Source organism: Ensifer meliloti (assembly GCF_030064585.1).
GTDB lineage: Bacteria > Pseudomonadota > Alphaproteobacteria > Rhizobiales > Rhizobiaceae > Sinorhizobium > Sinorhizobium meliloti.
The window spans coordinates 342,282-399,952 of sequence record NZ_CP120366.1 but is presented as its reverse complement, the minus strand read 5'-3'; the positions used below and the strand labels follow the sequence as shown (position 1 = coordinate 399,952).

The window sequence follows — 57,671 nt, the reverse complement described above, 5'->3', positions numbered from 1 at the left end:
AAAGAACGCACCAGGTCCATCATATAGCCAACGCCAGGAATTCATTCTTCTGCCGCCCGACTTCGCATGGATCGGTTGTCTGTGCGCGAACCACGGGTCTCCGGTTCGAATCTGCTCAAGGCGAGGGATAGGAATCCCGGACTGGGAGCATCTCGCCAACTTCCGATCGTCTCAGTCGCAGCGTGAGCGGAAGCGGTGGGGACTTGCTGAGTGACAGCAATGGGCCCCAGAAGCCGAGTCTTCGAAGGAGCGGAACGCAAAAATCCCAAAGAGGAGCCGTTTTGGCTTTGCATCGTTGTCGAGACCCGCGCGACATGCTCGGCCTAGAGATCCAGTTGGTGTTATTGCCCTGTCACTTGGGCACTTTCACTTCACGACCGTTTTTATCTTCGCCACTGTTTCGAGCGTGCGATGGACCGGGCACTTGCCGGCGATTTCGACGATCTTCTCGCGAAGCTCTTCCGAGACCTCACCTTCGATGGAAATGACTCGTTCGAAGCGGTCGATTTTGCGGCTATCGCCACGTTCCGTCTCGGTGCACTCCTCGCAGTCCTTAGCATGGATTTTGGTATGCGAGACGTCGACGCCGATGCGCCCGAGCTTCAGCTGCTTGTGGCCGGCATAAAGGCGCAGCGTCATCGAGGTGCAGGCGCCAAGTGCGATCGCCAGGAAGTCGTAGGGCGATGGTCCGGAATCGAGCCCGCCTACGCTTTCGGGTTCATCGGCGAACAGCCGATGCCCGCCAGCCTGAATCGCGTTCTGAAACTTGCCTTCGCCGGTTTCCCTCACGTGGACATGTTCGATCGGGCCCGCGCCTTGCGGCGTATCGGCGGCAAGATAGCGTGTCAGCCATTCCGAAATGATCCGTCCGGCAAAGGCCGCGTCCTCAGGGTCGGTGAGCAGGTGGTCGGCCTCGTCCAGCGAGATGAAGCTTTTCGGATGCCTGGCCGCGACGAAGATTTCGGTGGCGTTCTCGATCCCGACCGTATGGTCCAGCGGCGCGTGAAGGATGAGGATTGGCTTCTTCAGCCTCCCAACAGCATCCTTAATGCGGTGCGCACGCGTGTCCTCGACAAATTGCTTTCTGATAAGGAACGTGCGCCCTGCGAGATCGACGTCGGCCTCACCGTTCTTGTCGATCTCCTCGAGGCTCGCTCCGAAGTTCTTCAACACGTGGCCGACATCAGCCGGCGCGCCGATGGTGGCTACGGCGCGCACTTCCGGAATTTCCCCGGCGACGGCGAGGACCGCTGCGCCGCCGAGCGAGTGGCCGATCAGCACCGCGGGTGCCTGATAGTGGTGGCGCAAATAGTCCGCGGCTGAAAGAAGGTCGGCAACGTTGGAGGAGAAATTCGTCGAAGCGAATTCGCCTTCGCTCGATCCCAGCCCCGTGAAATCAAAACGCAGGACAGCGATGCCTTCACGCGCAAGCTCCGCCCCAATCTGGCGTGCTGCCGCGAGATCCTTGGAACAGGTGAAGCAATGGGCAAAAAGCGCGTAGGCGCGCAATGGCCCATTTGGCAGATCGAGGCGGGCGCTAAGCGTCGCGCCGGAATGCCCGGAAAATTGGAGCCGTTGCGTATTGAATGCCATGGTAACGACCCTCCGCTGCAGATAAGTATTTTACATCTGCAACGGCTACCGCCTAGGCGGAAGTCGTCATCGTTCGAATCCCTGGTCAGCGTAGCTCGCGGAGCGCAGCCGGTAGCGAGGGAAACTGCCCGAGTGTTTTCCGAGGAGCCCGGCGTATCCGCAAGGCCCCTCGGAGTTGCTTTAGGTCGCGAAAATCTTCGGCCGTTTACTCGGCCGCGGACCGCCGGGGTAGCACCCAGTTGGGGCGCGGGAAGTGGCAGGTGTAGCCGTTGGGATAGCGCTCCAGGTAATCCTGGTGCTCCGGCTCCGCCTCCCAGAAGTCTCCCACCGGCTCGACTTCAGTCACGACCTTGCCCGGCCATAGGCCAGAGGCCTCGACGTCTGCAATCGTCTCCTGGGCAATTCGCTTCTGCTCGTCGTCGACATAGTAGATCGCCGAGCGGTAGGAGGTCCCGATGTCGTTGCCCTGTCGGTTCTTCGTAGTCGGATCGTGGATCTGGAAGAACAGCTCCAGGATCTGCCTGTAGCTGATCCTCTCGGGATCGAAGATGATCTCGATGCCTTCGGCGTGCGTGCCGTGATTGCGGTAGGTCGCATTCGGCACGTCGCCGCCAGTGTAGCCCACGCGGGTCTCGATGACGCCGGGGAGCTTGCGGATCAGGTCCTGCATCCCCCAGAAGCACCCACCAGCCAAAACAGCTCTCTTGGTCATTCAGATATCCTCCACCTGGTTGAAATAGCCGTCGTAGCCCTCGGCCTCCATTTCCTCTCGCGGAATGAACCGCAGTGCGGCGGAATTGATGCAGTAACGCAGGCCGCCCCGATCCTGAGGGCCGTCGGGAAACACATGGCCGAGATGGCTGTCACCATGAGCCGAGCGGACCTCGGTGCGGATCATGCCATGTGAGTTGTCCCTGAGTTCGTTGACGTTTGCCGGTACGATCGGCTTGGTGAAACTCGGCCAGCCGCAGCCGGAATCGAACTTGTCGGCCGAGGCGAACAGCGGTTCGCCTGAAACGATGTCGACATAGATTCCCGGTCTCTTGTTGTCAGTGTACTCCCCGGTGAAGGGGCGTTCGGTGCCATTCTGCTGGGTCACCCGATACTGTTCGGGCGTAAGCTTGCTGACCTCTTCGTCGGTCTTTCTATAGGTCATTGCCCTTGTCTCCGTTGCTGGACTTGTTGCCTGAATATGGCGAGCGGTCCTGAGGATTCCCAATATCGGATGTGCATAGATTCCATAGCCGCTCTACGCTCGCACCGGCTCACGACCAGTTGCGCCGAGCCGCCAGCTGCGCGATCTTGCGGATCTCGAGCGGCGTGCCGGAGCCGGAGACCGTCACGAATACGAGTTCGCGCGCCAGGGAAATCCCTTCCACCGGGCGGGTAACGATGCCCTGCACGACGATGGACCGCTCGGGCATGATGCAGATCGCACGGCCCTCGGCGACGACCTGCTGGACCCAGTCCTCGCGGTCGGCACTGAAGCGCGGCTGCATGACCGCGTCATGGTCCATCAGGTGCTCGGTGATCTCGGTGTGAAACTCGCAGGCCAGCCGGTCGACATAGGGATAGGCGGCGATCGCCTCGGTGCTGACGACATCCTTGCCTGCCAGTGGATGGCTCTCCGCGCAGGCGAGGAGGAACGGCTCGCGAAAGAGCGGCACGACGTTGAGCTTGGGGTTGGAGCGGGGAGCCCGCGGTAGGATACAGGCGTGGTACTTGCCCGAAAGCACTTCGTTCGCGCCTTCGCCGGCCAATAGCTGATGCATGTTGATCTTAACCGAAGGAAGCTCGCCAAGCGCGTCGTCAAAGAATGCGGCAAATGCGGCAGGGCCGATGGTCGGAGCGACAGCGATATCGAGAATACGGCGCCGGCCGAGCACCGTGCTTTCGGAATGCTCGCGCACGTTTCTAAGCGCGAGCTCAATCCGCATGAACTCGGCCTGAACGTCGCGGCCGAGCGCGGTCAGACGGCTGTCCTTGCCGTCGCGATAGATCAGCGGACTGCCCAAGTCTTCCTCGAGGCGCTGGATTGCCCGCGTGAGACTGGGCTGCGAAACCCCGCTTCGACGCGCGGCTTCGGTGAAATTCAATGTTTCGGCCAGATTGAGAAAGTACCTGACCTGATTGATGTCCATGGATCGGTCTCGCTTGGTTTGGGTTGAACGGCCATGATCTCGGCAAGCGAGACACTGGCAGCTGCCGGACACCGGTTGTCACTCCGGCGCCGTTTGAATGCAAGGGCAGCCGGAAGGCGTGGGAAAGCGCGGGCCTTCGCAGATGAACTGCGGGTGGGCCGGTCCGCGCTTCCTCAGGGGGCCGGCGCGTGGTCGGGTTCCCCACACTTGCGCTCCAACCATCTCCGTTTCATGCGGCACGATCGGCCGGACGGCCGGATCGGGTGAATGCTCGGCCAGGAATTTCTCGGCTTCAAGGGCCGCCATGCTTCCCATGCCTGCAGCGGTGATTGCCTGACGGAATACCGAGTCGATGACATCGCCGGCAGCCGGGAACGGTAGTTTTCGTCAACCAGGAGCCGACCTTGATGTAGCCGGCGTCATCCATGTCGAGCTGGCCGCGAAACAAAGTGGTCGCTGGATCGTGTCCGATCGCGACGAAAAGGCCGTGCGTGGTTAGCTCCTTCACGTCGTCTGTGTTCACCTCACGGATCCGAATGCCCGTCACCGACTTCCTCGGCTCCTGCTCGCCGATAACCTCGTCGATGACGTGGTTCCAGATAACCTCGACGTTCGGTTTTGCCGGTAGGCGGTCCTGTAGGATTGGCTCCGCACGGAAACGATCACGGCGATGGACGACTGTGACCTTGGAGGCAAGATTATTCGATAGGTAAAGCGCTTCCTGTACCGCTGTGTTGCCGCCGCCGGCCGAGAGCGTCGTCTGGGCGGCAAGCGCCATGACGGTGTCGAGCATCGTCATGATCCAGCCGCCGTGAACCGTATTCGTCAGGTTGCAAAAGCGCGGCTCGGGCGTGGCCAGGAGCCGACCTTGCTTTCTTCCGGTGGCAGCAAGGTGAATGGGAGAGTTTCCGCCATCGGTGGCCGGCGCATGCTCCCGTCCGCCAGTTTCGCAACGAGCTCCAGCCCGGAGCAGCCCCTGGTCGGCGACTGAAACAGTTGCGCCGCGCTTCGGCTGGAAGCATCGTCATTGGCGCGCTCCCGGCTCTGCATCGGCCGCAGACGCCTTCAGCACGCTCTCGGCGGCCGTCTTCAGGAACCGCTTTGACATCTGCTCGTCGTTGACAGCGCGCGAGAGGAGCACTGCGCCGACCATCGTCGACAGAATGGCCATGGCCTTGCCGTCCGGCTCCTCGCCGTCGGCCGCCCCAATCCACTCACCGAGCACCTCAAGATATTCCCTGATCCCGGCTTCGAAGGACGCCTTCACGTCGACGCCTTGCCTGGCAGCATCCGAGCCGAGCGCAACGACCGGGCAGCCGTCCATCTTCTCTTCTCGATGTGCCATGCTGAGATAGAACGTTACCACCGCGCCAAACGGGTGCTGCGGATTGGCCGCCGCGGCAGCGGACCATCGACGAAGGGCGCTCTCCAGGGCGCGCCTGGACGCCTGCGCCGCCAGATCGTCCTTGGATTCGAACTGCTTGTAGAATCCACCTTGGGTCAGGCCCGCTCCCTTCATCAGATCCTTGAGCCCGATGCCATCAAAGCCGTGCTTTCGAAAAAGCCGGCTCGCCACATCGATGACCGCTTCGCGATTTGCCTCCGCCTGGGCTCGACTAACCCTCATGATCGACCTCCGATTAGATTTCACTTGACATCTATACCACGGTTAGATTTAGATCGCAATCTAAATTGAGCGGCACCCGTCAACAAGGGTCATCTGACATGAAGCGCAAATTTCTTCTCACATCGATCGGCCTCGTGGCCGCAGCCGCGGGCGCCGCGTTCGCGTTCGTTTTCGAGACGCCTGCCCGGGACGCGGAGTCCGCCGATCCCCGCCTCGCGCCACCGCTTGTAAGGGTGGCGGAAGCGACGAGACCGGAAAGAGCCGAGCGGGCCTTTACAGGTACGATCGCCGCCCGAGTGCAGAGCAATCTTGGTTTTCGCGTACCCGGCAAGATCGTTGAGCGACTGGTCGACGTGGGTCAGCAGGTCAAGGCAGGTCAAGCTCTGATGCGCATCGATGAAACCGATTTGCGTCTTGCGCTGACTGCCAAGCGTAACGCGGTTGCCGCGGCCCGCGCGGTCCTCGTTCAGGCAATCGCGGACGAGAGACGCTATGCCACTCTTGTCAAAGGCGGGGTGGCCGCTACTCCCCAACGTTACGAGCAGGCCAAGGCGGCGCTTGACACCGCCGCGGCACAACTAGCCGCCGCGGAAGCGGAAGCCAGAGTCGCAGAAAACGAAACGACCTACTCGGTGCTCGTGGCCGGGGCGGACGGAACGGTGGTCGCGACGCTCGGCGAACCTGGACAGGTCGTCGCGGCGGGACAGGCGGTGGTTCAACTCGCGCATGCAGGCCCGCGCGAGGCCCTGGTCGCGCTTCCCGAAACCGTTCGTCCGGCGATCGGATCGGAAGCCGAAGCAAGTGTCTACGGAAGTGACGGGCGGCGCGGAAGAGCGCGCATGCGACAGATCTCAGATGCCGCCGATCCTCAGACCCGCACATACGAAGCTCGTTACGTGCTCGATGGCGACGCCGCCTCGGCACCGCTTGGTGCGACGGTCACGATCAGCATCCGCAACGGAGAAGGGCAGTCGGAGGTCGCGGTGCCGGTCGGCGCCGTGTTGAACGATGGCAGCCGCACCGGGGTTTGGGTTGTTGACCAAGCCTCTGCCACCGCGCGCTTTGTTCCGATCGAGATCAAAAGACTCGGTGAAGAAACTGCGTCTGTCACCGGGATCGAGCTCGGCGAGCAGGTCGTCGCCCTCGGGGCGCATCTCCTCAAAGATGGCGCGCCCGTCAGGACCGAGCTTCAGGCAGAGGTGTCCAACCGATGAGCTTCAATCTTTCCGCGCTCGCGGTTCGCGAACGAGCCGTCACGTTGTTCTTCATTGTTCTGCTGGCCGCCGCCGGCGTCTACGCCTTCATGAGTCTTGGGCGCGCGGAGGACCCCTCCTTTACCATCAAGACCCTGACGGTCACTACGGTATGGCCAGGCGCTACCGCGCGCGAAATGCAGGATCTTGTCGCGGAGCCGCTCGAAAAGCGCATCCAGGAACTGACCTGGTACGATCGCGTCGAGACGACGACAAGGCCGGGCTACGCCTTTCTGACCGTCACGCTGAAAGACAGCACGCCGCCCACGGCTGTCGAAGAGGAGTTCTATCAGGCGCGCAAGAAGTTGGGGGATGAAGCCCGCAACCTGCCTTCTGGTGTCTTCGGTCCCTTCGTCAACGACGAATATTCGGACGTGAGCTTCGCCCTTTATGCGCTAAAGGCCAAGGGTATGCCCATGCGCGAGCTTGTGCGGCAGGCGGAGGTGATCCGACAGGATCTTCTGCACGTGCCTGGCGTCAAAAAGATCAACATTCTGGGGGAGCGACCGGAACAGATCTTTGTCGAGTTCTCCTATGCCAAGCTCGCAACCCTTGGCATTTCAGCGCAGGACATCGCTGCGGCTTTGCAAAGGCAAAACACCGTCACACCGGCAGGCTCGATCGACACGCGCGGGCCGCAGGTCTTTATCCGTTTCGATGGCGCCTACAACAGTGTGCAGGCAATTGCCGCCACGCCAATCGTTGCTGCCGGACGCACGTTGAAACTGTCAGATTTCGCGGAGGTGCGGCGCGGTTATGAAGACCCCGCGACCTACATCATCCGCCATGAAGGCGAGCCCGCCATCATGCTGGGCGCAGTGATGCAGCAAGGCTGGAATGGGCTGGAACTCGGAAAGGCGCTCGAAGAAAGATCTGCCGCGATCGCACGGACGCTGCCGCTCGGTATGACGCTCGCCAAGGTCAGCGACCAAGCTGTCAACATCGACGCTGCGGTCGGCGAGTTCATGCTGAAATTCGCCATGGCGCTCGGGGTTGTGTTGCTCGTGAGCCTGCTCAGCCTCGGTTGGCGTGTCGGGATCGTCGTGGCGCTGGCCGTTCCGCTCACCCTTGCCGTCGTGTTCCTCATCATGTTGGAAACCGGCCGGTTCTTCGATCGCATCACGCTCGGCGCGTTGATCCTTGCGCTGGGCCTTCTTGTTGATGACGCCATCATCGCCATTGAGGTGATGGTGGTAAAGATGGAAGAGGGCATGGATCGCATCAAGGCGGCCGCCTATGCCTGGAGCCATACGGCCGCGCCGATGCTATCCGGTACACTCGTGACAATTATCGGACTGATGCCCGTTGGATTCGCCAGATCAACCGCCGGCGAATATGCCGGCAACATCTTCTGGGTCGTGGGCTTCGCGCTAATTGTTTCATGGGTCGTCGCGGTGATCTTCACGCCGTATCTCGGGGTCAAGATGCTCCCGGACATCAAGCCGGTCGAGGGAGGCCACCACGCCATCTACGACACTCCGAATTACCGGCGCCTGAGGGGGATCATCGAATTTGCCGTACGCCACAAGTACGTAACATGCGCTGTCGTTGGCATTGTCATGGCGCTTTCTGTCGTTGGAATGGGTGGAGTGAAACATCAATTCTTCCCGACGTCGGATCGTCCCGAGGTGCTGGTCGAAGTCCGTATGCCCGAAGGCACCAGTATCGAGACGACGATCGCCACCGTCGAGAAACTCGAACGCTGGCTCCAGGAACAGCCCGAGGCTGACATCCTCACCAGCTATATCGGGCAGGGCGCTCCCCGCTTCTTCTTTGCGATGGCACCGGAATTGCCGGATCCCGCTTTCGCCAAGATCGTTGTGCTCACCCCTGACTCTCACGCGCGCGAGGCTTTGAAGCTGCGCCTTCGGGCTGCCGTTTCAGACGGACTGGTTCCCGAAGGCTACGTCCGCGTCACGCAGCTTGTGTTCGGCCCGTATACCCCGTTTCCGGTCGAGTTTCGCATCATGGGGCCGGATCCTGCGCAATTGTACCAGATCTCCGAGAAAGCCCTCGAGATCATGAAAGGCGTGCCGGACGTCCGTCAGGCAAACCGCGACTGGGGCAATCGTACGCCTGTGCTTCGCTTTGTCCCCGACCAAGACCGGCTCAATCTGATTGGCCTTTCGCCGGCTGAGGCAGCCCAGCAGATGCAGTTGCTGCTGAGTGGCATTCCGGTGACGCAAGTGCGCGAGAACATCCGCAACGTGCCCGTCGTCGCACGCAGTGCTGGCGAGAGCCGCCTCGATCCGGCGAGGCTCGCCGACTTTTCGTTGATGAGCAGGGACGGCCGTCAGGTTCCGCTCGATCAGATCGGCCATTCCGAAATCCGGTTCGAGGAACCCATCCTGAAACGTCGCGATCGAACGCCAGTCATCACGATCCGATCGGACATCAACGAGGCGACGCAGCCCCCGGAGGTCTCGCAGCAGATCATGACGGCACTTCAGCCGTTGATAGCCTCGCTTCCCGTCGGATATCGCATCGAAATGGGGGGGAACATTGAGGAATCTCTCAAGGCCAATGTCGCGCTGGTCAAAATCTTCCCGGCCATGATTGCCGCCATGCTGATCGTCATCATCCTCCAGGTCCGCAGCCTGTCAACGATGACGATGGTCATGTTGACCGCGCCGCTCGGTCTTGCCGGGGTGGTTCCGGTGTTGCTCCTCTTCAATCAGCCCTTCGGCTTCAATGCCATTCTCGGGTTGATAGGACTGGCGGGAATCCTGATGCGCAACACTTTGATTCTGACCGAACAGATCAAGGAGAACAAGGCGGCCGGCCTCCACGATTATCACGCGGTTATCGAGGCGACGGTGCAGCGGACTCGCCCGGTTATCCTGACCGCACTTGCCGCCGTCCTTGCCTTCGTTCCGCTTACCCATTCGGTGTTCTGGGGATCGATGGCCTATACGCTGATCGGCGGCACGGCGGTTGGCACGGTGATGATCCTACTTTTCCTTCCGGCACTGTACGCGGCGTGGTTCAGGATCAAGCCGACTGCAGATGACACCCATGAGGAGCCGACGGAGGGGCCGGAATTGCGAATAGCAATGGCTGCCGAGTAGCGTCTGCCGCGGGCTTGCCGGCCTTGCCTGCACGCGAGCTTGGCCAGCCTTACGACTTGCCGCTCGCAAATGCTTCACGGCGGGCCGTTCCGTCCGGGGGCAGATAGCGAAAACATGCGTGCACGCATCCAGGAGGTAGCGGAGGAGCACTTCCGTCGTATAGGTCATCACAAGACGTCCGTAGCCGACATTGCCTCTGAGCTCAGCATGAGCCGGGCGAACATCTGCCGTTTCTTCCCCTCCAGGGATGCAATTAAGGAATTCATCTGCAGGCGGGTCTTGAACGGTACCGCCGAGCTCGCCCTTACGATCGCACGCAGGAGCACGCCGCCCTCGGAGAAACTCAAGGAACTCCTGACCGCCGTTCACCATCAAAACAAGACGAAACTGCTCCACGACAGGCAGATGCGCGACCTGATCGTAGCCGCCATGCAGGAGAACCGGCCGGTCATCAAGGTGCATGCTGAGCAGACGATGACGATTCTCGAGGCAATCATCCGCGAGGGCATCGAAACGGGCCAGTTCGAGGTCGAAGATCCCGCCGAAGCAGCGCGCGCGGTCAAGACCGCGTTTATACCGTTCTTCCATCCGGTTCTGATCGAGCACCGCCTTCGACACGGAGAAGACACCGAAGCGGGCTTGCCTGAGCAAATTCGGCTTATCCTAAAGGCTCTCGAAAGGTCGGGCTATGCCCGCTGACCAGCCGGATGCGGACCTAGCCGCCTCAGCATCTGACAGTCGGCTTAGGGTGGAAAGCGGTAGTCACAGGAGAGCGGAGCTGCCGATCTACGGACGCCCTGGCGGCTGCTCCTGTGGAAATTTGCTTTCGTCAACGATGGCTACCGCCTGCTTAAGATCGTCTCTCACCTCGAAATAGATCCAATGCCCGTCCATCAAATGCGTTTGCCTCGCACAGGCGAGGAAATAATTCCCGACATCCTTCGCAACGAAGTTGAGTTGTCTCCGCTCATTGAGTTTGATGCCCTCTGGCGGATCGGTATACGCCCCCCAGATCGCATCCTCAGCCGTCAATTTCACTGGCATCTCCGACTGAGCATACACCCTGGTTACCATCAGGCTGTGCCGGAATGACGAGGACCCATTGATGAACTCGAGCTGCACCGTCCATGCTGCTGGCACGATGATGGTAAGGTTGCCGCCCCAGTAACCGTTGAAGTCGATAATGTCGGTCCTGATATTTCCCCTGCGGAACCGCTCGACCTGGTTCCAATCGGCAACAATCTCAATCGCCACTGTCTTGGCGGTAGGATCGTTCTTGATCCAGCTTGGGACGAAAGGTTCTCCAGCCAGTACAATTCCCGGCAGGCTTTCCAAGGCCGACGCCAGAAGGACAAGGCGGGTGAAGCGCTCCATCGCCATCGGGAGCCTCCTCCCAGCGGGGCCAAAGCAAAGCGACCGCAATCCAGTTCAACTAAATTCTGCAGGCAACAGGATACTCTCAACAAAGATTCACTCCAGCAACTGCAGGTCGTGTCCCCACAGGTGGTGTAGCTCGGCGGTAGCGAAGCCCCGCTCGCGAGCGCGCCCTTAACAGCGCCGTAGTGAGCGGGCGGCGGAGCGGTGGTCATCGATGTTCTCCGGTAGGGTCGGGTTGCTGACACCAACCTGATTCGAAGGAACCACCGATGACCGACGACATGATGAACCTGCGTGCACTCGTGGAGAAGTCCCCCGACGCCGATCTTTTGCGCGAGATGATCGGTTTTGCCGCCGAGCCGCTGATGGAGCTGGAGGTGGGCCTGCCACCGGTGCCGGCTATGGCGAGAAGAGCCCGCTGCGGACGGCCCAACGCAACGGCTACCGCGACCGGGATTGGGAGACGCGCGCCGGAACCGTCGAGCTGCGCATTCCGAAGCTCAGGAACCCGAGCTTCCTGGAGCGCAGGATGGCCGAGAACGCGCTGACGGCGGTCATCCAGGAGGCCTATATCCAGGGCATCTCGACACGCTCGGTCGACGATCTGGTCAAGGGCCATGGGTATGAGTGGCATCTCCAAGAGCCAGGTCAGCCGGCTGTGCGAGGAGATCGACGGCAAGGTTAAGGCCTTCCTCGATCGGCCGATCGAGGGCGACTGGCCATATGTATGGATCGATGGTGCGCCGTGCGGCGCGGGAGGTGCGCATGAGTTAGCGTGACCTCTCAAGCTTGCCGATTTTTGACCGGCGGCTGAGATGCCGCCCGATTTACAGGAGCAGTGGATTGAAGGGGGCCGAGAAGCCTGACCGGGCGTCGCCGGTTGGGTTGCATGAGCAGATCGGCCTTAAATGTACCGGATGCGGGCCATCAACCGCAGGCCGGGCTACCGCAATGCCCATGGCGAGATAACGAAGTGAACGTCAGAAGCCTCGGAACACATATATCGCTCCCATTAGCGTGATGGCGTGGGAGCACGAAGAGCGATCAGAGGCGGTAAGGCTCGTCGATCCTTACTGCCGGGTTCTCGAAGAGACCCGAGATGGGACTGGCTCCTATGCCCCATCTCCCGCATCGCACGGGGTAGAGTTCGCCACCTAACGGCACAAGGTTGAAAGTCGGAACACGGGAACTTGGATAGTCTGCCCGGTTGGAAGCCGGGCTCGCTGCGACGGCCAGATATGGATAACCCCAAGGGCGGAGCTTTCGTAGTAGTCGGAGTGTGGGAAAGCCACGCACAGGGCGAAGGGAAGCAGGAAGACGATAGGCTTGTAAAGACGGAGGAGTGATCTGTGGACACGGATCATCGGACCGATAAGGTCTGGGTACTCGGCATTCAACGCAAACTCTATCAGTGGAGTAAGGCTAATCCCGACGACCAGTGGCGCGACATGTGGGGTTGGTTGACCGACCTCAGGGTGCTGCGCCACGCCTGGCAGCGCGTTGCCTCCAACAAAGGTGGACGCACGGCCGGGGTTGACGGGATGACGGTGGGACGCATCCGGAACAGGAGTGAACATCGCTTCCTGGTCGATCTTCAAGCTGATCTGCGCAGTGGTGCATATCGGCCAAGTCCGGCCAGACGCAAGCTCATTCCAAAGGCCGGGAAACCGGGGCAATTCCGACCCTTGGGCATCCCCACCATCAGAGACCGCGTCGTACAAGGCGCGGCCAAAATCCTTTTGGAGCCGATCTTCGAGGCGCAATTCTGGCATGTCTCTTATGGGTTTCGACCCGGCAGAAACACCCACGGCGCCTTGGAGTATATTCGTCGGGCAGCCTTGCCGCAGAAGCGGGACGAGGACACCCGGCGAAACCGGTTGCCATATCCTTGGGTTATTGAAGGGGACATCAAAGGATGCTTCGACAATATCAATCACCATCACCTGCTCGAGCGGATGCGCAAGCGCATCGGTGATCGACGAGTGGTGCGATTGGTCGGATTATTCCTCAAGGCCGGTGTTTTGACGGAGGATCAGTTCCTCCGGACGGACGCCGGTACCCCTCAGGGCGGGATCATCTCACCTTTGCTCGCAAACATCGCCCTTAGCGCGATCGAGGAGCGGTATGAAAGGTGGACCTATCACCGCAAAAAGACCCAGGCCCGTCGCAAAAGCAACGGGGTGGCGGCAGCGGCGAGCGCCCGGGACAGCGATCGTATAGCAGGACGCTGTGTCTATCTGCCGGTGCGCTACGCCGACGACTTCGTGGTTCTGGTGTCTGGATCGCTGGAGGAGGCAATGGCAGAGAAATCTGCTCTGGCCGACTACCTGATCAAGACAACCGGACTGACGCTGTCGCCGGAAAAGACGAAGGTTACGGCCATGACAGAGGGCTTCGAGTTTCTCGGATTCCGCTTCAGTGTGCATTGGGATAAACGCTACGGCTACGGCCCGCGCGTCGAAATACCCAAGGCAAAGGCCGCGAACCTGCGTCACAAAGTCAAGCAACTGACGCAACGTGATAGCATATCCGTCAGTCTTGGCGAAAAGCTTCGAGGGGTGAATGCCATCACCAGCGGATGGGCGAATTATTATCGCTACTGTGTAGGTGCCGGCCGCGTATTTGTCGCTCTCGACTGGTACATTGGCCTACGTCTGTACTGCTGGCTACATAAGAAACGTCCAAAGGCAACACCGAGCGAACTGTGGGGCTCAAAACAGCCAAGCAGACGCCGGGCGACGAGACGGGTTTGGAGGGAAGGGTCCGTTGAGCAACACGTGCTCGGCTGGACACCTGTCGACCGATACCGTCTCGCGTGGATGGACATGCCTGACTTTGCCATGTCTTCTGGAGAGCCGGATGCGTAACGAAAGGCGCACGTCCGGTTCGGCGAGAGGCGATGCGAAACCTGCCGCCGTGATGCGGTAAGGCGCGTATCGCCTACTCATCCCACCTACCTGAAGGTCCGCCGCGCGGAAGGCATCGCAGATAAAGAGCTTCCGGCGCTCCTCCGCCGTGAGCGGCTCGTTCCGGTTGTTCACGGAACGACGTATGACGAGCTTGAGGAGGTCACCTCTTGCTAGCCTCCCGAGCCGGGCTAAACACAGCAGAAGAGTCGATGGAGGAAGTCGCGGAAAAAATCGCCGAACTGGTCGTGGCTATAGGGGTTAAATTGCGAAATCTTCTTTTTTGAGCTTCAATGTTCGATAGGGGCGCGAAGCGGGTACGATAATCGCTCTGCGAACGGCAGCTATCACTGATTAAAGCCCCAGAACCAGACCGTCAGCACATCACCCCATCGCGTCGACTTGAGCAGACCGTCTGCATTTAGGGAATCCGAGAGGCGGTCTGAACGACCGATTTGGGGCGCGAAGCGGTCATTTAACCTTGAGGAGAGCAAGGTCTCCTCAGGGTCGAACGTTGGCCTTCAGCGCAGCCACATGGCGGCGCCTCTGTTCGAAGCGTCGCCATTGAGTACTACAATTCAACTTGCTCAGAGATGGCCAGGGCATCGTCCACCTCGGTTCCGAGGTATTGTACGGTGCTCTCCAGCTTCTTGTGGCGTAGCAAGAGCTGGACGGCGCGCAGGTTGCCTATCTTCTTGTAGATGTGTGCCACCTTCGTTCGCCTCATTGAATGCGTGCCGTAGCGTTTGGGATCAAGCCCGATGCTGGACACCCATCTTTCGACAACCCTGCTATATTGCCGCGTCGACAGATGCGGCTTTGTGTGCACGCGGCTCGGAAACAGGTAATCCCGTTCACCGAGTCTGCGACTTTCAATCCATGCGCCGACAGCCTCCCGCGTTTGATCGGTCAATTCGAACTGCACGGGTCGGCCGGTCTTCTTCTGAACAATGATAGCCCGGTCGCGAACCCTCCCGGAGATCGCGACGAGATCACAAGCCCGAATTTGCTATCGATCGCGAGATTGAACAGCGCCAGGTCGCGCACTGCGCCTAACATCTGAAGGCGAGTACGGATGGCCCAGACCTCCTTTCGTTTCAATGGACAGATTCTGCTCGGCGATGAGGTTCGCGACGTTCAACTGCGATCGGTGTGGTGAACTGACCGAAGCTGGAACTGATTACCCCGCTACATTGTATATCGCGGCAAGGTCGCGTAGATCCCAGTTCCCGCCAGACAACACCGCACAGACTTTTTCATCCGGCTTGACGTCTATGATGCCCGCCAACAGTGCTCCGACGCCAATCGAGGCGGCTGGTTCAGCGATCAATTTCGCATCCTTGGCAAGAGCACGCATCCCGGCGATGATGTGCTCGTCCTCAACAAGAACAATCTCGTCCACATACTTTTCGATAATCGGATACGGGTTTTGACCCGGAACGCTTATCCTCAAGCCATCCGCAATGGTGTTCTTCAAGGGAAGCGATGTGCGCTCCTTGTTTACCCGGCTGTGAAAATACTTCGGTGTCAAGGCAGGCTCTGCCCCGATAACGCGCACCGATGGTTTCGTTTCTTTTATGGCGGTAGCGATTCCCGAGATCAGGCCTCCGCCGCCTAAGGGAACGATGACCGTATCTACATCGTCCAGGTCTTCGAGTATCTCGCACCCGATCGTTCCCTGGCCAGCCATTACAACGGGGTCCTCGAAGCCGTGAATAACCGCATACTTGTTTCCTTCAGCGATTTCGTAGACCTTTTTCCATCTAGCAGCATTATCACCATCAAAAAGAATGACTTCCGCACCCAGGGCTTTTGTATTTTCAATCTTGATTTTGGGTGTGGTGACCGGAAGTACCAATATCACTTTTACGCCGAGCATCTTGGCCGCGTAAGAAAGCCCCTGGGCATGGTTGCCCGACGACGTCGCGATAATGCCGTTTGCGATCTCTTCTCTCGAGAGCGAGAGAGCCTTGTTCAGGGCGCCGCGGATCTTGAAGGCGCCAGTGATCTGCAGGGTTTCGGGTTTGAGATAAAGCTGACAGCCAGCGGCCTTCTCGATTTTCTCCGCACGCAAGAGCGGCGTGTGCCTGACGTGCGGTTTCAGCCGTTCCCGGGCTTCACGGATGTCCTGAATGGTGGGGTAATTGCGCATGGTCATCACTCGAAAAATTGAAAGAAGGTGCCGACGTTATTGGCGATGGCGTTCTGATAGATTTTGCTGGCTGTCGTATTGTCTTGTATGGCCATCCCCGTCGAATCGAAAATCGTGATTTCGTCATCACTTTCTCGCCCCGGCTTCCTTCCCAACAATACCTCGCCGATTTCGCCATGGATGTCGTCTTTGGTGATGATGTTTTTGTTCAGGGGGTGCCAGGTCTCGCCCTTTTCGGTGCACTGCGCGACTGAGTCGACGACTACCTTCGCATTCCTGAAGATCTCGGGATCCAGTTCTTGTTTGCCGCGTTGATCCGTGCCGATCGCAACGATGTGTGTACCCGGCTTCACCCAATCCGCTTCCACAAGCGACCCTTTCCCGCGGGTCGTCGTAATCAAGATATCGGCCTGCTCAACCGCTTCCTTCTTGGAACTTGCGACGATGACGGGAATGCCGAATTCGCGTTGGATGTCCGTCTTGTATCTGGAAAGGCTTTCCGGGGTGCGGCTCCAGGCGTGAATCTTTTCGATCTTCATGATCTCGTTGACCGCACGGATTTGCATTCTCGCCTGATTACCTGTGCCGATCGATGCGACCGTCCTGGCGTTCTTTCTCGCCAGTGCTTTGACGGAGACGGCTCCAGACGCCCCCGTTCTGAGGCCAGTGATCAAGCTTCCATCCATGATGCAAATCAACGCACAGCTCCTGGCATCAAACAGGAGAATGGTGCCTATGCTATTGGGCACGCCATGTTCTGCCGGGTTGTTGGTGAACCCTCCAGAGTGCGCTTTCATGGAGATGATTTCATTGGCTTTGTAATAGCCAAGCTTGAAGTCGATTTCTCCACGGAGAGAGGGGTGATGTATCCCGATATAGTCAGGTTGTTCCACCTGATCGCTGCTGAAGGCCTTGTAAGCCTCTTCCACCGCGCCGATGACTTCCGCCATACCGATTAGCCGCCTTACTTCATCCTTCTTGAGCAGCAGCGTTTTCATGCATGACCTCTCTATTTTTGGATTCATGGGATGCATCGGCACAGCACGCCTGTACCGCAATCACCATAGTGGGCGAGCGGGGAGACTAGTGGCCGCATTCGCCGCGAGCTGAAGCAGATTGCTTTGTATCGCATAGGGGCTTTGGCAGAGAGTTGCGGCAGGCGTCTTTCCGAGCTTAGGCGAAAATGTTGGAAGAGGCGCTTGCCGTCACTGGTCGCCATGCGAGGACCTCATCTAAAAATCAGCGACTTTACCCCAGGCGGATTTTCCGAAGCGGTCCGGATGGTAAGGGTGGGGATCGACGATCGGCTCGCTGCCGGTCACGATATCTGCGATCAAGTGGCCGGCGCCCGGACCGATACCGAAGCCGTGCCCGCTGAAGCCGGCGGCGAGGATGAAACCCGGTATTGCAGCGATTTCGCCTATGCCCGGCACCCCGTCCGGCGTGCTATCGATATAGCCTGCCCAGGCGGCGGTGATCCTGGTGTTCTTCAGAGCAGGCAGTAGGTCGAGCGCGCGCGAATGGGTGAGGCGAATGGTGGCGTTATCGACTGCCGGATCAAGGATGCGCATGCGCTCCATCGGTGTGGGGGCGTCCAGTCGCCAGCGGACCAAGGTCTCATGGCCGGAGCGGAAGCCCTCAAGCCCGCCCGGTGCCAGGCTGCGCCACCGTTTGACGAACATCGGCAGAAACTGCGGCGCGAACCTGAGTTGCTGCGGGGTCGGGTCGATGCGGCCGCGGCCGCTGATGGCGAGCGAATAGCCCCCATCGCTGCGGCGCGTCACCGAAACCGCCGCCGTATGCAGCGCATCCGGAAGGCTGGTCACGCCCGGCGAGACGGCAAGGATCGACGAGCGGATGGCGGCTTGTGGAAAGCGGATGCCAAGCTGGCGGCAGAAGGAGGACGCCCACGCACCGCCGGCAAGGATCGCCGTCTTCGTGCGGATGGCGCCATGCTCGGTGACGACACCGGAGAGACGGCCCCCTTCGGTCTCAATGCCGCGAGCAGCGCAGGATTGGTGGATGGTGCCGCCGAGCTCGAGGATCGCACGAGCCACCGCGGGTGCCGCACTTGCCGGATCGGCAGTGCCGTCGGTCGGCGAAAAGACCCCGCCCTTCCATGGCTTGCCGGTTGCGCGGCCGCGCTCGGTCGCCTGTGCGCTGTCGAGCATATGGGTGGTTACGCCGACGGTTCGGGCGAAGTCGCGCCAGCGTGCCCAGCCGGCCAGCTCCTCTTCGCTATTGCTGAGGTAGAACAGCCCGCAGCGGCGGAAGCCGGTGTCTCCGCCGTTTTCAGCGGCGAAGCGCTCCCAAAGATCGAGGCTCTTCGTCGCCATCGGCAACTCGCGGGCGTCGCGGTTCTGCTGGCGGCACCAACCCCAGTTGCGGCTCGATTGCTCCGCGCCGATCCTTCCTTTTTCTACAAGTGCCACCTTCAATCCACGGCGGGCAAGGTAATAGGCCGAGAACACGCCGATGATGCCGCCGCCGATCACGACGGCATCCGCGGCATCCGGCAGCTCACATGTTGTGTGGACGAATTTCAGCGGTGCGGGCATGGCGGGACCTCCGTTTCGGCGCAGTTTAGCGGCTTTGGCGCGGCGGCGTTGTCGGAGTACGGCCGGAGAGCAGCAGAAGATGCCGTCTTGCAGGAGCAATACCGCCCTTTTTGCTTCGGTTCACTGCTCCAAACCAAATCGACACGCCTGTCGCATGTGTTAAGGTTGTCGCTGGGAAAGTCGCAGCACAATCTGCTGCGCCGTTGACCCACTTCAGCAAGGGGAAAGACGCGCCATGAAACTCGACCGGATCGACATCAAGATTCTGTACGAACTGCAGAAGAATGGCCGCATCACCAATGTCGAACTCGCTGAGCTGGTCAATCTCTCGCCGAGCCCCTGCCTGATGCGCGTGAAAAAGCTGCAGTCGGAGGGCTATATCGACGGCTATTCCGCGCAGATCAACGTCGGCAAGCTCGGACAGACCCTAACGGTCTTCACCGAGATCACTTTGAAGAACCACCGACAGATCGACTTCGCCCGCTTCCTTGCGGCAATCGAGAAGGTCGACCAGGTGATCGAATGCCATCTGGTGTCCGGCGGCTATGACTATCTCTTGAAGTTCGTCACGGCCGGCATCAACGAATACCAGACGATCATGGAGCGCCTCACCGACATGGACGTGGGCATCGACAAATATTTCAGCTTCGTTGTGCTGAAGTCGCCGATCGTCAAGGCGCACATGCCGCTGACCAGCCTGTTTCGGGTCTGATTCGGCCGAAATCTGCAATCCCGCCCCCGGGTGACACCCTCTGCCCGGCAGGGCAGAAGAGTGTATCACACCCTTTCCCGTTTCCGCGGTGCGATCAGATGGGAGCCTCTACCTCCGGCAATAGGCCCTGACCAATTCCGGATCCTGTTCGAGGCCATCGAGCCAGGAGGGATCGAGCTTCGGCACCGAGGAGAAGAGCAGCTGCGAATAGGGGTGGTGGGGCGCATTAATCTTGGCCGGAGTGATGTCCTCAACCTTTTTGCCGCCATACATCACGACGATCTCGTCGCAGATCGCCTCCACCAAGGAGAGGTCGTGGCTGATGAAGATGTAAGAAAGACCGAGCTCGCGCTGCAATTCCTTCAACAGCTCGATGACCGCGGCGGCGACGACCGTGTCGAGCGCCGAGGTAATCTCGTCGCAAAGGATCAGCTTCGGATCAGCGGCGAGCGCGCGGGCGAAGTTGACGCGCTGTTTCTGGCCGCCGGAAAGCTCGCCCGGCCGGCGATGACGCAGGTTGCGAGGCAGGCGCACCATGTCGAGCAGCTCGTCAATGCGGAGGCTGCGGGCCCTCGCATTCATCCCATGATAGAAGACGAGCGGCCGGTCGAGGATGTCCTCGACCGATTTCGCTGGGTTGAGGGCGGTGTCGGCATATTGAAAGACGATCTGCATTTCGCGCAGCTGGTCGCGCGTGCGCTCGCGGGCGCTCCGACCGAGTTCCTTGCCGTCGAAGACGATCTTGCCGACGGCGGCCGGCAATATGCCGGCAATGGCGCGGGCGAGCGTCGACTTGCCGCACCCCGACTCGCCGATGATACCGAGGTTGCGACCCTTTTCCACCTTTAGGCTCACATCTTCGACGGCGCGCACGAGCGGCAAGCCGTCGGTCTTGGACGCACCGTATCCCGCGACCAGGTTTTCGATCTTGAGCAGGGGAGCCGGTGCGCGTTCGGCTGCGTCGGCAGCCTCCCGTGGCTTTGGTTCAAAGGCCGAGAGGAGTTCGCGCGTATAGGGGTGCTTGGCGCTCGAAAGAATTTCCTCGGTGGTGCCGACCTCCTGTACTTCGCCGCCCTTCAAGACGACGATATGGTCGGCGATCTGAGCGACGACCGCGAGGTCATGCGAGACGTAGACGCCGGCGATGCCGCCCTTCTTCATCACGGACTTGAAGGCGCGTAGCACCTCGATCTGGGTCGTTACGTCTAGCGCCGTCGTTGGCTCGTCGAAGATGACGAGCTTCGGGTCGCTGATGAGGGCCATGGCGGCCGAAAGACGCTGCAGTTGTCCGCCGGAAACCTGGTGCGGATAACGGCTGCCGATCGTCTCGGGCTCGGGTAGCGACAACGCCCGGAAAAGTTCGACGGCGCGGGCACGCGCCTCGGCGGCAGCCATAAGTCCGTGAATACGGGTGACCTCGATCACCTGGTCCATGATCGTGGCGGCCGGGTTGAATGCGGCTGCAGCTGATTGCGGAACATACGTGACCTCGGTGCCGCGCACCTTGGCTCGCTGCTTTTCCGTCAACGTCACCAAGTCATTGCCGGCGACCAAGACGCTGCCGCCGGAGATGCGGCAGCCCGGGCGGGCATATCCCATCAGCGTCAGCGCTATCGTCGTCTTTCCCGAGCCGCTTTCGCCGATAAGAGCGACGATCTCGCCCTCGGCGACATCGAGGCTGACGCCCTTGATGATCTCTACACGGCGGCCGGTATCGGTGGTGGCTTCGACCTTCAAGTCACGGATTTCTACGAGGTTGCCCATTATTCGCTCCGATCGCGGATCTTCTGCGGCAGGTTGTCGATCAGGAGGTTCACGCTGATCGTGAGGCTTGCGATGGCAAACGACGGGAAGATTACCGCCGGTGCGCCGAAGGGAAGGCCGCCGATGTTTTCGCGCACCAATGCCCCCCAATCGGCATAGGGCGGCTGGACGCCGAGGCCGAGGAAGGAGAGGCCCGAGAGCAGCAGAACGATGAAGACGAAGCGGATGCCAAGGTCGGCAAGTACCGGGCCGATGATGTTCGGCAGGATCTCCGAACGGATGAGATAAAGCGTGCTCTCGCCGCGGATACGAGCCACGGTAATGAAATCCATCGCATTGATGTTGACAGCGAGCGCGCGGGCGAAGCGGTAGGCGCCCGGGATGTATATCACCGACAGCGTCAGGATCAGCACGGGAATGGAGGAGCCGACGGCGGCGACCACCACGAGACCGAAGAGCTTGCTCGGGATCGAATTGAGGGCGTCGAGAAGGCGGCTGAGCAAAGTGTCGAGCCAGCCGCCGGCGACCGCTGCAATCATGCCGAGGACCACGCCGCTGAAGCAGGCGATGGTGACTGCCGCAAGCGAGATGCCGACCGTGTAGCGGGCTCCCATCAGGATGCGTGAGAGCATGTCGCGGCCGAGGTAGTCGGATCCAAGCCAAAAGTCGCGGCTCATGGGGCCGAAGTAGTCGAGATCGACGATCTCCCCGACCGGATAGGGGATGATTAGCGGCGCGAAGATCGCGACGAGCGCCCAGCAAAGGATGATGGAAAGACCGACCATCCCGACAATATTGAAGCGATAGCCGAGCCGGGTTCCGGAAATCCGGGCAGACTTGGTCTCAGAGTGGGTCATTGTCATCGTAGCCTCGGATTGGAAAGGATGGCGATGATGTCGGCTGTCGTGATCAGGAGCAGGTAGCCGAGGCAGAAGACCATCGAGCAGCTCTGGATCAGCGGCAGATCGCGGGTGGAGACGGCATCGACCATCAGCTTGGCAATACCGGGATAATTGAAGATCGTTTCGACGATGATGACGCCGCCGAGCAGATACGAGAGCGAAAGTGCAACCGCATTGACAATCGGCCCCAGCGCGTTTGGCAGCGCATGGCGAAACACCATGCGCGACCGGGAGGCACCCTTGAGCAGCGCCATCTCCACGTAGGGCGTGTTGAGGGTCTCGATCACTGCTGCCCGGGTCATGCGGATCATTTGGGCCGAGATGACGAAGGTGAGCGTGATGACCGGCATTGCATAGACACGCAGGAGATCGGTCATCGACGTCACCTCATTGGCAAAGGAGAGTGCCGGCAGCCATTTCAGATAGACGGCGAAGACCAGCACGGCGGAAGTCGCTATCATGAATTCCGGCACGGAGATGACCCCGATGGTGAGCACCGTCACGATCCGGTCGTAAGGCGAACCGCGCAGCATCGCCGACGTAATCCCGAGGGTGAGTGCGATCGGCACAGAGAAGAGGGCGGTAACGCCGGCGAGCTGCAGTGTGTTGACGAAGCGCCCGCCAATCAGATCTTTGACCGGCATCTCGTTGGCATAGGATGTGCCGAGGTCGCCTTGCAGCAGACCGACGATCCAGCGCAGGAAACGGAAGATCGCCGGCTCGTCGAGGTGCATCGCCTTGCGCAGGCCTTCGACGGCCTCCGGCGTGGCGGCCTGGCCGAGCAGGATCGACGCGGTGTCCCCCGGCAAGAGCGTCGTCGCGAAGAAGACGGCGAAGGAGACGATCACCAAGGTGATCACGGCGATGAGCAATCTGCTCAGCACGAGGGATAGGACCCGGTTGTTCACGGCGCTCCCTTTCGGCTTTTCAAGACAGGTTTCGAACCAAAGTGCCGGGGGCGCAGCGATGCGGTTGCAGCCCCCCAGCCCAGTTGCTCAATCAGGCCTCGAGCCAGACATATTCCGCAAAAGCATAACCCATCTGCCCGCCAAGCGGATTGGCTTCCAGGCCCTTAAGCTTGGCGGTGATCGCGTCGACATTGGAGATATAGGCCGGAATGATGGTGCCGGCTTCACTAGCGACCATCACCTGCATCTCATTATAGATCGCCTTGCGCCTCTCCTGGTCGAGCGAGCCGCGCGCCTCGATCAGCATCTTATCGAACTTCTCCGACTTGTATTGGCTCTCGTTCCACGGAGCCTCCGAGGAGTAGAGCAGAGAGAACAGGATATCCGGCGTGGGGCGCGGGTTGATGTTGCCGAAGTGGACCGGCGCCTTCAGCCAGTAATTATCCCAGTAACCGTCTGCGGGAACGCGCTGGACATCGAGCTTCAATCCGATTTCGGCAGCGGAGGCCTGGATGATCATCGCCATATCGACCGCGGAGTTCGCTGCATCGGAGGCAACCACCGGGATCGACTGGCCTAGCATGCCGGCCTTCTCGAAGTGGAACTTCGCCTTCTCGGGGTCGAAGGCGCGCGGCTTCAGGTCGGGATTGTGATAGAAGTTGGCCGGGGATACCGGCTGGTCGTTGCCGACCTCACCTAGACCCCGAAGCGCCGACTTGACGATCTGCTCGCGGTTGACGAGATACTTCATGCCTTCGACAAAGTCGCGCTTGCTGCCGGGTTCCATGTCCAGCCGCATGTTGAGGTTGGTGTAGTTGCCGGAGGTCGTCTTCGAGAGGACGAAGCCGGCGCCCTGACTCTCGACCAGGCGCATGGAGCGCGGATTGATCGTGGCGGCGAGGTGGATGTCGCCGGACAAGAGCGCATTCACCCGGGAACTGTCGTCGCTGATCGCGAAGTACTCGAAAGAGTCCACGTTCGGTCCGGACTTCCAGTAGTTCTTGTTCTTGATGCCGACGGAGCGCACGCCGGGCTCGAAGACTTCTCTCACGAAAGCGCCGGTGCCGTTCCCCTTTGAGAAGTCGGTGGTGCCGTCGGCGACGATCATGAAGTGGTGCATCGAGAGGATCGTCGGCAGGTCGGCATTAGGGCTCGCAAGCGTGATTTCGACCGTCTGCTTGTCCACCGCCTTGAAGCCCGTCATCTGCGCGGCGATCTTGGCGACCTTTGAACCGACAGACGGGTCGAGGTGGCGCTTCAGCGAGAAGATCACGTCGTCGGCTGTTAGCGGCTTGCCATCATGGAAGGTGACGCCCTTCCTCAGCTTGACGGTCCAGGTCTTCGCATCCTTGGTTTCGATGGCTTCGGCCAGCTCCATCTGCGGCGTGCCGCCTTTATCGAGGAAGGCGAGGCGATTATAGAAGGAGCAGCAGCGGACATAGTCGGTGGAGAGCGATGCCTTGGCCGGATCGAGCGTGTCGGCGGTGGAAGCCGACCACCCGGCCGCTCTGAGCGTACCGCCGGAGACCGGCGTTGCAGCAACCGCATTCCCGGCTCGGCCGAGCACCAGGCTGCCGGCGGAGAGGGCGGCACCGCCGGCCAGCATCATCTGCAGGAGCTCGCGGCGTGTCGCTCCGCGACGAATGGCCGTTTCGACCATAGCGTCGTCGGATCTGGTCCAGTTGGTGATCTTGTCGTTCATGTCATTCCCCTTTTCGTTTGTGGCGGGCTGCCCGTCTTACGCGGGTTCGGACCCGATACGGTGAACTGGTCAGCCGCGTGCGACGACCACGGCATCGGCAAGAGCGGCCATGGAAGTGAAATGGTAATCGGGTGCGGTGAATTCGGCGGGCTCAATAGTGCCGCCATAGCCCTTCTGTGCGTGGCGACGCTCGATCCAACAGTTGGCCAACCCGAGCTTCCGGGAAATGCCGATATCGTGATATTGGCTCTGGGCGACATGCAGAATGTCGTCCTTTGAATTTCCTTCCGAGCCGACGAAATCGAAGACCTTCTCGAAGAAGACGGGGTCCGGTTTTTCAGTCCCGGTATCGTCAGCCGTAAATGCCGCGTAAAAAGGGTTGCCCAGCTGCTGGGCGAAGAGATCGAAGGCCCAGCGACGGGCATTGGTCATCGCCACGAGCCGGCAACTTTTGGCAAGCCGTGCCAGCGCCTCGGCGCTGTCGGCAAAACCTTTCCAGTTCTTCGTGGAGTCCCTGAAACGTTCTCCATATTTCGGTTCGGCTGGCAGGCCAAGCTTTGGCGCGATTTCAAGATAGACCCGCACGAGATCGTCTGGGAAGAGGTCGGCGTCCTTGGAATAGCGCGCTGCGCGGTAAAGGCTGAGCGCTTCCTCGCCATCGATCGTGGCACCTGCCTCGGCGGCGATGCCGGCCAGACAGTCCTTGAGGCCACCTTCGAAGTCGATCAGCGTGCCGACGACGTCGAAAGTCATGTATTTGAATTCCGGAAGGCTCTTGCGCACGTCGATTCCCCAGTTTTCGGGCTCACTTGGAGCACCGGCTTCGTGAAGAAGGTTATACTGTTCCTGGCGGCGGGTGATTTTCCCGCTCTTGGTGAAAGGATCGAATTTGCTCGGATCCGGTCCTTTTCCTCGACTCCAGTTTGGCACTTGTGCTGCACGGAAGTGGCCGAAAAGACATTCTGAAGCGGCACAAAATTCCGAATATGACGTTTTCGCGATATATCGCGCACCGTCATGCGTCAGGTCTTCAGAGCCCGGCGAACGTCCGGGTCCTCCAGGGTCTCATCCAGTGATTGGCGGGTGCGCTCGATAATCGCGTCGATTTCCGTTTCGCTGCAGCAGAGAGGTGGCGCATAGCCGAGCACGCCATTGGCGAAGGCGCGGATGACGAGACCATTTTCCCAGGCACGGTCGAAGATGCGGCGCGCAGGTTCCGCGGCTGCCGGCAAAGGGGTCTTCTGCGCCTTGTCGACGACGAGTTCGATGGCCGCGAGCATGCCACGGCCGCGCACGTCGCCGACGAGCGGGTGATCCCTCAGGCTTCCGAGACCTTCCATCAGTCGGGCACCGGCCTTCACGCCGTTCTCCAAAAGACCGTTCTCGTAAAGCCTCAGCACCTCGAGGCCGACGGCGGCGCTGACCGGGTGGGCCGAATAGGTGTAGCCGTGGCCAACGGCGGAAGCGCCGGCACCGTCGGCTATCGTCTGGTAGATGTGGTCGGCCATGAAGACGGCCCCCATCGGCACATAGCCGGAAGTGAGACCTTTGGCCGTGGTGATGAAGTCCGGCACGATCTCGTCTTCGGTGGAGGCAAAGAGCGGACCGGTGCGCCCGAAGCCGGTGATCACCTCGTCGGCCACGAAGAGGATGCCGAGGTCGCGGCAGAGCTCGCGCATCGCCTTCATCCAGCCCCTGGGCGGCACAAGCACGCCGCCCGACCCCTGGATAGGTTCGGCATAGAAGGCAGCAACGCGCTCGGGGCCGATTTCCTCGACCTTGCGCCTGAGGGCTGTGAGCGAGGCCGCGATGATCGCCTGCGGATCATCACCCACCGGATTGCGGTAGGCGTAGTGCGACGGAATTTTGTGCTGCCAGTCGAAGGGTATGCCGAAGCCGGTGTGGAAGGCGGGCAGCGCCGTCAGGCCCGCCCCGACGGTCGAGGAACCGTGGTAGCCTTGCTCGACCGAGATGAACTGGTCGCGCTGCGGCTCGCCGCGCGCAGTCCAGTAGTAGCGGATGAAGCGGATCGTACTGTCGACGGCGTCGGAGCCGCCGAGCGTGAAATAAACATGATTTAAATTGCCCGGCGCGCGCTCTGCGAGTTCCGAGGCGAGGCGGATCGCCGGTTCCGAACCGAGGCCGAAATAAGCCGTCGCGTAGGACAGCTCGCGCATCTGCTTTGCCGCCGCCTCGACGATTGTCTCTTGGCCATAGCCGGCATTGACGCACCAGAGACCGGCAAAGCCGTCGATCAGTTGCCTCCCTGAAGCGTCGGTGACCGTCGCGCCTTTGGCCGAGGCAAGCACGCGCACGCCGAGCTTTTCGTGGCCGCGATAGGAGGCGACCGGATGGATGAGGTGGGCGCGATCGAGTTCGATGAGGGAGTTGCTGTACATCAAGAACCTCCGGATCAGCCGAGCGCCTGGTTGGCGAGGGCAAAGGTGTTAGCGATGGGATCGGCGGCGCGGCGGATCGGTGGCTTCATCATGGCGATGCCGCCGCCGACATGAGCGAGCCCCTGTTCGGCAAGCCATACGGAGAGGCCGGTGCCGGCGGTCGTATCGACGCGGAGGAACCGGCCCGGCCGTGCGGCGATGAAATGGGCGACGAGTGCCTTGGCATTATCGAGGTCGGCGGCGACCACGGGACCGATGACCTCGCCACGGCCGAAGGCACGCAGCGCGGCGAACCCGGTGACGCGGCCGTCGCGGCGAAGGACGGCGAACTCGCCCACCTTGGCGAGATAGGCAATCAACGCTCCACGGTCGGCGCCGAAGGCAAGGCGGTCGAGTTTGGCGATCGCTTCGACATCGGCGGTGCTCGCAGCCTCCGGTTCGGCCGGTGCGGCGATTTCTCCGACTACGCCCTGATGCTGCAGGACGGCGTCGCTCTCGCCAAAACCGAGCTTGTCATAGAGCGGCAGGCCTTCGGCCGTCGCCACCAGCCGGAGCGGCCGGTCGCCGGCGATCCGGAATGCGGCGTCCATCAGCTTGCGACCGAGGCCGCGACCGCGCACCGCCTCGTCGACGATGACCATGTTGATGGTCGCGCAGTCCCTTTTATATGGGGTGACAAGCACGGTGCCGACGACCCGCCCGTCCTCAACGGCGACGATACCTTCGCTCAAGGCGAACGCCATCTGCCAGTCTTCCAGCCGATGCGGCCAACCGGCCTGCCGCGAGAGCCTGATGGCGGCTTCAAGATACTCGGGACCGAAGGCGGTGAGTTCGATCTCATTTGTCTGCATGGGGATGTCCTTCATTTCTGCTCTGAAGTCTGAAGGAGTGCCGGCCGGCAGTTCGTCTGAAGGCTGCGGCCCACGCGAAATCTTATAGCTTTGCTCTCACGGACCGCCGCATCTTATGCCGCCAGGCAAGAACGGCAGCGAAAATGTGGGCGGCAATAAGCAGAGCGGCAGGCAAAGCTCGCAACCTTCTGCCAAAGCCGAGTTTGGATACGATAGATTCTGCTTCTATTCTTGCGAAATCAGGTGAGCCGAGGAATGAGCTGGCGCCTATGATCTTACACGTAAACCCTGGTCCGCTCTTTCGAGGATAGTTCACATGTCGATCTTCCGTCCGAAATACATCACCTTCGATTGCTATGGCACGCTAACCAACTTCCAGATGGCGGAAGCGGCGCGCGACCTTTACAGCGAACAGCTCGACGAGGCGCGCATGGCGGAATTCATCAAGAATTTCGCTGCCTACCGCCTCGACGAGATCCTCGGCGACTGGAAGCCCTATGCGGAGGTGGTGCACAATTCGCTCGAACGGACCTGCAAGCGCAACGGCATTGAATTCCGCGAGGAAGCGGCGCGCATGGTCTATGAACGCGTCCCGACCTGGGGTCCGCACGCCGACGTACCGGCGGGGCTCGCCAGGGTCGCCAAGGAGATCCCGCTTGTCATCCTGTCCAACGCGATGAACTCGCAGATCATGTCGAATGTCGAGAAGCTCGGCGCTCCTTTCCACGCGGTTTACACCGCCGAACAGGCGCAGGCTTACAAACCACGTTTCAAGGCGTTCGAATACATGCTCGACATGCTCGGCTGCGGTCCGGAGGATATTCTCCATTGTTCATCCTCCTTTCGCTATGACCTGATGTCGGCGCATGACCTCGGCATCAAGAACAAGGTCTGGGTCAATCGCGGCCATGAGCCGGCCAACTCCTATTACGGCTACGTGGAGATCGCCGACATTTCGGGGCTTCCTGGCGTCGTCGGTCTTTAGAGAGAGGCGTAGCGCCATGAAATTCCTGTCCTACTGGCACGACACCGCCCCGGCCTTTGCCGGGGCTGCTCAGGGTTCGGTCGAAGGCCATTTCGACGTCGCAGTGATCGGCGGCGGCTTCACCGGCCTCGCTGCTGCTCGGCAGCTCGCCAAGGCGGGCTCGAAGGTCGTCGTGCTGGAGGCGGAGAAGGTCGGCTGGGGCGCCTCCGGCCGCAATGGCGGACACCTCAACAACGGACTTGCGCATAGCTATCTGGCCGCCAAAGCGGAGCTCGGCAAGGAGCGGGCGATCGCGCTTTACAAGGCGCTCGACGACTCGATCGACACGATTGAGGCATTGATCGCGGAGGAGGGAATTGACTGCAGTCTCCGCCGCGCCGGCAAGCTGAAGCTCGCCTCCAAGCCTCAGCATTTCGAGACGATCGCACGCAACTTCGAAGCCGTGCACGCGGAGGTCGATCCCGATACGGCGCTACTTAGCGCAGACGACCTTAAGCAGGAACTCGGCGCGCCTTTCTTCGGCGCCATGCTCTCGAAGAAAAGCGCGATGATGCATATGGGCCGTTACGTCGTCGGTCTCGCCGAAGCGGCCACGCGTCACGGCGCCACGATCTTCGAGCAGGCAGCCGTCACTGAGCATCGGCAGGAAGGCGGCGGTCGGCACGCGTTGAAGACCACCCGCGGCAACGTCACTGCGGATGCAGTGCTCGTCGCCACCGGGGCCTATACGCCTTCGGCCTTCGGCTATTTCCGCCGCAGGATCATCGCGGTCGGCAGCTTCATCATTGCCACCCGGCCGCTGACGGCGGAGGAGATCGAGGCGACGATGCCGGGCAACCGCACCTGCGTCACGTCGATGAACATCGGCAACTATTTCAGGCTCTCGCCAGACAGCCGGCTGATCTTCGGCGGCCGCGCCCGCTTCTCGGCGACGTCCGACCAACGCTCGGACGCGAAAAGCGGTGCGATCCTCAAGGCGAGTCTGGCCGAGATCTTTCCGCAGCTCGCCAATGTCGACATCGATTATTGCTGGGGCGGTCTCGTCGACATGACCAAAGACCGCTTCCCCCGCGCCGGCTATCACGATGGAGTCTGGTACGCCATGGGCTATTCCGGCCATGGCGCACAGCTTTCGACTCATCTTGGGATGATCATTGCGGACGCGATCCTCGGCCGGCCGGACCGAAATCCACTGAAGGGTTTCGAGTGGCCGGCGGTGCCGGGCCATTTCGGCAAACCATGGTTTCTGCCGCTCGTGGGCATGTATTACAAGATGCTGGACAGGGTCCGGTAGACAGCGCAGGCTTATGAGGAAGGGCGCGGACCGGAAAGGTGCCGCGCCCTTCTTGCTTGGAGATTTAGCCTGAGCATGCTGCCTAAGGCGTGCAGCAGTCTTGCGGCGGCGACATGCGCAAGGACAAGGAACTGAAGCGCCTCGCATGCGCTTGAGGGCGGGATGAGGAATGGACGGTGGCTTTCCGCGCCCATAGCGCTCTAACCTGAGAACCCGATCAAGTTTAGGGTCTTGGGTCGATCCGACCCAAGATCCTCGGGACCCTAGTCCAGCCCCCCGATGTGGAAGCTCTTCATCTCGAGATATTCTTCGATGCCGACCTGGGCGCCCTCGCGTCCGAGGCCGGATTGCTTGACGCCGCCGAAGGGCGCGACTTCGGTCGAGATGGCGCCGGTGTTGAGGCCGATCATGCCAAACTCCAGTGCTTCCGCCACCCGCCAGGAGCGCTTCAGGCCTTCGGTGTAGAAATAAGCGGCCAGCCCAAAGGGCGTGCCGTTGGCGATGGCGATCGCCTCGTCTTCGGTCTCGAAGCGGAAGAGCGGGGCAACGGGACCGAAGGTTTCCTCGCTGGCGAGCAGCATGTCCGTGGTGGCGCCGGTGAGCACAATCGGGGCCGTATATTGCCGGCCCTCCGGCACCGACCTGCCACGCGCCGCCAGCTTTGCGCCCTTGGCAATCGCGTCTTCGACGTGGCGGTCGATCTTGTCGATCGCAGCCTCATTGATCATCGGGCCAATTGCGATGCCGGGCTCTGTCCCCGGGCCTACCTTCATCGCGTTGACGCGGGCGCCGAGCTTCTCGGCGAAGGCGTCATAGACACCGGCCTGCACGAGAATTCGGTTGGCGCAGACGCAGGTCTGCCCGCCATTGCGGAACTTCGACGCGATCGCGCCTTCCACCGCAAGATCGAGATTGGCGTCGTCGAAAACGATGAAGGGGGCATTGCCGCCGAGTTCGAGCGAGAGCCGCTTGACGCTGTCTGCAGCGCCGCGCATCAGCAGCGAACCGACGCGGGTCGAGCCGGTGAAGGAGATCTTGCGTACCGTCTCGTTCGTCATGAACTCGTTACCGATCGCCGTCGGCATGCCCGTGACGATATTGACGACACCGGCCGGAATGCCGGCGCGCTCGGCGAGCACGCCGAGGGCGAGCGCCGAGAAGGGCGTGAACTCCGAGGGCTTGATGACCACGGTGCAGCCGGCGGCGAGCGCCGGGGCGACCTTCCGGGTGATCATCGCGTTGGGGAAATTCCACGGCGTGACGATGGCGCAGACGCCGACCGCTTCCTTCAGCACGACGATGCGGCGGTCCGACGTCGGGGAGGGAATGGTGTGGCCGCCGATGCGGCGGGATTCTTCCGCGAACCATTTGACAAAGGCGGCGCCGTAGCGGATCTCGCCTCGCGCCTCCTCGAGCGGCTTGCCCTGTTCCATCGTCACGAGCACCGCCAGATCTTCGAGGTTTTCGATCATCAGCGCGTGCCAGCGCTCGAGCACGGCGGCGCGTTCGGCGTGCGTTTTCTTCTTCCAAGGTCCGAAGGCGGCATTGGCCGCTTCGATGGCCGCGCGGGTTTCGGCCGTTCCCATGTCGGGCACGGTGCCGAGAACGGCCTGGTTCGCAGGATCGATGACGTCGACGACCTCGCCCGAAGCTCCGGCGATCCACTCACCGCCGATCAGGCCCAATTGCCGGAAGAGTTCCTTGTCCTTCAATCTCATGTATTTATCCCTCCTGTGTTTATCCCTCTTGCGATCAGTCGAGCGCGGCGAGCACTGCCGCGGTGATGGATCGGGTCCTGTCTTTTCCCGGAACGGTGCCGATGCCGCGGATGGTCGTGCGTTCGAGCGCGGCCATGATCATCCCCGCGGCCTCTCTTTCTCCAAGATGCTCGAGCATCATCGCGCCGGACCAGATGGCGGCGATGGGGTTGGCGATGCCGACATGGGCGATATCCGGGGCCGAACCGTGCACCGGCTCGAACATGGAGGGGGCGCTTCTGTCCGGATTGATGTTGGCGGAAGCGGCAAAGCCCAAACCGCCCTGTATGGCGGCGCCGAGATCGGTGAGGATGTCTCCGAAGAGGTTCGAGGCGACAACGACATCGAGGCTTTCGGGCGCCATCACGACGCGCGCGGCCATGGCATCAATGTGATAGCTCGTCACCTCGACGTCCGGATACTCGGCAGCGAGCTGTCGCGTGACCTCATCCCAGAACACCATCGAGTGTTTCTGGGCGTTCGATTTGGTCACCGAGGCGAGCTTGCCGCGTCGCTGACGTGCCTGCTCGAAGGCGAAGCGCAGGATCCGTTCGACACCCGCGCGGGTGAAGATTGAGGTCTCGACCGCCACCTCGTCCTCCGTGCCCTGATGGACGCGACCGCCGGCGCCGGAATATTCGCCCTCGGTATTCTCGCGGACGCAGAGGATATCGAAGTCGCTCGCCTTCAGCGGTCCTTCGACGCCCGGCAGCAGTCTATGCGGCCGGATACTCGCATATTGCACGAAGGCCTTGCGGATCGGCAGCAGCAGGCCGTGCAGCGAGATGGAATCCGGCACCTCCGCGGGCCAGCCGACAGAGCCGAGCAGGATGGCATCGAAAGGGCGCAGCGCTTCGATGCCGTCCGCCGGCATCATCGCGCCGGTATCCTTATAGAAGGCGCAGGACCAGGGAAAAGACGTACCGGTTAACGTGAAGCCGGAATGCCTGGCGACGGTGGAAAGGACCTGCCAGGCGGCATCCGTCACGTCCTGGCCGATCCCGTCGCCGGGGATGAGTGCGATCGAATAGGATTTCATTGCTTTTCCCTAGAGGCTGATGAGCACGCTCTTGCTCTTGCGGTTGGCGTGGTAAGCCTCGCGGCCAAGATCCTTGCCGATGCCGGAGCGCTTGTAGCCGCCGGTAGGCAGGATGTGGTCGCGAGAGCGGCTGTAGCGGTTGACCCAGACGGTTCCGGCCTGGAGTCTTCGCGTCAGCCCCAGGGCGCGCGACAGGTCGCGGGTGAAGAGGCCGGCGGCAAGGCCGTAGGTCGGGTGATCGGCGAGCGCGAGCGCTTCCTCTTCGTCGGCGAAGGTCTGCATGGTGAGCACCGGGCCGAAGATTTCCTCGGTAATCGCCGGCGAGGAGCAGTCGCGTACGGCCATCAGCGTCGGCTGATAGAAATAGCCCGGCGCATCCATTTGGGCGCCACCGAACAGGCATTCGCCGCCCGCTTCGACGGCCGCCTCGACGATGCCGTGGATGCGGTTCAACTGGCGCTTCGAAATGATGGGCGAGTATTCGCTCGTCTCGTCCCAGGTCGGGCCTGGCTTCGCAGCCTCCATGCGCGTGACGATCGCTTCGGCGAGGGGAGCGGCAATGCATTCTTCGACGATCAGCCGGGAGCCAGCGACGCAGGCCTGGCCGGCATTCGAAAGCATGCTCTGCGCGATCGCCGCCGCCGCCTTGTCGAGATCGGCATCGGCGAAGACCAGTTGTGGGCTTTTTCCCCCGAGTTCCAGCGTCATCGGCTTGATGCCGGTGCAGGCGACGTTGGTCATGATAGCGGTCCCCGCGCCGGTCGAGCCGGTGAAGCTCACCTTAGCGATATCCGGGTGTCCGGTCATGGCCGTGCCGGTGACGGGGCCGTCGCCCAGAACGATGTTGATGAGGCCGGCCGGCAGACCGGCGCGGATCGCGAGCTCCGCAAGATAGACAGTCGAGAACGGCGTCATTTCCGAGGGTTTCAGCACCACCGCATTGCCTGCCGCGAGCGCGGGGCCGAGCTTCCAGGCGGCCATGGAAACGGGAAAGTTCCAGGGCGTGATGGCACCGACGACGCCATAGGGCTCGGTCATGATCATGCCGAGATTGCTGTCGTCGGTTGGCACGAGATCGCTTCCCTCCTTGTCGGCGAATTCGGCGAAGAAACGGATCTGTTCGGCGCTGACCGCAATGTCGCCGGCGACGAGATGACCAACGGGCCGGGTTGAAGAAAGCGCCTCGAGCTTGGCGAGGGTTTCCGCCTCGCTTTCGATCAGGTCTGCCCAGCGCTGCAGCACGACTGTTCGCTCGCGCGGCCGCACGCCGCTCCAGTTGGTCGCCTTGAGCGCCTTCTTGGCGGTTTCGACGGCGCGATCGACGAGCACCTCATCCGCAAGCGGGCAGCCTGCATAAGGCTTGCCATCGGAGGGGCGATGCATGTCGATGATGCCTTCGGCCGGCACCAGCCGACCGTCGATGAAGTGGCCGACGGGCAGGGGAAGTGTGTCTGGATCAAAGCTGAGTGTCATCGCGTATCCTCGGTATCGGCTTGCACTCAAAGCTACTGGAGGAACGCGAGCAGCATGCATCGACTGGCGATGCCGGCACGGTGGAAAATTACGTTTTTGGCGGCACGACAACCAAATCTTCGGCGGTCATTATGGCGCCTGCCGTGCGACGCGTCGGCAAGGTGTGGGAGGCGATCCGCGGAGGGCGCCGGACAGACGTCAGATAGTCAAGCGGAGACGGCGCGGTCGGTGATGGCACGCCCGAGAACCAGAGAGCGTGCCATCTTCAGCATGAAGGTAGAGAGAATGCTCTTGCGCGACCTCTGAGGCGACCGGGTCGCGCGGCCTCGGCGTCACATCACGGTCACGTAGATCTTGCGGACCGTCTCGATTGTCTTCCAGATGCCGACGAAGCCCGGCTTCATGACGAAGCTGTCGCCGCTCTTGTAGACGACCGGCTTCCCGTTCTCCGGCGTGAGTTCGACGACTCCGGAAAGAATATGGCAGAACTCGAAGGTCTCCCCCTTGACCGAGCGCGTCTCGCCGGGGGACGCTTCCCAGACGCCGGTTTGGATCATTTCCCCGCGTGCGACGTCCTGTGCCCAGGTCTTGAAGGCAGGATTGCCGGAGATCAGACGTTCGGGGAGCGGGCTGGACTCGCGCGGCGCGAAAGAAGGGTTGGTCTCGATGGTTTTCAAGAGCGACATGGTTTTCCTTTCCTGGGTTTAGAACTTGATGCATGCCGCCCAGCGGTACAGGACAACCGGCATATGGCTTCGATCTGGTTCGGCGCGCCTCAGTAGCCGCGGCGACGGTCGACCAGCCCGATCGGCTCGAGACCTTGCCGGTGCCGTTTGATATTCTCGATCACGGCTCTGGCGGCGGTTTCCGGCTGGGTGACGCTCGCGATGTGCGGCGTCAGCAGGATCTTCGGGTGGGTCCAAAAGCGATGACCAGAAGGAAGCGGTTCGGGGTCGGTCACATCGACCATGGCGCCGGAGAGATGGCCTTTATCGAGTCCCTCGACAAGTGCGTCGTGATCGAGTTGAGGGCCGCGGCCGACATGGACGAGTGCTGCACCGGCCGGGAGCCGAGCAAAGAGTTGGGCATTAAGGAAGCCGCGCGTCTCGTCGGTGAGCGGCAGGAGGCAGACGAGAATGTCGGTCGAGCCCAGCAAAGTGTCGAGACCGTTCCGGCCGCTTAGGCACCTCACGCCTTCGATTTCATGCGGGCTGCGGCTCCAGCCGGAGAGCGGAAAGCCGAAAGGCTTCAGCCGATCGAGTACCGCAGTTCCGAGCATGCCGAGCCCGAGCACGCCGACGCGGCGTTCGACCGCCTGGACCGGGGCAATGGCCTGCCAATTTTCGCCTTGCTGCTGCTCGAGATAGGCCGGCAGGTTGCGGTGATGCGCGAGCACGGCAAGTGTCACATATTCCTGCATCATCCGAACGATGCCGTCCTCGACCATGCGCACTACCCGCACATGCGGCGGCACCGCGTCGATGCGGAACTGGTCGACGCCGGCGCCGATCGAGAAGAGGACTTCGAGGCTTCGATAGCGTGCGAGATTGTCCGGCACCGTCCAGGTGATCAGGTAGCGCACGGCATCGGGATCCACCGCTGCGGGATCCACGGCAAAAGGAATGTCGGGCAGCTCGCGCGCGAATGTTTCGGCGAAAATCGCGCCGCGCTTCGCATCGGAGTTGAAGAGGAAGGCCATGGCGCGTCTCCTTACGCTGTGCAGCGGGCGCCGAGCGCCTCGACCATCGCCCGACATGCCATGAGCTCATCGATGAGGATGTATTCGTCTGGCTTGTGGGCGCGCCCAATGTCACCGGGGCCGCAGATGATCGCGTCGATGCCGGCCCGTTGGTACAGGCCCGCCTCGGTGCCGTAGCTGACGGCGGGGAGAGCTTCGCGGCCAGTCAACTCCTCGAGCAGGGCCGCCAGCGGAGCGTCAGGTTCAAGCGAAAGCGCCGGATAGGCACTGAGTTCCTGCCACTCCACCTCGAAGCCTAGTATCGTCAACGCCTCGGCGGTCTTTCGCACCGGCGCCAGCAGCTCTGCCGGGTCGACGCCGGAAATCGCTCGGGCCTCGAACTCGACCTCGCAGCTGTCCGGAATGATGTTGACCGCCTGACCGCCCTTTACCGTTCCGATCTGGAGGGAGGAGTAGGGCGGTTCGAAGACATGCTCGAAGGGGCCGCCGACCAGCAGGTCGGCTTCCGCGACCGCCTGGGTCAGCACGCCTGCTACGCCGTGTATCGCATTCAGCCCCTGATCCGGGCGCGAAGAATGCCCGGAACGCCCCCTGACCGTCAGCCGTGCCGCCGCCTTGCCCTTGTGGGCACGGATCGCGCGCATGCCGGTCGGCTCGCCGATGATCGCGCCGAGCGGCTGGCGGCAAAGTTCCGGCAGGCGTGCGATCATGTGTGGTACGCCGCGGCAGCCTGCCTCCTCATCATAGGACAAGGCGAGGTGCAGCGGCCGACGAAGCTGCATTGCCGCAAGCTTCGGAACGGCTGCGAGAACGGCCGCAAGGAAACCCTTCATGTCGGTGGTGCCGCGGCCATAGAGCCGGTCCGCCTCGACGCGAAGGCGGAAGGGATCGCTCGTCCAGCCGGTCTCCGCCGCCGGAACGACGTCCATATGGCCGGAGATAATATAGCCACGCGCCTCTTTTGGCCCGATGGTGGCGAAGATGTTGGACCGATCGCCCTCCGGACCGGGAAGGACATCCACTGCGATGCCGTGGCTTTCCAAATAGCCGCGGATCCAGGACACGACGTCGTTGTTAGGTAGCCCCACGACGGAGCGAAAGCCGACGAGCTTCCCTAGTATTTCCGCTGCCTGCATTGGTGTCCTCGCAACATGCCCGGCTTGTCAATATCTGCCGTCGATCATGCGTCCGCAACGAAAGGTTTGTATCGCGTCGCCATGCATGAGATGACGGGCAAGCGACCGCTATCTCGCTTCTCCTAGATAGCTTAGAAGCCTGCGAACGATTTACATGCCGAAAGCGCATCGAATTCGGAGGATTGTTGTGCGCGCAATGCGCTCTCGAGCGAAACCTGTCGAGCGGCGGGCTTTATTGTGAACAATTGAAAAGCTTTCGCCGTTGCCTAGCCGGAACTGAATTGGTGAAGACGAGACGAAAGCAAAAGCAATGGCAGGGAGGCAAGTGGTGGACGCACCGGCATCCGAATCCAAGTTGATCGACAGCTTCAAAATGCACGTGGCTACAATTGAGAGCGCCAATCTCGAGCAGTTGCATGCCTTGTCCGTTTCCGTCGGTTGGCCTCTCCGCTCCGAGGACTTGCAGTTTCTGCGCGACTGCGGCCGCGGCTATGTCGCACACGACGACATTGGCAGGCTAACAGGTTCGGCCATGTGGTTCCCACATGGCGACGATTTCGCCACCATAGGCATGGTGATCACTTCCCCGCGTCTGCAGTCAAACGGCACCGCACGCTGGCTCATGGAACACGTGCTTTGGGATTGCTGCGGACGCAATCTCAGACTCAATGCAACGAGGGCCTCCCGCCGGCTCTATCATTCGCTCGATTTCCAGCCCATGCGGACCATATACCAATGCCAGGGCATCGTCCGCCAGGCCGACTCGACCGCAACGACGGAGCAGCCACCGGTCAGGCGACTGGAAGGCCAGGACCTTGCCGCCGTCGCTGAGCTGGATGCAGGGGCATTCGGCGTTTCGCGGACGGCTCTGATCGGCAAACTCTTCGCGCAATCGGTCGGTTACGGCCTATTTCGTGGCGGTCGGCTGGAGGCTTTCGCGCTTTGTCGTCCTTTTGGCAGGGGCCATGTTATCGGCCCGGTCGTTGCAGACTCTGATGCCGACGCCCTCGCAGTGATCCGACGGCATGTCGCCGCACACGAAAACCAGTTTCTGAGGCTGGACACCCCGGTCGAGACTGGCCCATTCGCGACATTTCTCTCCCAGGCCGGCCTGGCCGTCTTCGATACGGTGCTCGCAATGTCGCGTCGGGGCAAAGGCTGCGCCGACGTGGTACAAGGGTCGAACCTCTACGGCTTGGCAAGTCACGCCCTCGGCTGAGCCTGTACGGCCTCCGCGATTGGGAACGCAGACGCGAAGAGCGGCTTTGGGGCAGTACCCGGACATTCCAAGCGGTGTCGTTAATCGGCCAACCAGCGACCTATCCGCCGGTGATAGGTGCGCGACAGCTCAACAGAACTTCGCGGTAGCGTGCAATCCATATCGGTGCGGCGTGCGGCACCGTTGTGCATTCAGCCGCGCTCCGCCTCGTCCGTCACGCGCCAGATCACATCGCCGACATCGTCCGCCACCAACAGGGAGCCGTCAGGGCCGATGGCAACTCCAACCGGCCGCCCATAGGACGCTCGCTCGTCGGGTGAAAGGAAACCCGTCAGAATGTCACGCGCCGGCCCGGCCGGGCGTCCATTCACGAATGGCACGAAGACAACCTTGTAGCCGCTCAGCGTGCTGCGGTTCCAGGAACCATGCTGGCCGATGACCATGCCCTCCGAAAAGCCGGGCAGAATGCCTGCGGGAAGCCAGCAAAGGCCAAGTGATGCAGTGTGTCCACCCAAGGCATAGTCCGGTGTTATAGCGGTTGCGACCATCGCCGGGTCCTGAGGCACCCGGTCGTCGACGATCTGCCCCCAATAGCAATAGGGCCATCCATAGAAGCCGCCGTCGCGCACTGATGTCAGATAGTCGGGAGGCGTCTCGTCGCCCAAGCCATCGCGCTCATTAACCACCGTCCAGAGTGCACCTGTTGTTGGCTCCCACGCCATGCCCACGGGGTTGCGCAAGCCGGAGGCAAATATGCGGTGCTCACCACTCTTGAGGTCAAGCTCGTGGATAGCCGCCCGTCCTTCCTCGACCGCCATGCCGCGCTCGCCTATGTTGCTGAGCGAACCGACGCCGATAAAAAGCTTTTGTCCATCGCGACTCGCAAGCAGACTTCGCGTCCAATGCCCGCCGGCCTTGAGGTCAGCCAGCTTTCGTCCGGTCGTGCTGATACGCGTGTCGCCCGTTCTATACGGGAACGCAACCACCCCATCTGTGTTGCAGACGTACAGCGTATCGCCCAGCAACGCCATGCCGAACGGCTGACGGAGTCCGTCGAGAAATACCGGGCGCACTTCGGCCACGCCGTCGCCATCGGCATCACGCAACAGCGTGATGCGATTTGGACTTGCGCCCACGGCGGCCGCGCGCTTCATCGTGCTGAACATGGCGTAGTCGAAGGCGGATTTGATGCCCCCCGGCTCGCTCAGTGCCTCAGCGACCAGTACGTCGCCATTCGGCAGCACATGAATCCACCGCGGATGTTTGAGCCCGGCCGCAAATGCGTTCACCTTGAGCCCGGCCGCCGCGGTAGGCATCTGCTCCGCGGCCCATCCCTTGGCTGTCGGCATCTTCAGTGTCGGAATACCCTGCGGCTTGGCTTTCGGGATTTTCGGGGTACTGCCATAAGCTGGTTCCAGAGAATCGCTGTCCTGGCGCCGCAAAAGGATAGCCGCAGTGCCGATCAGCGCGACCACACGACCGAAAATATCTGACAGACCCATGTGCCCTCCTAATCCTGATGTGCACGCTACCCGAAGCGCCTGCCGGTTAGTATCCTTAAACGGCATTGCTTTCATTGAGACCTCCCTGGTGGGAAGCGCGCTACACCCGCTTGGCAGTTGGTGACAAAGATCTTGACTGGCTCCGGTTCGGCGGAGAGAGGGGCAAACTCAAGCGATGGCAGCGCGCCAAATTCCGATACGTCCCCTCGCGGCGAAATAACTCCGGCATCCGGCAGGATTTGCCTGGTCAGCTCGGCGAACTGATACTCGTCTCCGCCCATCCCATGAAAAGCGAAGACGATGGGCGCGTTGGGTCCGGGCGCTTTTATGAGCGTCTGATAGGATGAGATCGTCATCGTGGTCTTCTCCGTCGGGCTGGACGCGAACTGCCGCGGCCCCGAAGTTGGTCAGTCTTTGATCGGTTTTAGACTGGTCGCGATAAGGCTCGTAGCGCGTGGGAAGCTTCACTGCCCCACAGAGGTGTGCGGTGTCTTCATCGCGGTCAAACCCCGGCTCGTTGGTCGCGATCTCGAACAACACGCCCCGGGGCGTGGGGAAGTAGAGCGCCCAGAAGTAGTCACGGTCTATGACAGGCGTTACCTGATAGCCGGTGTCCATCAGAGCCTTGCGAACCTCGAGCTGAGCCGCCCGATCGTCCACGGCGAAGGCGATGTGATGCACCGAGCCAGCGCCGAGGCGGCGAGATCGGCCTTGGGAACTGTTTCCAGAGCGATGACGTCGGCGCCGTTGCCGCCGCTGATGGCGAAGCTCGACCAGTCGCCTTTGCGATCCACCTCCTGGTAACCCATGAAGCTGATTAGCTCGCGCGTTGCACCGGCATCCTTTAGAGGCAGACTTGTCCGGTGGAAGCCCGTGATCGCCTTGTTCGGGTCGACCTCTGTGCTGCCCAACCGGGCCGCGGGCGCCATCGACTGCGATAGACCTCCGGGTCGTCGAAATTCACAGTCTCTTTACGCGGCGCGGCCGAGCGCCTTGACAAGTCGCTGTTCTCCTGGGTGCTGGCGGCCATGGACGTGAGATGATGAAGGCCTTGATGTTTGTGAGCATGGCAAGTTCCCTCGGCTAGCGTGTATCGCCTAATCTGGAGAGAAAATCGCTCAGGTCCTCACGAAAGTGAACAGCAATAATATTGACAAGTTTGTTGCGAAAATTGCAATAAATAGGCATGGGCGATCTACGCGATATCCGGGTTTTCTTGGCCGTAGCGCAGCAGCGCAGCTTCACCGCGGCGGCGCGACAGTTGTCGATGACACCGCCGACCGTGACCCGCTCCGTCAGCGCGCTGGAGCAGAGCCTGGGAGTGCAGCTCCTGCTGCGCACCACACGTCAGGTTTCATTGACGTCGGCCGGCGCCGTCTACGCGGCGCGCGTAGAGCCACTGATCAGGCAGTTCGACCAAGTGAGGGACGATCTGCGCGAAGAGCAAGGGGACGTGGCCGGGCTCATCCGCATCAATGCGCCGCTTTCACTCGGCCAACAACTGCTGCCGGACATCGTCTCAGGGTTTCGGGCCGAACATCCGCAGGTAAGCGTTTCGCTGTCTCTAACCGACCGCTTCATCGACATCGTGTCCGAGCGTTTCGATCTCGCATTGAGAGTTTCGGAGGCGCCGCGCGACAGGTCGACAATATGGCGAAAAGTGTGTCGCGTGCGGCGCATCCTTGTCGCCTCCCCAGGCTATCTCGCCATTTTCGGAACACCTGAGACGCCCGATGATCTCAGTCGACATGGCTGTATCGCCTACGACGAGGAGGCGATCTCCGAGACCTGGGAGCTGACGAACGGTGGGCGCACCCGCAAGGCGTTGGCCGGCAAAGTGCTGGCGGCGAACAACGGCGAGTTAATTGCCAAACTGGTGGAAGACGGGCAGGGCTTAGCCCTGCTGCCGCATTTCATCGTCGGCGATGCGCTAGCGCGCGGCGCGCTGAAGCAGGTCCTTGCCGAGTGGGAGCCTCCGGAGCTCTGGCTGACATTGTACTATCCGCCCTACGAGAAACTGCCGATGCGCGTTGCGAGATTCTCGGACTTCTTCGAAAGATATGTTACCCATACGCGCCCGCTGTGAAGAAAAGGCGAACTCAAGTCCTCTTTTCGCGTCGGAAGGCGTCCTTTCCGGCAAAAGGCGAGCATATGTTACAAGAATTTGACGACGCCCTCAGGCATGCTTCCTTTGAATCGGACTTGAACGGCCTATATGCGGCCCTTCTGTTGTCGAGATCTTTTGGGTCTTCCGAATCGCGAATACGGTCCCTCGGCCGGTCGCTACCGGACCTCTCGCAACAGAAAAGCAGATTTGTTTGGAGGCGCGAATGAGTCAAAGGACCGGAACGGAAGAGGGCGTCGGCGCACATTTTGGGCTGCCGTATGCTCCATGCCTCCCGGCTCGACCGGTTCGGGACGCCGGGTTTTCCGTGACGCGCCTGGAATGGCGGCTCAACGGGGAGGCCAACCGCTTGGTATCCTTGCCGCCCGATTCAGCATACTTTCTGATGCTGTACCTCAAGGATGCGTATCATTGCGACGTTGCTCCCGATGGCACCGAGAGCGAGACTCTCCGCTTCCGGCAGGGCTCCGTTTGCCTCGTCGATCTCGCTCATGGCGCCTGCATCCGGCTGTTCAGCGATCTCGATTCCCTCGCCTTCCAACTGCCGCGAGAGCTCATTCGGGAAGTAAGCGAGTTCTCGGCTGCCCCAAGAGCAACCACGCTTAGATGCCGTCGCGGCGAAGACGACGATGTGTTGCGCAATCTCGGAGCGGCTCTTCTGCCGCTGTTCGAGCGGCAAGGAAATTCCCACACTGCGGTCTTACAGCACATTGCCATCGCCATTTGTGCCCACTTGCTCCACGCTTACGGCGATCATGGCGGTCAGGGGGGACCCCGTTCAACACAATTTACTGTTTGGCAGGAGAGGGCAGCAAAGAACTTCATGATCGACCATTTTGCCGATCAATTCCCAATGGCGGCAGCAGCTTCGGCGGCTGGTGTTTCCATCCGTCGCTTTATCGAAAGCTTCAAACGCGTAACGGGCCAGACGCCGAAACAGTGGCTACTGGGCTATCGAACAGCACGTGCCAAGCAGTACCTCGGCGAGCGTTCTTTGACACTTGCAGAGATCGCCACCGGGTGCGGCTTCACCGACGAGGATCATTTTACCAAGGTTTTCCGTCGAGTGGCGGGTACCACCCCGGCAGCCTGGCGGGCGCGTTGGCTGCATTGACAGCGGTTTCGGTTTCGTGTGCGAATGAGGGCCGCTCCGCATTCTAACTTTGGACTATTGTAGCACCGCAATCGAACCCTGGACTATTGTAGGATCCGAAACAACGGTGTATCGCGCCTAGCCAGAAATCGGGAGACCACGTCGATGGCCCTGCACGAAGCATTGAACGCCGCAGGTCGTGTGCCGGGCCCGATCGTCAAGTCGATTGCTGCCGGCGATATCAACGTTACGAGGACCTATTCCGATCGGTTTGATCTGGACGTCGCACCGGCCATCCCCTGCACAGACGCATTTGGCGTTATTGTTCAGCTTCGTGACTTCGATACCCATCGGCTATGGCGACGTGGCGAATTGGTTTACGAGGGCGGACACGCAAAGGCGTCGCTGGCAATCACCGACCTACGCGACCAGTGGCAGTGCCATCATCTCTCGCCGTTCGACAATATCCGCTTCCACATTCCGTTTTCCCGCATGCGTGCCTTCGCGGAAGAGGTGGGCCGTAGCGAATATATGGCGCTCGCTTGTGTCCAGGGGCGCATAGATCCGGTCATGCACGGCCTTGCCCAGGCATTGCTGCCATCGCTTGACGATCCTAGCGATGCCAATCCTCTGTTTCTGGAGCAGATCAATCTCGCCATGTTGGCGCACCTCAGTCAAACCTATGGCGGGCTGCACTTCCCCGTGGACAAAAAAGGGACTCTGTCGCCTTGGCAGGAAAGACTCGCTACGGACTTTTTGGCTTCCCATTTCAACAAACCGTTTTCGATTGGAGATCTGGCTTCTCGCTGCGGATTATCGCGCAGCTATTTCAACAAGGCTTTCAAGGAGAGCTTTGGGCGCACCCCTTCAAAGTGGCTGACCGAGTACCGGGTCGCGCGGGTCAAGGAAATGTTGTTGTTGGACCTGTCGATTGCTGAGGTCTCGATCAATTGCGGCTTCGCCGATCAGAGCCACATGACCAGGGTCTTCACAAGTCTGACTGGCGACACACCGGCACGCTTCAGACGAAAGAACAGGACGTTCGGCGTGGCCTTGGATCCGCTAATGGTCTGATCGCCTCCATTGGCTCACATCGTTCAAAACGCGTGAATTTCGTACAAGATCGTTTTCCCGGTCGCGGCGATGATGCGGCGATTGAGGGCGACTCCGCGCACCTGAGTGGAGGCTGCCTCTTGAAACCACGATCCGCACAGGGCCTCGGTCCTATTCCGATGTTTGTGGTCGAGAGGTTTTCGCTACAGGTAAGCTCAAAATACGGGACCCAAGGCATGACGGACGTCTCTTCCATCGCAGCAACCAAAAGACATGACAGTCTCGGCTGCTCCATGGACAGGCTCGACGATGACCGAACGATCGAGGGCCGTGACATGTCGTTCCATCGCAAGAGGTCGGCTTCGGCGCCGCCCGGCAGAGTCACGACACCAGCGACCGGACGCGGATATCTGCTCGGTCTCTCCGCAGCAGGCGGACACAGTCGGCGGATCATCAAAGAGCACCATTCGACTGTTCATGATTTTGAGCAAAATGCGGTCTACCTGCGGAATTTCGCCGATGATTATTGTGCTGACCTCAGCGGCTCCTTCGACTTCATGCTGCTCGAAATCAATCATAACGCGCTCGAGCGGATCGCCGACGCGGCGGACTTGAGAAGTGTCAGCGAGTTGCGCCCGGTTGCCGCCCACGCAGATCCTGTGCTTGGTGGCATGCTGGGCGCCTTGTTTGCGACAGTGGACGGGAGCGCCGACAGGAGCGCCTTGTTTGTTGACCAGCTCTCGATCGCAATTGGGGTTCATGTTGTTCAGCAATACGGCAACGGTCGCGGCAACGTGGCGGCCAGCGGGCGCCGGCTTTCCTCACGTTGCCAAGCCAGGATCAAGGACCTCGTCCAAAGCCAGCTGAATGGTGAGCTGACCGTCGAACAGCTCGCTTCGGCCTGCAATCTGTCGCAGGCCACTTTTCTTCGGGCCTTCCGCGAAACGATGGGGAAGACGCCGCATCGATGGCTGCAGCAGCAACGCATCGAAAAGGCCGTGGATCTGCTGCAGTTCTCACAAACCCAGTTGAGTGAGATCGCCAGCGTATGCGGCTTCTCCGACCAGAGCCACTTCACACGTGCCTTCGTACAGGCGATGGGCGCCACCCCCGGGGCCTGGAGACGAAGCCGGCAGTTGAGCGCTTGAAAAAGAAAGCGCGGTTCCAGTCAGGGAGCCAAGAGTGCGCTATGCGACGGTACGGTTGACACCTCTCTTACTGGTTCAACTGCAGCAAGTGATCTCTCATCAATTCGTAGGTCGCGCGCTTGGTGGCGATCAAAAAGTTCAAAAGTCCCTCATCCGTTACAAGAAATGGGCAGTCGTCCTCGCCATGGTGTCGGACATCAGCAACCAACCGAAGAGGCCACTACCATGACCGCGACACCGACCCCCGGGAAACTTCTCGTTTCGCCCAAGGATCACGCCCTGATCATGATCGACTTCCAGTCGCAAATGTCCTTTGCCACAAAGTCGATCGACGCTGTGCAACTGCGCAACAACGCGGCGCTGGTCGCGAGCGCGGCTGCCGGCTTCGGTGTCCCGACGATCCTGACGACAGTCGCGGAAAAGAGCTTCTCCGGCCCAATGTTCGCGGAGATCACCGATGCCTTCCCCGAACAGCCGCTTCTCGACCGCACCTCCATGAATACCTGGGAAGACGCAGCGGTGATCGAGGAGGTCAACCGAATCGGAAAGAAGCGCCTCGTCTTCTGCGGCCTTTGGACCTCCGTCTGCATCGTCGGCCCGACCCTGTCAGCGCTCGATCAGGGCTTCGAAGCCTACGTCATTGCCGATGCCTGTGGCGACGTGTCGGACGAGGCGCATGAGCGCGCCATGGACCGCATGGTGCAAGCCGGAGTCCGTCCGATGACCTCGCTCCAATACATGCTCGAGCTGCAGCGCGATTGGGCACGCACCGACACCTACGACATGACCACCGGCATCGCCAAAAAATTCGGCGGCGCCTACGGCCTCGGTATCATCTACGCCAAGACCATGTTCGGCGCTTCCGAAGGCCACTGACCTTCACTGGGGTTGCTCAGCCGAGCGCCACTCCGGCCGCCTCCAGCGGGCGGAGTGGCGACGACCAATGTTAAAGGGAATGACGATGAAGATGTATCTCCTTTCACTCGGGGCCGGGCTACTCGTGGGTGTCATCTACAGCCTGCTCAACGTCCGCTCCCCGGCTCCGCCGGTGATCGCGTTGGTGGGGCTATTAGGGATCCTCGTCGGCGAACAGGCAGTGCCACTGGTCAAGCGCCTGATGTCCGGCAATCCGGTCAACATTTCTTGGTTCAATAGTCACTGCATCCCGCATGTTTTCGGGGAACTGCCGACCGGTGCCGCACATAATCCTGTTGCTGCGCGCGACGAGCCGTCTGCACGGGAGATCAGCTAATGCCGACCCGCCGCGGTTTTCTGGGTGCAGCGTCCGCCCTGGCGCTCCCTAACCTGTTTTCACCGGCGCGCGCCGCCGATCCCGTTTCGACCTCAGGAGACAAGCCAATGAGTGCCGATCTGATCCTGCACCATGGTCTGGTGACCACGCTGGACCGGACGAACCCGAACGCCACGGCCATCGCTATTCGGGACAGCAAGTTCCTCGCCGTTGGCGACGACAGGGACATCATGGCGCTTGCCGGACCAGAGACGAAGGTGATCGACCTGAAGGGCAAGCGCGTCCTGCCTGGACTGATCGACAATCACACGCATGTCGTCCGCGGCGGTCTCAACTACAATATGGAGCTGCGCTGGGACGGGGTGCGCTCTCTCGCCGATGCGATGGACATGCTGAAACGTCAGGTGGCGATCACACCACCGCCGCAATGGGTCCGGGCGGTCGGCGGCTTCACCGAGCACCAGTTCGTCGAAAAGCGCCTGCCGACAATTGACGAGATCAACGCCGTCGCGCCGGACACGCCAGTCTTCCTGCTGCATCTCTATGACCGCGCCCTGCTCAATGGTGCCGCGCTGCGCGCCGTCGGCTATACGAAGGACACGCCGAACCCGCCGGGCGGCGAGATCATCCGCGACGCCAGCGGCAATCCTACTGGCATGCTGCTCGCGAAACCCAACGCCGCCATCCTCTATTCGACGCTCGCGAAGGGGCCGAAACTGCCCTTCGAGTACCAGGTCAACTCGACCCGCCACTTCATGCGCGAGCTCAACCGCCTCGGCGTCACCGGAGTCATCGACGCGGGCGGCGGCTACCAGAACTATCCGGATGACTACGCGGTCATCCAGAAGCTCGCCGACGATGGGCAGATGACTGTTCGTCTTGCCTACAATCTCTTCACCCAGAAGCCCAAGGAGGAGAAGCAGGACTTCCTCAACTGGACTTCTTCTGTGAAGTACAAGCAGGGCGACGACTACTTCCGCCACAATGGTGCCGGCGAGATGCTGGTGTTCTCCGCCGCCGACTTCGAGGATTTCCGCCAGCCACGCCCGGACATGCCGCCGGAGATGGAAGGCGACCTTGAGGAAGTCGTGCGTGTGCTAGCTGAGAACCGCTGGCCCTGGCGCATGCACGCTACGTACGACGAGACCATCTCACGGGCGCTCGACGTGTTCGAGAAGGTCAATCAGGACATGCCGCTTGAGGGGCTCAACTGGTTCTTCGACCATGCGGAAACGATCTCTGAGCGATCTATAGACCGCATCGCCGCGCTCGGCGGCGGCATCGCCACCCAGCACCGGATGGCCTATCAGGGGGAATACTTCGTCGAGCGATACGGGCATGGGGCCGCCGAGGCAACGCCGCCGATCGCAAAGATGCTGGAGAAAGGCGTGCACGTCTCCGCCGGCACCGATGCCACCCGGGTCGCCTCCTATAATCCCTGGGTCTCGCTCTCGTGGATGATTACAGGAAAGACGCTCGGCGGCATGCAGCTCTATCCGCGCGCCAATTGCCTCGACCGCGAGACGGCACTTCGGATGTGGACCGAGAACGTCACGTGGTTCTCCAACGAGGAAGGCAAGAAGGGCCGGATCGAGAAGGGTCAGTTTGCCGACCTGATCGTGCCCGACAAGGATTTCTTTGCCTGCCCGGAAGACGAAATATCGTTCATAACGTCCGAGCTTACCATGGTCGGCGGCAAGATCGTCTACGGGACCGGCACGTTCGCCGATTTCAACGAGAATGACGTTCCGCCGGCTATGCCGGACTGGTCTCCGGTGCGCATGTTTGGCGGTTATGCGGCGTGGGGAGAACCCGAGGGCGCGGGCAAGCGTTCTCTGCGGCGGACTGCGATGGCCACCTGCGGCTGCGCCAGCAACTGCAACGTGCATGGCCACGACCACGCCGGGGCGTGGACATCGAAGCTGCCAATTTCGGACGTCAAGGGCTTTTTCGGCGCACTCGGCTGCTCCTGCTGGGCCGTTTAGGAAGGACCGTTTCATGACGACCATTTCGAAAGAGACCCGCGGAGCGGCCTATGCGCGGCCGCTCCTTACCTCTCCGCCGATCCGCTTCCTGGCGCTGCTGGCCCTGTGTTCGGCCTACATCCAGGGGCCGCTGATGAAGATATATGACTTCGAAGGCGCGATCGCGGAGATGAACCATTTTGGCCTGACGCCAGCTCCGCTGTTCGCGGTCGGCGTCATCGTCTTCGAACTCGCCATGTCGGCGCTCATCCTTCTCGGCATCTTCCGCAAGGTGGCCGCACTTTGCCTGGCAGTCTTTACAGTGGCTGCGACCTTCCTGGCGTTTCGCTTCTGGGAGCTGCCGTCCGGCATGGAGCGCATGATGGCGACCAACGGCTTCTTCGAGCATCTCGGCCTCGCCGGCGGGTTCGTCCTCGTCGCCTGGCATGATCTGCACGAGCGCACCGTTTCCGGAAAGGTGCGTGCGCTATGACGGATGTGACGGCACCGACAAGTGGCTTTGCGCCGCTACGCCAGAAGGTCTTCGCCGTCCTCTGGATCGCCACGATCGTCGGAAACACCGGAAGTTTCATCCGCGATGTCGCCAGTTCCTGGCTGGTGACCGACCTGTCGGCTGCGCCCGCTGCCGTCGCGATGGTGCAGGCCGCGGCGACACTTCCGATCTTCCTGCTGGCGATTCCAGCAGGCGTGCTGTCGGATATCCTCGACCGCCGCAAGTTCCTGATCGTCATCCAGCTTCTCCTTGCGGCGGCCAGCATCTGTCTTATGCTCTTGTCTGCAACCGGACTTCAGTCGGTCAGTTCACTAATTGCGCTCACCTTCGTAGGCGGCATCGGCGCGGCACTGATGGCCCCCACATGGCAGGCGATCGTTCCTGAGCTTGTGGCAAGACAGGACGTCAAAAGCGCTGTCGCCCTGAACTCCCTCGGCATCAACATTTCCCGTTCGATCGGTCCGGCGGTCGGTGGCCTGTTGCTGGCCTGGTTTGGCGCGGCCGTCACCTACGGCGTCGACGTCATCAGCTATGTCTTCGTGATCGTGGCTCTCACGTGGTGGAGACGCGCCGCAACTCCAGACGATGTCCTCTCCGAGCGCTTCTTCGGAGCCTTCCGCGCCGGACTCCGCTTCGCGAAGGCCAGCCGCGAGCTGCACGTTGTGCTCCTGCGCGCGGCTGTCTTCTTTGCATTCGCCAGTGCTGTCTGGGCGCTTCTTCCACTCGTCGCGCGTGATCTCCTCGACGGGGACGCGGGCTTTTATGGCATCCTTCTTGGCGCGGTCGGAGCTGGAGCGATCGGTGGAGCTCTGATCTTGCCGAGGCTGCGGACACGGTTCGACGCCGACGCGCTTCTGCTGGGGGCCGCAGTCGTTACCGCAGCAGTCATGGCAATTCTCTCGGTCGCCCCGCCGCGGTGGGGAGCCATCGTGGCACTTCTTGCGCTCGGCGCTGCCTGGATCACGGCGCTGACGACGTTGAACGGCGCGGCCCAGGCGATCCTGCCTAATTGGGTGCGGGGCCGCTCGCTGGCCGTCTATCTGACCGTCTTCAACGGAGCGATGACGGCGGGAAGTCTCGCCTGGGGCGCTGTCGCTGAGGCACTGAACATCCCGCTCACTCTCAATATCAGTGCCATTGGCCTTGCTGCAGCCGGACTTCTCTTCCATTTCGTCAAGCTGCCGAAGGGCGAGTCCGATCTTATCGCCTCAAACCATTGGCCCGAACCGTTGGTCGCCGCACTTGTCGACAACGACCGCGGTCCTGTCCTCATCCTCATCGAGTATAAAGTCGACAAAACCGAGCGTCCGGACTTCCTGAAGGCACTGGCGAAGCTTTCGAACGAACGCCGTCGCGACGGGGCGTATGGCTGGGGCGTCACCGAGGACGCTGCCGATCCGGAGAGGATCGTCGAATGGTTCATGGTCGAATCCTGGGCCGAGCACCTTCGCCAGCACCGGCGCGTCTCTAAGGCCGACGCCGATGTCCAGCAAGAAGTCCGCCGCTTTCACAAAGGTGCAGAAGCGCCGGTCGTGAGCCACCTTTTGTCGATCAATCGTCCGCAGTAAACCTAGGAGAGAGAGAACGATGACCACTCGCAGATCGGTACTTAAGGGAACGCTCTCCCTCATGCTGGCCCCCACAGCAATGACGACACTTGCGCCGCCCGGCGCGGCCGCGAAGGCGCAGCAAGTCAAGATCCAGGCTCCAGGCTACTACCGGATGATGCTGGGCGACTTCGAGATCACGGCGCTTTCCGACGGAACGGCGAAGTTTCCCGCCGAGACCCTCTACGCCGGTGCCAAGGATCAGGTCGCAGCGCTGCTCGCAAAGGCTTTTCTCGACTCGCCGGTCGAACTTTCGGTCAATGCCTTTCTGGTCAACACGAATGAGCGGCTGGTGCTTATCGATGCCGGTGCCGGAGGCTTCTTCGGCCCGGCGCTCGGCAAGCTCGTTCCCAACCTCGTCGCCGCCGGCTACCAGCCGGAGCAGATCGACGACATCATTCTCACCCATGCCCATGTGGACCACCTCGGCGGCCTCGTTGCCGGGGAAAAGATCGTCTTTCTCAATGCCACTGTTCACCTCAACCAGCGCGATGCCGATTTTTGGCTGAGTTCCGCCAACCGCGACGCCGCGCCGGAGGCAAAGAAGGAATTCTTTCCTATGGCCGTGCAAGCGCTTTCACCCTACCGCGATTCCGGCAGGCTGAAGACCTTTGCCGACGAAGCTGAGCCGGTGCCCGGCTTCAAGACGGTCCTGCGTGCCGGCCACACCCCCGGCCACAGCGCGGTCGCCATGGAGAGCAAGGGCCAAAAGCTCGTATTCTGGGGCGACATCACCCACGGCGATGTCGTGCAGTTCGAGGAGCCGGACGTGACGATCGGCTTCGACGAGAACCCGGCCGCGGCTGCAAGCGCGCGCGATGCTGCCTTCGCCGAGGCGGTCAAGGAGGGATACCTCATTGCCGGCGCGCATACGCGTTTCCCTGGCATCGGCCATGTCGGCACGGACAGCGACAAGTTCGACTGGGTGCCGCTGAACTATAGAGCGACGCTCTGATCCGCAGTTTCCCCCTGATCGGGGTCGCCCCGGAGGCTTCGGGCGACAGTCTCTATCTCGAACCAAAGCAAAAGGAATGGCTTCCATGACGCAAAATTTCATCAAGACCGAGGACGGTGTCGAAATCTTTTACAAGGACTGGGGCTCCGGGCAGCCGATCGTCTTTCACCACGGTTGGCCACTTTCCTCCGACGATTGGGACGCGCAGATGCTCTATTTCCTGGGCAAGGGCTATCGCGTCATTGCCCACGACCGTCGCGGCCACGGTCGCTCGACCCAGGTCGGCGATGGCCATGACATGGCGCACTATGCAGCGGATGTCGCCGCACTTTCAACTGAGCTCGATCTGCGCGATGCCATTCACATCGGCCACTCCACCGGCGGCGGCGAGGCTCTGGCCTATGTCGCTCGCCACGGTGCCGGACGAGTCGCCAAACTTGTCATGGTCGGCGCGGTGCCGCCGATCATGCTCAAGACGGAAGCTTACCCCGGCGGACTTCCGATCGAGGTGTTCGATGGTCTGCGCGTTCAGCTCGCTGCAAACCGCGCGCAGTTCTTCCTCGATCTGCCGAGCGGACCTTTCTATGGATTCAACCGCCCCGGTGCGCAGGTCTCGACCGGCGTGATCCAGAACTGGTGGCGGCAGGGAATGATGGGCAGTGCCAAGGCCCATTATGACGGGATCAAGGCGTTCTCAGAGACCGACTTCACCGAGGACCTCAAGAGGGTCGAGGTGCCGGCGCTGGTGATGCACGGAGACGACGACCAGATCGTGCCGATCGACAGCTCTGCGCGCCTCGCTGTTAAGCTTCTGAAAAACGGTACACTGAAAGTGTACAAGGGTTATCCGCACGGCATGCTAACGACGCATGCCGATGTGATCAATGCGGATCTGCTCGAGTTCATCAAAGCCTAAGAAAATCCGGGCCGGCGATGGAAACGTCGCCGGCCCCGCAGAGCCGGCGCTGCAGGGCATTCGCGAGCACGCGGCGACCCAAGACATCGGGACTGCGCTCTTGGTTTCGAGAGGGCGTTCACAAGCTTGTCGATAAAACGCAAACCTTGGGCGGGCAGAGCCTGGTCGTCGGACAAACCGCCCAGATCGCGTCGGTCTCCGACTCCGCGTCCGCAAAGGCGACGCGTAGCGGACCGGACTTAAGGTCGTCGGCAATCGCGTCTCGAAGGCCGACGCCGATATCCCACAGGAGGTACGCCGCTTCCACAAGGTACCCGAATGCCCGGCCGTCCAGCGCTTCCTGTCCATGGCCCTGTTGTACTTCCCTGACCCGGAAGGAAGAGCATGGATCCGCACTGGGTCCGATTGGACAGGTTACATAGCCGCGCCGGGACGTCTGCCAACGATTCACACACATAAGGATAAAAGACGATGACCAAGCCTGCGACCATCCCATTCCCAACAGTCATCTTGGCCGCCGCAATCTTCAGTGCACCGGTCGCAGCACTCGCAGGTGGCAGCTACTATCGAGGGGTCACGTCGGAGCCGATCAATATCGGCCAAAACGTGAACTCTGCAACCCAGAAGAACTCTCTCAGGGCCAAGGTGGTGGCGAACCACTCCTTTCCTAAGAGAGGAGCATATTACAGGGGCCTGATGCGGAACGAGCAACCGCGATGAAGCATCTGTAGGCTGGGCGCGGTGCTGCCGACCATGCCGATGACGCCCTCGAGCCCCGGCGGGCGTCCCATCGAGTTCTTCGACGGCGTTCGGTCCGCGAAAGCCTATCGGCTGCCCGCCTCCGCAGCCGCGACGCTACCGTCGCACCGCACCGATTCGTCGGCAGGTGCGCGCGGAATGGGATAAGCCGCTGCGCCACTGTGGGGGGCTCGGACTCAATTTGAGATGTGCGTTGATCACACTGCTGCATCTCAGTCGTCGCAAATTTCCCGAGTTCTGAACCAGTGAAATTGACGGGGTCCGCAGCGAGCGCCGTGGCCAAGTTGCGCCGTTTCCCTCTTTGCATTCTCTCTAGCATTAAACTTTCCAAGGGACTTTGCAGAAACAACCCAAGTCATTGATCTAGAGGGAGCACCTCCCGATCTCCTTCAAGCGCACGTGCGCGCCTGCGTACTCACAAGAGCTGCAGGTTACCTGCTAAGAGCTGAGTGGCCATCCAAGGGCGTTGGGAATAGCATAACAGGGAGATCCTGAGACCAACCGAGGACGGCCTCCGTTAACGAATCCAGGTCTGGAACAGGAAACGATCAGTCCCTGATTTACTCCTCAGGCCTCGAGCCACGTCACGGCAAATATCGCAACGATACCAAGGAGAATCATGATGCCAGCGACGTTGACCGGATCCATTCGGGTTTCCTCCGTCTATCGTGCTCAACCCTGCAGGCGACGGTATGTTCCGCATGAATCTGTCGAAAGCTAAGAGGCGCCAAGAAGGGCAGCGCTCCCGGATTGAAAAGGAGCGCTGCAGTTGGTCGACTTGTGCGATTGTCCGCTAAGCCAACGTTTCAGCGGAGAACTTCCGTCTGAATAGGAACTCTCTTTTAACCGCTTGCTTGTTGAAATGTTCCTTAAACTGGGTCCAGATCTAGCTACGCGCGGCTGATGCCCGGTGATGCCGCTGCTAGCGCGGAGTGCGCACTTAGATAATGACTTGCTCTCCCAGCTCGACGACTCGATTAGCTGGCAGATGAAAGTACTCGGTTGGATCGATCGCCGAGTCCGCCATGGCGATGAAGAGCTTGTCTTGCCATTGGGGCAGCCCTGACTGGGGGTCGGCTATCAGCTTGCGCCGGCCGAGATAAAAGGACGTCGACATAATCTCGAACTTGAAACCCTCCTTTCGACAGCGCGCCAGCGCCCGTGAGACATTCTGATCGTCCATGAAGCCGAACCTCAGCTCCAGCAGGCTGAACCGATCAGACAGCTTTGTAATTGTGTAGCGGTCCTTCTCGGGCACGTAAGGGACCCGGGCGGTCTTGATGGTCATGATGACGTTGTGCTGATGAAGGACGTGATTGTGCTTGATGTTGTGCAACAGAACTGCCGGCGTCGTGTCGGGCGTGGCGGTCAGGAAGATCGCTGTTCCGGGGACTTGGACAGGAGCATGCTCGGACTTTCGTTCGACTATGGCCATGAACTGGCTCAGCGGGATGTCCTGACGGGCGGTCTTCTCGCGCAGCACGCTGACACCCTTCCGCCAGGTCCACATCATCGTGATCAAGGTGCCGGCGATGAGGATGGGCACGTAGCCCCCGTGGTGAACCTTCAACAGATTGGCGCCGAGGAAGACCAGTTCGAGACTGAACAGGGGAAGCAGGACAGCTATGGCTGTCAAAGCGGGCCAGCCCCATTGGCGCCGAACGAATTCGAAGGCGAGAATGGTATCGATCACCATCGCGCCCGTAATGGATACGCCGTATGCGGGGGCAAGGGCTTCGGAGCTACCGAACATCAGCATGAGGGCGAGAACACCGGTCAAAAGGATGGTGTTGACCAAGGGCAGGTAAATCTGACCCGTTTGCGTTTCCGAGGTGTAGCAGATTTCGAAGCGGGGGAGGAAGCCGAGATGGATCGCTTGCCGTATAAGCGAAAAGGCTCCGGTGATCACCGACTGGCTGGCGATGATCGTTGCGGCCGTGGCAAGGATCACCATCGGCAACAAGGCCCAGTTCGGGAACATCAGGAAAAACGGATTGGAGATGGCATCGGGATGGGACAAAACCAGCGCGCCCTGCCCGAGATAGTTCAACGCGAGGGCGGGAAAGACGACCGCAAACCAGGCCGCCTGGATGGAATGGCGACCGAAATGGCCCAGATCGGCATAAAGCGCTTCAGCTCCGGTCACGGTGAGGAAGATGGCGCCGAGTACGATAAAGCCGATGAGGCCGGCATTCCATAAAAAACCGATCGCATTGAGCGGGTTAAAAGCCGAAAGGATCGCCAGATCGTCGCCAATATGCGCAACGCCGGCAGCTGCCATCACGAGAAACCAAACGAGCGTGATCGGGCCGAAGAACACGGAAACGGCACCGGTCCCGCGTGACTGGACGGCAAAAAGCAGCAGGATTATCACGACGGAGATCGGCAGAACGTAGTCGTGAAGCGCCGGCGCGACGAGCTTCAAACCCTCAACGGCCGACAGTACCGACAGCGCCGGGGTGATCATCGCGTCACCGATGAACAGGGCGGCGCCTAGAACGCCGGCAAAAAACATGAGGACCGGATATTTGGTGCCCTTCTTCAGCAACAGGGCGAGCAGGGACAAAGTGCCACCCTCACCATCGTTGTCGGCCCGAAGCAGAAAGAGCACATATTTGATGGTCACGATGGCGGTCAGCGTCCAGAGTACCAGCGACACGAGACCGATGACTTCGTCCCGCCCAACGCCACCTGGTCCAAACGGGCGCAGTGCCTCGCGGAAGGCGTAGAGAGGGCTGGTCCCGATGTCGCCATAGACCACACCGATTGCCCCGATGGTCAGCGCCAGAAACTGCGGCAGATTGCTCGCTTGTGCCGGTGCGTGGTCGAGGGAGTCGGCCATATGTTCTCCCTATCCTGAGGCGAGCTTTAAACAGTAACTCGGCTGGAGACGCTAGACGTCGCTCGTTTGAGAGCAACGGAATTAACTGGACCGCGTTCTTATTTGTTCCTGCTTAAAAGTAAATACAACCACCGCAGGGCGGTTTGTAGACCGGAATTCGGCCGTTCCTTCTCGACGAGCGACTCTGCTGCAGGTGTGATGCGCGAAATTCTCCAGAGGATCGAAGCGGGCCGGCGGGACTGCGCACAGGTGAGGCGTTGAGATAGCAGCGCCTCCGGCGAGGGCCTGCTCAGGTCGGCGTTTGCAGGGGTTCTATAGAGCCGACACGAACTCACGTTACACCTCGAAGCGAGGGCGTCTAACGGTCGGTCACCGAAGAGGCAACCGGGCCCTTCCTTAGAATGCGAGCCAAGCCGGGACGGATAGCGCGGTGATGACAAGGAGATCAGCAACCGTTGAGCGAGTGCATTCAGGGTGCCTTCGCATTCTCACTCAACATCACCTGGCAACGGTAAGTTCCGCCGCCAGACCAACCCGCGCCTCCGTCTGCTGCTTAACCGGGGCTCCAGATCCAGCGTAGCGCATGTGGAATTCTGCCCGCATAAGCAACCGCGCCTAAATCTTCAGCCTCCAAATCGTTCCGAAGAACTCCGGCTGTGTCCACCACAGCGGGGGGGAGGGACTCATATCGTCGTCTCCTTCCGGATCATGCCACCGTCCTTGCCAGTCGTCTCCCAGCGCTTCTTTTGCTTGTTGCCCGTCGAGTCGGCTCAATAGCTGTTGAAGCAGATGGGTCTCGGGAATGCCGCTTTCCGGATGCAGACACGCGGCGATGTCTCGCTCGCAATCTTCGATCAGCTTCTTCATCTTTTGTGCGTCGGCCATAATACCTCCTTGAGCGGGTCGATATGCTTGTCGATGGGCACGGCTTTTCGGGGACATTTACCAGAGGACGCCGTAAAGGGTGACGAAAACGATCATCCCGATACAAAGCACGGGCGTTGATCTGATCGCGAAATCGACCGGGTGAAACCGGTATCTGAAACTTCCAACATAGGATGTCATTTTTCTTCTCCCTGGTAGGGGTCATTTAGGATGTGCAGTGCCCGAGCCGCATTTCTGGGGCTGAGCCCGTCCAACCGCCACCTTCCTATTTCTGCGACTTCGCCCGAGGTGACATGATAGATCGTGTAGGTTCCATCCCCCTGGAAACTGCGACCATACTGACGGAGTTCGCCGGATCGGTCCGGCGCGCCTCCTTCTGCCTCCCAACTGCTGATAATCTTAGAGTGCAGTTCGTGTTTGCTTATCATCTTCGAACCTCTTTGCGGTGACGCTTGGAGGCAGTCGGTGCGGATGGCTCATCCACGCTCAGGCACTGATCGTCGTCAACAGGCGTGCGCAGAAAAACGGTTCTTGCCGAGAA

The 57,671-nt window shown here is 60.9% G+C and carries 47 protein-coding genes and 6 pseudogenes (1 of these 53 only partly in view); 22 read left to right on the top strand and 31 right to left on the bottom strand.

Translation table 11 applies throughout. The features are described from left to right. The 7 genes and pseudogenes from PZL22_RS26270 to PZL22_RS26240 form a co-directional block, all read right to left on the bottom strand. Positions 1-23, bottom strand: the start of a protein-coding gene (locus tag PZL22_RS26270) for a helix-turn-helix transcriptional regulator (RefSeq protein WP_026030282.1). Its footprint begins 565 nt before the window's first position; 23 of the gene's 588 nt are visible here — the first part of the coding sequence; it begins with the start codon at positions 21-23; its stop codon lies off the left edge, out of view. Between the two features lie 343 nt (positions 24-366). Further along, on the bottom strand, positions 367-1,593 hold the full coding sequence (locus PZL22_RS26265; protein WP_015242025.1) for a bifunctional alpha/beta hydrolase/OsmC family protein: 1,227 nt from the start codon (positions 1,591-1,593) through the stop codon (positions 367-369). Positions 1,594-1,798: 205 nt separating this feature from the next. Beyond that, positions 1,799-2,305, bottom strand: a complete 507-nt coding sequence (msrA, locus tag PZL22_RS26260; RefSeq protein WP_014527954.1) for a peptide-methionine (S)-S-oxide reductase MsrA — start codon at positions 2,303-2,305, stop codon at positions 1,799-1,801. Continuing rightward, positions 2,306-2,749, bottom strand: a complete 444-nt coding sequence (msrB, locus tag PZL22_RS26255; protein WP_017277691.1) for a peptide-methionine (R)-S-oxide reductase MsrB — start codon at positions 2,747-2,749, stop codon at positions 2,306-2,308. It lies immediately after the preceding gene. A 109-nt stretch (positions 2,750-2,858) separates the two neighbouring features. Next, on the bottom strand, positions 2,859-3,734 hold the full coding sequence (locus tag PZL22_RS26250) for a LysR family transcriptional regulator (RefSeq protein ID WP_014531326.1): 876 nt from the start codon (positions 3,732-3,734) through the stop codon (positions 2,859-2,861). Between the two features lie 210 nt (positions 3,735-3,944). Further along, positions 3,945-4,479: pseudogene (locus tag PZL22_RS26245) on the bottom strand (FAD-dependent oxidoreductase); the annotation flags it as partial. Between the two features lie 279 nt (positions 4,480-4,758). Further along, the gene (locus PZL22_RS26240; protein ID WP_095919141.1) at positions 4,759-5,361 is read right to left on the bottom strand and encodes a TetR/AcrR family transcriptional regulator; all 603 of its coding nucleotides are present in this window, start codon (positions 5,359-5,361) and stop codon (positions 4,759-4,761) included. 98 nt (positions 5,362-5,459) lie between these two features. Between PZL22_RS26240 and PZL22_RS26235 the strand changes: the two genes are divergently transcribed. From PZL22_RS26235 to PZL22_RS26225, 3 genes are read left to right on the top strand one after another with little or no spacing between them, the layout of a single operon-like run. Further along, complete coding sequence (locus tag PZL22_RS26235) at positions 5,460-6,575, top strand: efflux RND transporter periplasmic adaptor subunit (protein WP_017277689.1); 1,116 nt, start codon at positions 5,460-5,462, stop codon at positions 6,573-6,575. Then, a complete protein-coding gene (locus tag PZL22_RS26230) occupies positions 6,572-9,682 on the top strand; it encodes an efflux RND transporter permease subunit (RefSeq protein WP_127700826.1) in 3,111 nt (1,036 codons plus the stop codon). Before PZL22_RS26235 ends, PZL22_RS26230 begins: the two co-directional genes overlap by 4 nt. 39 nt (positions 9,683-9,721) lie before the next feature. Further along, positions 9,722-10,381 carry a TetR-type transcription factor C-terminal domain-containing protein gene (locus PZL22_RS26225; RefSeq protein WP_010967992.1) on the top strand — a complete coding sequence of 220 codons (660 nt, stop codon included), beginning with the start codon at positions 9,722-9,724 and terminating at the stop codon, positions 10,379-10,381. A gap of 87 nt (positions 10,382-10,468) precedes the next feature. Here PZL22_RS26225 and PZL22_RS26220 read toward each other — a convergent pair whose 3' ends face one another. Next, a complete protein-coding gene (locus tag PZL22_RS26220) occupies positions 10,469-11,062 on the bottom strand; it encodes a sulfocyanin-like copper-binding protein (RefSeq protein ID WP_010967991.1) in 594 nt (197 codons plus the stop codon). A 266-nt stretch (positions 11,063-11,328) separates the two neighbouring features. Between PZL22_RS26220 and PZL22_RS26215 the strand changes: the two are divergent. The 3 genes and pseudogenes from PZL22_RS26215 to PZL22_RS26205 all read left to right on the top strand — a co-directional run. Further along, a pseudogene (locus tag PZL22_RS26215) lies at positions 11,329-11,796 on the top strand (transposase); the annotation flags it as partial. A gap of 612 nt (positions 11,797-12,408) precedes the next feature. After that, positions 12,409-13,926, top strand: a complete 1,518-nt coding sequence (ltrA, locus tag PZL22_RS26210) for a group II intron reverse transcriptase/maturase (protein ID WP_127636107.1) — start codon at positions 12,409-12,411, stop codon at positions 13,924-13,926. 108 nt (positions 13,927-14,034) lie between these two features. Beyond that, a pseudogene (locus tag PZL22_RS26205) lies at positions 14,035-14,252 on the top strand (hypothetical protein); the annotation flags it as partial. Between the two features lie 284 nt (positions 14,253-14,536). Here the strand turns inward: PZL22_RS26205 and PZL22_RS26200 are convergent. From PZL22_RS26200 to PZL22_RS26185, 4 genes and pseudogenes are all read right to left on the bottom strand, one after another. Continuing rightward, positions 14,537-15,075 (bottom strand): annotated as a pseudogene (locus tag PZL22_RS26200) (tyrosine-type recombinase/integrase). Positions 15,076-15,145: 70 nt separating this feature from the next. Next, entirely contained in the window at positions 15,146-16,123 is a 978-nt protein-coding gene (locus PZL22_RS26195) for a threonine/serine dehydratase family protein (protein WP_192937421.1), read from the bottom strand. Continuing rightward, positions 16,123-17,115, bottom strand: a complete 993-nt coding sequence (locus PZL22_RS26190; RefSeq protein ID WP_010967986.1) for an ornithine cyclodeaminase family protein — start codon at positions 17,113-17,115, stop codon at positions 16,123-16,125. Before PZL22_RS26190 ends, PZL22_RS26195 begins: the two co-directional genes overlap by 1 nt. 234 nt (positions 17,116-17,349) lie before the next feature. Then, entirely contained in the window at positions 17,350-18,675 is a 1,326-nt protein-coding gene (locus tag PZL22_RS26185) for an NAD(P)/FAD-dependent oxidoreductase (protein WP_010967985.1), read from the bottom strand. Positions 18,676-18,910: 235 nt separating this feature from the next. On the opposite strand from PZL22_RS26185, the gene PZL22_RS26180 reads away from it, so the two are divergent. Beyond that, entirely contained in the window at positions 18,911-19,387 is a 477-nt protein-coding gene (locus PZL22_RS26180) for an Lrp/AsnC family transcriptional regulator (protein WP_003533554.1), read from the top strand. Positions 19,388-19,495: 108 nt separating this feature from the next. On the opposite strand, the gene PZL22_RS26175 is transcribed toward PZL22_RS26180, so the two are convergent. The 7 genes from PZL22_RS26175 to PZL22_RS26145 form a co-directional block, all read right to left on the bottom strand. Next, positions 19,496-21,151, bottom strand: coding sequence for an ABC transporter ATP-binding protein (locus tag PZL22_RS26175; protein ID WP_010967984.1), 1,656 nt, complete (start codon positions 21,149-21,151; stop codon positions 19,496-19,498). Then, entirely contained in the window at positions 21,151-22,014 is an 864-nt protein-coding gene (locus PZL22_RS26170) for an ABC transporter permease (protein WP_010967983.1), read from the bottom strand. The genes PZL22_RS26175 and PZL22_RS26170 overlap by 1 nt, the downstream gene beginning before the upstream one ends. Continuing rightward, positions 22,011-22,961 (bottom strand): ABC transporter permease, encoded by a 951-nt coding sequence (locus tag PZL22_RS26165; protein WP_127639581.1) that lies wholly within the window; start codon positions 22,959-22,961, stop codon positions 22,011-22,013. The genes PZL22_RS26170 and PZL22_RS26165 overlap by 4 nt, the downstream gene beginning before the upstream one ends. Positions 22,962-23,052: 91 nt before the next feature. Then, positions 23,053-24,663, bottom strand: coding sequence for an ABC transporter substrate-binding protein (locus tag PZL22_RS26160; protein ID WP_014527932.1), 1,611 nt, complete (start codon positions 24,661-24,663; stop codon positions 23,053-23,055). A 69-nt stretch (positions 24,664-24,732) separates the two neighbouring features. Next, entirely contained in the window at positions 24,733-25,446 is a 714-nt protein-coding gene (locus tag PZL22_RS26155) for an HAD-IA family hydrolase (protein ID WP_041169993.1), read from the bottom strand. Positions 25,447-25,685: 239 nt separating this feature from the next. After that, positions 25,686-27,062 carry an aspartate aminotransferase family protein gene (locus PZL22_RS26150; RefSeq protein ID WP_015445491.1) on the bottom strand — a complete coding sequence of 459 codons (1,377 nt, stop codon included), beginning with the start codon at positions 27,060-27,062 and terminating at the stop codon, positions 25,686-25,688. Positions 27,063-27,076: 14 nt separating this feature from the next. Next, positions 27,077-27,913: a GNAT family N-acetyltransferase gene (locus PZL22_RS26145; protein WP_041170046.1), complete on the bottom strand. Its 837-nt coding sequence runs from the start codon at positions 27,911-27,913 to the stop codon at positions 27,077-27,079. Between the two features lie 316 nt (positions 27,914-28,229). On the opposite strand from PZL22_RS26145, the gene PZL22_RS26140 reads away from it, so the two are divergent. Both PZL22_RS26140 and PZL22_RS26135 read left to right on the top strand, forming a co-directional pair. Continuing rightward, positions 28,230-28,898 carry a haloacid dehalogenase type II gene (locus tag PZL22_RS26140; protein ID WP_010967977.1) on the top strand — a complete coding sequence of 223 codons (669 nt, stop codon included), beginning with the start codon at positions 28,230-28,232 and terminating at the stop codon, positions 28,896-28,898. 16 nt (positions 28,899-28,914) lie between these two features. Then, a complete protein-coding gene (locus PZL22_RS26135) occupies positions 28,915-30,192 on the top strand; it encodes an NAD(P)/FAD-dependent oxidoreductase (RefSeq protein WP_127636111.1) in 1,278 nt (425 codons plus the stop codon). A gap of 263 nt (positions 30,193-30,455) precedes the next feature. Here PZL22_RS26135 and PZL22_RS26130 read toward each other — a convergent pair whose 3' ends face one another. From PZL22_RS26130 to argE, 6 genes are all read right to left on the bottom strand, one after another. Further along, positions 30,456-31,910 (bottom strand): NAD-dependent succinate-semialdehyde dehydrogenase, encoded by a 1,455-nt coding sequence (locus PZL22_RS26130; RefSeq protein WP_088896117.1) that lies wholly within the window; start codon positions 31,908-31,910, stop codon positions 30,456-30,458. Positions 31,911-31,944: 34 nt separating this feature from the next. Further along, the gene (locus PZL22_RS26125; protein WP_127700832.1) at positions 31,945-32,988 is read right to left on the bottom strand and encodes a tartrate dehydrogenase; all 1,044 of its coding nucleotides are present in this window, start codon (positions 32,986-32,988) and stop codon (positions 31,945-31,947) included. A gap of 9 nt (positions 32,989-32,997) precedes the next feature. After that, positions 32,998-34,461 carry an aldehyde dehydrogenase family protein gene (locus PZL22_RS26120; RefSeq protein WP_127700834.1) on the bottom strand — a complete coding sequence of 488 codons (1,464 nt, stop codon included), beginning with the start codon at positions 34,459-34,461 and terminating at the stop codon, positions 32,998-33,000. Between the two features lie 332 nt (positions 34,462-34,793). Then, the gene (locus tag PZL22_RS26115; RefSeq protein WP_010967972.1) at positions 34,794-35,147 is read right to left on the bottom strand and encodes a cupin domain-containing protein; all 354 of its coding nucleotides are present in this window, start codon (positions 35,145-35,147) and stop codon (positions 34,794-34,796) included. An 89-nt stretch (positions 35,148-35,236) separates the two neighbouring features. Beyond that, a complete protein-coding gene (locus PZL22_RS26110; protein WP_127700836.1) occupies positions 35,237-36,160 on the bottom strand; it encodes a 2-hydroxyacid dehydrogenase in 924 nt (307 codons plus the stop codon). 11 nt (positions 36,161-36,171) lie between these two features. Further along, the gene (gene argE / locus PZL22_RS26105; RefSeq protein WP_127700838.1) at positions 36,172-37,296 is read right to left on the bottom strand and encodes an acetylornithine deacetylase; all 1,125 of its coding nucleotides are present in this window, start codon (positions 37,294-37,296) and stop codon (positions 36,172-36,174) included. Between the two features lie 328 nt (positions 37,297-37,624). Between argE and PZL22_RS26100 the strand changes: the two genes are divergently transcribed. Then, positions 37,625-38,515: a GNAT family N-acetyltransferase gene (locus tag PZL22_RS26100; RefSeq protein WP_164843019.1), complete on the top strand. Its 891-nt coding sequence runs from the start codon at positions 37,625-37,627 to the stop codon at positions 38,513-38,515. Positions 38,516-38,706: 191 nt separating this feature from the next. Here the strand turns inward: PZL22_RS26100 and PZL22_RS26095 are convergent, their stop codons facing one another. The 3 genes and pseudogenes from PZL22_RS26095 to PZL22_RS26085 form a co-directional block, all read right to left on the bottom strand. After that, the gene (locus PZL22_RS26095; protein WP_164843020.1) at positions 38,707-40,017 is read right to left on the bottom strand and encodes a PQQ-dependent sugar dehydrogenase; all 1,311 of its coding nucleotides are present in this window, start codon (positions 40,015-40,017) and stop codon (positions 38,707-38,709) included. A gap of 179 nt (positions 40,018-40,196) precedes the next feature. Next, a pseudogene (locus PZL22_RS26090) lies at positions 40,197-40,373 on the bottom strand (alpha/beta hydrolase); the annotation flags it as partial. 79 nt (positions 40,374-40,452) lie between these two features. Beyond that, positions 40,453-40,913, bottom strand: a pseudogene (locus PZL22_RS26085) (VOC family protein); the annotation flags it as partial. A gap of 290 nt (positions 40,914-41,203) precedes the next feature. Between PZL22_RS26085 and PZL22_RS26080 the strand changes: the two are divergent. The 12 genes from PZL22_RS26080 (at position 41,204) to PZL22_RS31460 (ending at position 53,364) form a co-directional block, all read left to right on the top strand. Then, complete coding sequence (locus tag PZL22_RS26080; RefSeq protein WP_164843021.1) at positions 41,204-42,103, top strand: LysR family transcriptional regulator; 900 nt, start codon at positions 41,204-41,206, stop codon at positions 42,101-42,103. A gap of 244 nt (positions 42,104-42,347) precedes the next feature. Beyond that, the gene (locus tag PZL22_RS26075) at positions 42,348-43,256 is read left to right on the top strand and encodes a helix-turn-helix domain-containing protein (RefSeq protein ID WP_013845659.1); all 909 of its coding nucleotides are present in this window, start codon (positions 42,348-42,350) and stop codon (positions 43,254-43,256) included. Between the two features lie 144 nt (positions 43,257-43,400). Continuing rightward, positions 43,401-44,309, top strand: a complete 909-nt coding sequence (locus PZL22_RS26070; protein ID WP_010967963.1) for a helix-turn-helix domain-containing protein — start codon at positions 43,401-43,403, stop codon at positions 44,307-44,309. A 215-nt stretch (positions 44,310-44,524) separates the two neighbouring features. Next, on the top strand, positions 44,525-45,436 hold the full coding sequence (locus PZL22_RS26065) for a helix-turn-helix domain-containing protein (RefSeq protein WP_010967962.1): 912 nt from the start codon (positions 44,525-44,527) through the stop codon (positions 45,434-45,436). Positions 45,437-45,661: 225 nt separating this feature from the next. Then, a complete protein-coding gene (locus tag PZL22_RS26060) occupies positions 45,662-46,312 on the top strand; it encodes a hydrolase (protein WP_010967961.1) in 651 nt (216 codons plus the stop codon). Between the two features lie 85 nt (positions 46,313-46,397). Next, a complete protein-coding gene (locus PZL22_RS26055) occupies positions 46,398-46,688 on the top strand; it encodes a XapX domain-containing protein (RefSeq protein ID WP_014990228.1) in 291 nt (96 codons plus the stop codon). Beyond that, positions 46,688-48,673: an amidohydrolase gene (locus tag PZL22_RS26050; RefSeq protein WP_127519126.1), complete on the top strand. Its 1,986-nt coding sequence runs from the start codon at positions 46,688-46,690 to the stop codon at positions 48,671-48,673. Before PZL22_RS26055 ends, PZL22_RS26050 begins: the two co-directional genes overlap by 1 nt. 13 nt (positions 48,674-48,686) lie before the next feature. Beyond that, complete coding sequence (locus PZL22_RS26045) at positions 48,687-49,145, top strand: DoxX family protein (protein ID WP_010967958.1); 459 nt, start codon at positions 48,687-48,689, stop codon at positions 49,143-49,145. Next, positions 49,142-50,734 (top strand): MFS transporter, encoded by a 1,593-nt coding sequence (locus PZL22_RS26040; protein ID WP_013845655.1) that lies wholly within the window; start codon positions 49,142-49,144, stop codon positions 50,732-50,734. The genes PZL22_RS26045 and PZL22_RS26040 overlap by 4 nt, the downstream gene beginning before the upstream one ends. A gap of 19 nt (positions 50,735-50,753) precedes the next feature. After that, on the top strand, positions 50,754-51,728 hold the full coding sequence (locus tag PZL22_RS26035; protein WP_127700846.1) for an MBL fold metallo-hydrolase: 975 nt from the start codon (positions 50,754-50,756) through the stop codon (positions 51,726-51,728). 76 nt (positions 51,729-51,804) lie between these two features. Continuing rightward, complete coding sequence (locus tag PZL22_RS26030; RefSeq protein WP_017264864.1) at positions 51,805-52,644, top strand: alpha/beta fold hydrolase; 840 nt, start codon at positions 51,805-51,807, stop codon at positions 52,642-52,644. Between the two features lie 471 nt (positions 52,645-53,115). Then, a complete protein-coding gene (locus tag PZL22_RS31460; protein WP_127700850.1) occupies positions 53,116-53,364 on the top strand; it encodes a hypothetical protein in 249 nt (82 codons plus the stop codon). A gap of 979 nt (positions 53,365-54,343) precedes the next feature. Here the strand turns inward: PZL22_RS31460 and PZL22_RS26025 are convergent. The 3 genes from PZL22_RS26025 to PZL22_RS26015 all read right to left on the bottom strand — a co-directional run bounded on the left by PZL22_RS26025 (position 54,344) and on the right by PZL22_RS26015 (position 57,310). After that, on the bottom strand, positions 54,344-56,245 hold the full coding sequence (locus PZL22_RS26025; protein ID WP_127700852.1) for a potassium transporter Kup: 1,902 nt from the start codon (positions 56,243-56,245) through the stop codon (positions 54,344-54,346). A gap of 615 nt (positions 56,246-56,860) precedes the next feature. Next, positions 56,861-57,130 carry a hypothetical protein gene (locus tag PZL22_RS26020; RefSeq protein WP_013845651.1) on the bottom strand — a complete coding sequence of 90 codons (270 nt, stop codon included), beginning with the start codon at positions 57,128-57,130 and terminating at the stop codon, positions 56,861-56,863. 57 nt (positions 57,131-57,187) lie between these two features. After that, entirely contained in the window at positions 57,188-57,310 is a 123-nt protein-coding gene (locus PZL22_RS26015; protein WP_013845650.1) for a hypothetical protein, read from the bottom strand. Positions 57,311-57,671 lie beyond the last annotated feature (361 nt).

Excerpts from the sequence above, each read along its gene's own strand:
- PZL22_RS26265 (WP_015242025.1), bottom strand. The coding sequence starts at position 1,593 with ATGGCATTCAATACGCAACGGCTCCAATTTTCCGGGCATTCCGGCGCG.
- msrA (WP_014527954.1), bottom strand. The coding sequence starts at position 2,305 with ATGACCAAGAGAGCTGTTTTGGCTGGTGGGTGCTTCTGGGGGATGCAG.
- msrB (WP_017277691.1), bottom strand. The coding sequence starts at position 2,749 with ATGACCTATAGAAAGACCGACGAAGAGGTCAGCAAGCTTACGCCCGAA.
- PZL22_RS26250 (WP_014531326.1), bottom strand. The coding sequence starts at position 3,734 with ATGGACATCAATCAGGTCAGGTACTTTCTCAATCTGGCCGAAACATTG.
- PZL22_RS26240 (WP_095919141.1), bottom strand. The coding sequence starts at position 5,361 with ATGAGGGTTAGTCGAGCCCAGGCGGAGGCAAATCGCGAAGCGGTCATC.
- PZL22_RS26235 (WP_017277689.1), top strand. The coding sequence starts at position 5,460 with ATGAAGCGCAAATTTCTTCTCACATCGATCGGCCTCGTGGCCGCAGCC.
- PZL22_RS26230 (WP_127700826.1), top strand. The coding sequence starts at position 6,572 with ATGAGCTTCAATCTTTCCGCGCTCGCGGTTCGCGAACGAGCCGTCACG.
- PZL22_RS26220 (WP_010967991.1), bottom strand. The coding sequence starts at position 11,062 with ATGGCGATGGAGCGCTTCACCCGCCTTGTCCTTCTGGCGTCGGCCTTG.
- PZL22_RS26195 (WP_192937421.1), bottom strand. The coding sequence starts at position 16,123 with ATGACCATGCGCAATTACCCCACCATTCAGGACATCCGTGAAGCCCGG.
- PZL22_RS26190 (WP_010967986.1), bottom strand. The coding sequence starts at position 17,115 with ATGAAAACGCTGCTGCTCAAGAAGGATGAAGTAAGGCGGCTAATCGGT.
- PZL22_RS26185 (WP_010967985.1), bottom strand. The coding sequence starts at position 18,675 with ATGCCCGCACCGCTGAAATTCGTCCACACAACATGTGAGCTGCCGGAT.
- PZL22_RS26180 (WP_003533554.1), top strand. The coding sequence starts at position 18,911 with ATGAAACTCGACCGGATCGACATCAAGATTCTGTACGAACTGCAGAAG.
- PZL22_RS26175 (WP_010967984.1), bottom strand. The coding sequence starts at position 21,151 with ATGGGCAACCTCGTAGAAATCCGTGACTTGAAGGTCGAAGCCACCACC.
- PZL22_RS26170 (WP_010967983.1), bottom strand. The coding sequence starts at position 22,014 with ATGACAATGACCCACTCTGAGACCAAGTCTGCCCGGATTTCCGGAACC.
- PZL22_RS26160 (WP_014527932.1), bottom strand. The coding sequence starts at position 24,663 with ATGAACGACAAGATCACCAACTGGACCAGATCCGACGACGCTATGGTC.
- PZL22_RS26150 (WP_015445491.1), bottom strand. The coding sequence starts at position 27,062 with ATGTACAGCAACTCCCTCATCGAACTCGATCGCGCCCACCTCATCCAT.
- PZL22_RS26145 (WP_041170046.1), bottom strand. The coding sequence starts at position 27,913 with ATGCAGACAAATGAGATCGAACTCACCGCCTTCGGTCCCGAGTATCTT.
- PZL22_RS26140 (WP_010967977.1), top strand. The coding sequence starts at position 28,230 with ATGTCGATCTTCCGTCCGAAATACATCACCTTCGATTGCTATGGCACG.
- PZL22_RS26135 (WP_127636111.1), top strand. The coding sequence starts at position 28,915 with ATGAAATTCCTGTCCTACTGGCACGACACCGCCCCGGCCTTTGCCGGG.
- PZL22_RS26130 (WP_088896117.1), bottom strand. The coding sequence starts at position 31,910 with ATGAGATTGAAGGACAAGGAACTCTTCCGGCAATTGGGCCTGATCGGC.
- PZL22_RS26125 (WP_127700832.1), bottom strand. The coding sequence starts at position 32,988 with ATGAAATCCTATTCGATCGCACTCATCCCCGGCGACGGGATCGGCCAG.
- PZL22_RS26120 (WP_127700834.1), bottom strand. The coding sequence starts at position 34,461 with ATGACACTCAGCTTTGATCCAGACACACTTCCCCTGCCCGTCGGCCAC.
- PZL22_RS26115 (WP_010967972.1), bottom strand. The coding sequence starts at position 35,147 with ATGTCGCTCTTGAAAACCATCGAGACCAACCCTTCTTTCGCGCCGCGC.
- PZL22_RS26110 (WP_127700836.1), bottom strand. The coding sequence starts at position 36,160 with ATGGCCTTCCTCTTCAACTCCGATGCGAAGCGCGGCGCGATTTTCGCC.
- argE (WP_127700838.1), bottom strand. The coding sequence starts at position 37,296 with ATGCAGGCAGCGGAAATACTAGGGAAGCTCGTCGGCTTTCGCTCCGTC.
- PZL22_RS26095 (WP_164843020.1), bottom strand. The coding sequence starts at position 40,017 with ATGGGTCTGTCAGATATTTTCGGTCGTGTGGTCGCGCTGATCGGCACT.
- PZL22_RS26080 (WP_164843021.1), top strand. The coding sequence starts at position 41,204 with ATGGGCGATCTACGCGATATCCGGGTTTTCTTGGCCGTAGCGCAGCAG.
- PZL22_RS26075 (WP_013845659.1), top strand. The coding sequence starts at position 42,348 with ATGAGTCAAAGGACCGGAACGGAAGAGGGCGTCGGCGCACATTTTGGG.
- PZL22_RS26070 (WP_010967963.1), top strand. The coding sequence starts at position 43,401 with ATGGCCCTGCACGAAGCATTGAACGCCGCAGGTCGTGTGCCGGGCCCG.
- PZL22_RS26065 (WP_010967962.1), top strand. The coding sequence starts at position 44,525 with ATGACGGACGTCTCTTCCATCGCAGCAACCAAAAGACATGACAGTCTC.
- PZL22_RS26060 (WP_010967961.1), top strand. The coding sequence starts at position 45,662 with ATGACCGCGACACCGACCCCCGGGAAACTTCTCGTTTCGCCCAAGGAT.
- PZL22_RS26055 (WP_014990228.1), top strand. The coding sequence starts at position 46,398 with ATGAAGATGTATCTCCTTTCACTCGGGGCCGGGCTACTCGTGGGTGTC.
- PZL22_RS26050 (WP_127519126.1), top strand. The coding sequence starts at position 46,688 with ATGCCGACCCGCCGCGGTTTTCTGGGTGCAGCGTCCGCCCTGGCGCTC.
- PZL22_RS26045 (WP_010967958.1), top strand. The coding sequence starts at position 48,687 with ATGACGACCATTTCGAAAGAGACCCGCGGAGCGGCCTATGCGCGGCCG.
- PZL22_RS26040 (WP_013845655.1), top strand. The coding sequence starts at position 49,142 with ATGACGGATGTGACGGCACCGACAAGTGGCTTTGCGCCGCTACGCCAG.
- PZL22_RS26035 (WP_127700846.1), top strand. The coding sequence starts at position 50,754 with ATGACCACTCGCAGATCGGTACTTAAGGGAACGCTCTCCCTCATGCTG.
- PZL22_RS26030 (WP_017264864.1), top strand. The coding sequence starts at position 51,805 with ATGGCTTCCATGACGCAAAATTTCATCAAGACCGAGGACGGTGTCGAA.
- PZL22_RS31460 (WP_127700850.1), top strand. The coding sequence starts at position 53,116 with ATGACCAAGCCTGCGACCATCCCATTCCCAACAGTCATCTTGGCCGCC.
- PZL22_RS26025 (WP_127700852.1), bottom strand. The coding sequence starts at position 56,245 with ATGGCCGACTCCCTCGACCACGCACCGGCACAAGCGAGCAATCTGCCG.
- PZL22_RS26020 (WP_013845651.1), bottom strand. The coding sequence starts at position 57,130 with ATGGCCGACGCACAAAAGATGAAGAAGCTGATCGAAGATTGCGAGCGA.
- PZL22_RS26015 (WP_013845650.1), bottom strand. The coding sequence starts at position 57,310 with ATGACATCCTATGTTGGAAGTTTCAGATACCGGTTTCACCCGGTCGAT.